This is a genomic window from Rhizobium sp. CFBP 13726 (genome assembly GCF_014841925.1).
In the GTDB taxonomy this organism is placed as follows: Bacteria; Pseudomonadota; Alphaproteobacteria; order Rhizobiales; family Rhizobiaceae; genus Neorhizobium; species Neorhizobium soli.
In genome coordinates this window covers 1247367-1304184 of the sequence record NZ_JACYUU010000001.1, presented here as the reverse complement: position 1 = coordinate 1304184, position 56818 = coordinate 1247367, and the positions used below count along the sequence as shown (strand labels likewise).

Genomic DNA, 56818 nt, shown 5'->3' with positions numbered 1-56818 from the left:
CGATCATGCCGGCGAACTGCTTGGCCGGCCAGCGCTTGTCATCGAGACCCTCGGCCTGGATGAGCTGCTTGATCAGGCGCACGACGTCGTCGGTGTCTAAGATGGTGAAATCGGATCGCAGGCCGACCAGCTCCGAATGGCGCCGCAACAGCTTGACGCCGATCGAGTGAAACGTGCCGAGCCACGGCATGCCTTCGACGGCGCCGCCGACGAGAACGCCGATGCGCTCCTTCATCTCGCGCGCCGCCTTGTTGGTAAAGGTCACGGCGAGAATCTGGCTCGGGTAGGCGCGGCCGGTCTCCAGCAGGTGGGCGATGCGGGTGGTCAGCACGCGGGTCTTGCCGGTTCCGGCGCCCGCCAGAACCAGAACGGGACCATCCAAGGTCTCGACCGCTTCGCGCTGTTCCGGGTTAAGGCCCGTCATATAGTCGGGTGAGGGCCGGTTGCCACCGCGCGCCGCCATGGCCCGCGCCGCGATCCCCAAACCACCGGAGGCACCACCGGAACCACCAGCAGGAACAGGAGCCGAACCATGGTTGCCAGCCGATGCCGGCACCGGGCGCTGGTCCGATTGGTCTTCGCCTCGCGCCTTGCGGGGGGCGGGCTCCGGCTCCTCATCGAAGAAAGGGATGTCGTCGTAACTGTTACTCATCCGGCCAATGTAGTGATTCGGGCTCGAAAGACCAGCCGATGTTCTCTTTTCATTCCCATGTTTCCCCTAGGAATCGTCCGGATTCGTGTCGTGGAAGCTCTGACACATCCGTGAAATCGCGTGATGTTACAAAACAGTAAGGTAGGTTCCTCGACCTTGCCAGTTGGGCGCGAAACGGGGATACTTGCACCACTTATCGATAGACTTGCGAGGAATGAATGCGGATCTGGAACCAGCTTCTGATGTCGGTTGCGGTACTGCTCGGAGGGCTCTGTCTCTGGGTCTACCTGTCGGCAGATGCCGGGCGGTCACTGATTTCGATGGGCGTTCCCGCAGGCATGGTGACTTCCATCAATCCTGATGTCGCCGAGCCGGCGGCCGCAACGGTTGCGGGCGCACCGGCTTCGTCATCGCGCGGCGGGCAGCGGGGCGGCGGTGAGAGCCAGGTGGTGTTGGTTGCAACCAGACCCGTCGGAACCGGCGTGGTCAACGACAGACTGTCGGCGATCGGTGACGGCGAGGCGATCCAGTCGGTTATCGTGATGCCGCAGGCGACGGGCACCGTAAACGAGATCCTCGTCAAATCCGGCGACATGGTCAAAAAGGGCCAGATTCTTGCGCAGCTCGATGACGACGAGCAGATCATCCTGCGCGATCAGGCGCAGGTGGTGTTGCGCAGTGCGCGTGAGAAATCCGATACTTACCGGAACCTCAAGAGCTTCTCCCGCCTCGACGTGCTCGACGCGCAGATTGCGTCCGAAACGGCGCAGCTGACGGTCACCAACGCCGAACTGGCGCTGAAGCGTCGCTCGGTCGTTGCGCCGATCGACGGGATCGTCGGCATCGTCGCGGTCAATATCGGTGACAACGTCACGACCGCAAGCAATATCGTGACGATCGACAACCGTACCGAGCTACTGGTGGATTTCTGGGCGCCGGAGCGTTTCGCGGTTCAGGTCAAGCCTGGCATGCCGGTCGAGGCCGCCTCCGTCTCGCGTCCAGGCCGCACCTTCGAGGGTTCGGTCGAGGCCGTCGACAACAGGGTCGATCCGGCAAGCCGTACGATCCGCATTCGTGCCAGAATTCCCAATGTTGATGACGAACTCCGCGCCGGCATGTCTTTCGGCGTGACGATGCGGTTTCCGGGCGAAACCTTTCCAAGCGTCGATCCGCTTGCAGTCCAGTGGGATGCGAAAGGCTCGTTCGTCTGGCATATCGTCGATCACAAATCGGTCAAGGAGCGGGTAAGGGTGATCCAGCGCAATCCCGATGCGATCCTCGTCTCGGCCAATCTGAAGGATGGCGATGTCGTGGCAACCGAAGGGTTGCAACGGGTCCGGGAAAATGGTGCCGTCCGCATTGCCGGTGAAAAGCCGCCGGAGGTCGCCAGCCGATGAGCAGCAGCCACAGCGGTAACGCCAATAACAACGGGTCGTCCGGCCAGTCTTCCGGAAAGCAGAACAGCTTTACCGCGCTCTTTGTGCGGCGGCCGGTCCTTGCCGCGGTTCTCAACACGCTTCTTGTCGTCGCAGGCCTTGCCGCTCTTGCCGGCGTCGAGGTGCGCGAGTTGCCGGATGTGGACCAGCCGGTCATCACCATCCGCACCACCTATGACGGCGCTTCTGCCCAGACGATGGACCAGGAGGTGACCGATATCATCGAGGGCGCGGTTGCCCGGGTCGCCGGCCTCAAGGCAGTTTCATCGGAATCGCAGTTCGGCCAGAGCCGTGTCACGCTGGAATTCAACGACACCGCCGATCTTGCGGTGGCCGCCAACGACGTGCGCGATGCGCTTGGTCGTGTCACCGGCCAGTTGCCTGACGACGTGGACGAGCCGCGCATCATCAAGGCCGATTCCGACAGCCAGCCGATCATGCGGCTTGCCGTTACGTCCAACTCATTGTCGATGGAAGACCTGACGCTTCTCGTCGATAACGAGGTGTCCGACCGGCTTGCGTCGGTTGACGGCGTCGCTGACGTGGAACTCTACGGCGACCAGGAAAAGGTCTTCCGCGTCGACGTGAACCAGACGGCGCTTGCCAGTCGTGGGCTGACGATTGCAGATCTCTCGGAGGCGCTATCGACGGCTGCGCTCGACGTGCCCGCTGGGTCGCTGGAATCCTCGACGCAGGACATTGTCGTGCGCGCGACGGCGAGCCTGACCAAGCCCGAAGACTTCGAAAACGTCATGCTGGGCAACAATGTCCGGCTGCGCGATGTGGCGACCGTGATGCTTGGGCCGGACGACGGCACGACGGCGTTGCGATCGAACGGCGTTCCGGGTGTCGGTCTCGGCGTGCTGCGCCAGGCGCAATCGAACACGCTCAGCATTTCGGAAGGTGTGCGGGCCGCCGTCGCCGATCTTCAGAAGACGCTGCCCGAGGGCACGCGCATTGCCATCACCAGTGACGATGCGGTCTTCATCGAAGGCGCGCTGCACGAGGTCGAGATCGCGCTGGCGCTGTCGGGCACGATCGTAATTGCCGTCATCTATCTCTTCCTGCGCGACTGGAAGGCGACGCTGATCCCGGCGCTGACCATGCCGGTGGCGCTGATCGGTACGCTGGTCGCAATCTATGCCGTCGGGTTTTCGATCAACATCCTGACGCTGCTGGCGATCGTGCTCGCGACCGGCCTTGTGGTGGATGACGCGATCGTCGTTCTCGAAAACATCGTGCGACGACGATCGGAAGGCATGGGTCCGCGCGCGGCCGCCGTGATCGGCACCCAGGAGGTTTTCTTCGCGGTGCTGGCGACGACCGCCACGCTTGCCGCCGTGTTCATTCCGCTGTCCTTTCTCCCTGGCCAGATGGGCGGCCTGTTCCGCGAGTTCGGTTTCGTTCTGGCGTTTGCCGTCGCGCTGTCTTCGGTCACGGCGCTGACGCTTTGCCCGATGCTTGCGTCGCGCATGCTGACCAAGCCGATACAGGAAAAGAACGACGGCCTGCTTGGCCGGTTCGGAACGCTGTTTGCCAATTTCTACCAGGTGACGCTGCATGCCTGCCTTGGCGCGCCGGCGATCGTCATCGTCTTCGCGCTGCTGTTCGGCGGTGCCGGCTATATGGCCTTCAAGACGGTCAAGAGCGAACTGACCCCGCCGGAAGACCGGGCCATGGTCATGCTGCGGGCGACGGCGCCCGAAGGCATCAGCCTGCAATATATGCGCGACAAGCTGCAGCAGATCGAAGAGAAACTGCAGCCGCTCGTGGCGTCCGGCGAGATCCAGAACATCTATTCGATCTCGGGGCAGGGTGGCGCCACCAATAACGGTTTCATGGTTCTGACGCTTGCACCTTGGTCCGAGCGGGAGCGCAGCCAGGCGGATATCGTGCGCGATATCAACGCGGCCACCGCGACCGTGCCGTCGCTTCGTGCGTTCGCGACGCAGCAGAACAGTCTGCGTATCCGCGGTGCCGGCAACGGCTTGCAGATGGCGATGGTCGGCACCAATCATGAAGAGCTGACGGCCGCCGCACTGAAACTGGTGGACCAGCTCCGCGCGAGCGGATTGTTCGATACGCCGCGTCTCAACAACGAGCCGACACAGGCCCAGATCTTCGTGTCCGTGAACCGTGAGCGGGCATCGGATCTCGGAATCGACATCACCAATCTCGGTACGTCACTGCAGTCTCTTCTCGAAGGGCGCTCGGTGGTGGACGTGTTCATCGACGGCGAGGCGACGCCGGTCAAGCTGACATCGACGACGCGTCCGATCGATGACCCGACGGATCTCGAGAACATTTTTCTGAAGGCCAAGGATGGCCGCATGGTGCCGCTCTCCACCGTCGCGACGCTCGAGGAACGGGCCGTGGCGCCGAGGCTCAACCGCGAACAGCGGCTTGCGGCAGTCTCCTTCTCGGCCAGCCTCAAGGACGGTGTCTCGCTCGGTCAGGCGGTCCAGGCGGCGACCGAGCTTGCCCAGCCGCTCCTGCCAGCTGGATCACGTCTGATACCGTTGGCAGAGGCTGCGACACTCAAGGAAAATTCGAGCGGCATGGCGCTGACATTCGGCTTTGCGATCGCCATCATCTTCCTGGTGCTTGCGGCGCAGTTCGAAAGCGTCCTGTCTTCGATCATCATCATGTCCACCGTGCCGCTGGGGCTTGCCTGCGCTGCCTTCGCCTTGGTGCTGACCGGCTCCAGTCTCAACGTCTATAGCCAGATCGGGCTTGTGCTGCTTGTCGGGGTCATGGCGAAAAACGGTATTCTGATCGTCGAGTTTGCCAACCATCTGCGCAACGAGGGCGCGTCCTGCCGCGAGGCGATCGAACGGGCGTGCGCTATCCGTCTTCGACCGGTGATGATGACGATGATCGCCACCGTGATCGGCGGCGTGCCTCTGGTTCTTGCCAAGGGCGCCGGTGCCGAAGCCCGTATCGCGCTCGGCTGGGTGATCGTCGGTGGCCTCGGCATGGCAACCATGGTGACGCTCTACATCACCCCCGTCGCATACTTGTTGATCGCCCGCTTCTCCAAGCCACAGGTGCACGAGGAACAGCGGCTGCAGGACGAGCTGGAAAGCGCCCGCAAGGGACGCGCCAACGATACGAAAGAGCAGCAGCTGATGGCAGCCGAGTAAGGGCTTGCCTTCATGCAACGGTTTCGCGGTTTCGCATGTCGGCGAAAATCTGCTTCAGGACGTCGTAGATCCGGCCATCGAGCGATTGCGACACGTTGAAGCGAATGGAGCCCGTCGCTGATTGCGACGTGCTGAAGACATTGCCCGGGGCAAGCACGATGTTGTGCTTCAGTGCCGCCCGCGCGACGTCGGCGGAATCGAGACCATCGGGTAGCTGGCACCAGAGAAACATGCCTGCCTGCGGCTCGATCCACGGCACGATGCCGATCGCCTTCAGCCGTCCCGATACCTCGACCCTTGCGCCGGCGAGCCGCCCCCTGATCGTATCCAGATGCTTGCGGTAGCTGGCATCGCTCAGCGCCTGGTAGACCAGTTCGGACGCAAGCGACGGTCCGCCGAACGAGGTCGCGATCTTGAGGTCCGTCAGACCCTCGATCCAGTCCCGCTTGGTGGCGATGAAGCCGCAGCGGACCGAAGCGGACAGTGTTTTCGAAAAGCTGCCGATATAAATGACCCGGTCCAGACCGTCGAAGGCAGCGAGCCTCGGTGCCGGCGTATGCTCGAAATCCGCAAAGATATCGTCCTCGACGATCGTCAGGCCGAACTGTTCGGCAAGCTTCAGGACGCGATGCGCGGTGACGGGACTAAGCGTTGCCCCGGTCGGATTGTGGACCGCCGAATTGGTGATGTAGAGGCGAGGGCGGTGCTCAGTGAGGACATTTGAGAGCACGTCGAGATCGGGCCCGTTCGGCGTATAGGGCACGCCGACGATCCGGGCGCGATGGGCGCGCAGGATGGCGTGGAAATTGAAATAGCACGGGTCGTCCACAAGCACAGTGTCTCCGGGCTCGATCAGGAACCGGCAGAGAAGGTCGATCGCCTGGGTGCCGGAATCGGTCAGCACGATCTGGTCGGGCGAAGCCTCGATGCCGCGCTCTCCCATTCTGCGCGCAATCAGGCTTCGAAGCGGTGCCAGGCCGAGCGGAGAACCGTAGTCCGTAAGCGCTGCCGTATCGCCGCGGGAAAGCGTGCGAAGCGATCGCCGCAGGGTCTCGTCCGGTAACCAGGATGGCGGTAGCCAGCCACAACCCGGCGTGAGGCCATCGCGCCGGACATCGAGCGATTGCCGCGACACCCACAAGGGATCGACGGCGCGGTCGAGCTTCGGACCGATCTGCGCGAGCGACAACGGTGCCGTCTGGTTGGCAACGTAAAAGCCGGAGCCGGGGCGGGAGGTGATCACGCCCTCTGCCGCCAGCCGGTCGTAGGCATCGACGACGGTGGAGGTGGAGACTTTAAGAGTTGCCGCGAGGATTCGCACGGAAGGAAGCTTCGCTCCGGGCACAAGGCTGCGCCCGGAAATCCGTTGCCGGATGGTTGAAACGACCATAGCGACCTTCTGCCCACCTTGCGTCCCCAAGTCCATCCGTACTGCCTCATGCACCATTACAGTTTTGTCAAATCGTACCTGAGTGTAGCTGTCGCGGCCAGAGGCTTGCGTGCATAAGCGTCGAAGGATTTCGGCAGGGGGTTTAAAGGCTTATGGATCGTTCTCTTTCAGGTTGGATCAACGGCATGATCGGCGTGATCATCTTCAGCGGGTCGCTGCCGGCGACAAGGGTTGCCGTCACGCAGTTCGATCCGGTTTTTCTAACCGTTGCCCGTGCCGCGATTGCCGGCATCCTCGCGCTCTGCATTCTCCTTGTTTTCCGGGAGAAATGGCCGTCGCGCCGCGACCTCGTGTCTCTTGTGGTCATCGCGCTCGGCGTCGTGGTGGGTTTTCCGCTTCTCACTGCGCTGGCACTCCAGCACGTGACATCGGCCCATTCCATCGTCTTCATCGCTCTGTTGCCGCTCGCGACGGCATGCTTTGCGGTTCTGCGCGGTGGCGAGAGACCCAGGCGGGCATTCTGGATCTTCGCGATTGCCGGGAGCGCTTGCGTTGCCGGTTTTGCGCTGTCGCAGGGTGTGATGGCGTCACCCTATGGCGACGGCATGATGCTTGCCGCGGTTCTCGTCTGCGGCCTCGGTTATGCGGAAGGTGGCCGCCTGTCGCGGACGCTCGGGGGGTGGCAGGTGATCTGCTGGGCGCTTGTTCTATCTCTGCCGGTGATGGTCGTCATCACGCTTACGCAGCTGCCGCCGGATTTCTCAGCAATCCGCATGCCGGCATGGCTTGGCCTCGGCTATGTCTCACTCTTCAGCATGCTGATCGGTTTCATCTTCTGGTACCGCGGGCTGGCGCAGGGCGGCATTGCTGCGGTGGGCCAGCTGCAGCTGACGCAGCCATTCTTCGGCCTCGTGCTTGCCGCCCTGCTGCTCGGTGAAAGCATCAGCCCGATGATGATCGTCGTGACGCTGGCCGTCATCCTCTGTGTGGCCGGGGCGCGCCGCTTCGCGCGATAAACCCACCGTACCGATGCGGGGTTGTTCGTTCTGGACAAACCTTGCCGTGTCTCCTAACCAAGCCCTAGCATCTTGAGGAGACGTAGCATGGCAATTCGCGACGTGAAGGCAGGCCAACGGAACGAGGAGGGCATTGCCGCGGTCCTCGGGATCTTGAAACAGGCTTTCGGCGAACGGTTCCAGACCGGCCAGTCGTTCCGCGAACAGCATGCCCATACCACGACCTACCTTCCGGGCCAGCTTCCCGATGGCGTCGTGTTTGTCGAGACGGGCGACGACGTGAAGTCCGTGGTGAAGGTGTGCGGCGAACACCGGGTTCCGATGATCCCGTTCGGCGTCGGTTCCTCTCTGGAAGGTCAGGTGAATGCGCCGTCCGGCGGCATTTCGATCGATTTCAGCCGCATGAACAAGGTCCTTCGCATCAGCCCCGAAGATCTCGACGTCACCGTTGAGCCGGGGATGACGCGTGAGGAGCTGAACCGCGAACTTCGCGATACCGGCCTGTTCTTCCCGATCGATCCCGGCGCCAACGCAACGATCGGCGGCATGGCGTCGACGCGGGCGTCCGGCACCAACGCCGTGCGTTACGGCACGATGAAGGACAATGTCCTGGCGCTGACGGTCGTTACCGCCGACGGCGAAGAGATCCGCACCGCGCGGCGCGCCCGCAAATCCTCGGCCGGCTACGATCTGACCCGGCTTTTCGTGGGCTCCGAAGGGACACTCGGCGTGATCACGTCGGTGACGTTGAAGCTTCAGGGCATTCCGGAAAAGATCGGCGGTGGCGTTTGCGCCTTCCCGAGCGTCGAGGCCGCTTGCGATGCCGTCATCATGACCATTCAGATGGGCATTCCGGTTGCCCGTATCGAACTTCTCGACGACGTGCAGATCCGCGCCTGCAATGCCTATTCGGGCTTATCCTACCCGGAGAAGCCGACGTTGTTTCTCGAATTCCACGGCACCGAGGAAACGGTCCGCATCCAGTCGGAACAGTTCGCCGAGATCGCGTCCGATTGTGGTGGTGACGAGTTCCATTGGACTGCCAATGCCGAAGAGCGCACCAAGCTGTGGAACGCCCGCCACAATGCCTACTGGGCAGGACGGGCGCTCGATCCGTCGCTCAACGGCCTTTCCACCGATGTCTGCGTACCGATCTCGCGGCTGGCGGAATGCGTGGCCGAGACCCAGGCCGATATTCGCGATGCGGGGCTTCTGGCCCCGATCGTCGGCCATGCGGGCGATGGCAATTTCCATGTTCTCGTGCTTTTCGACGACAAGGATCCGGCTTCCGTTGCCAATGTCGAGGCGTTTACAGGACGCCTGAGCCGCCGTGCTCTCGCGATGGACGGAACCTGCACCGGCGAACACGGCGTCGGGCAGGGCAAGATGTCCTATCTCGACGAGGAACTGGGCGGTGCCGTCGAGCTGATGCGGTCGATCAAGAAAGGCTTTGATCCGCAAAACCTCTTCAATCCGGGAAAGATCTTCCGCATTGCGGAATAACACTCCCCAATGATTGACTTGCCAGTCCAGCGCGTGGAACTACTCTTGCCGTAGAAACAGGGAGATAGGCCGGTGCTCGGACGCATCATGTTGGCTTTGGGCGGATTGGTCGTGGCGGCGCTATTTGCGGCGCTGCTGGTGCCGTTCTTTGTCGACTGGTCAAGCTTCCGCGTCGCTTTCGAGGATCAGGCCAGCCGTCTGCTCGGCAAGAAGGTCGCCGTGCATGGCTCGGTCGATGCCCGGATCCTGCCGTTTCCGTCGGTCACGCTGCACGACGTGCGCGTCGGCCAGGATGTCGATGGCCAGCCGCTGGTGCAGGTGGCGCAATTCTCGATGGATATGGAGCTCGCGCCGTTTCTCTCCGGCGAAGCACGCATTTTCGATATGCGCATCGACAAGCCGAAGGTGCGTTTCCGCATCCTGAAGGACGGCACGTTCGAATGGCTGCGCGGTAGTCGCCCGACGATCGCGGCCCGCAGCGTCATTCTCGAAGACGTCCATATCATGGGTGGCGAAATCGAGATCATCGATGATCGCAACGGCCAGGTCCGCCACATGACCGGATTGTCCACCGACCTGTCGGCGGGCACACTTGCCGGGCCGTGGCGCGGCGAGGGCAATGCGGTGCTGGATGGCCAGGAGGCCCGGTTCAGCCTGACAAGCGGTGAAGCCGCCGCCGAGGGACGTCATATTCCGTTGCGGCTTCGCGTCTGGCCGGATGCCCATCCGGTCGTGGTCGATTTCGATGGCGAACTCGCCGCAGTCGACAACAAGCCCAGCTACAACGGCAAGTTCAACCTTGCCTTCCTGCAGGAAGAAGACGAGTCCGAGCCGGTCAAGGCGCCGCCGCCCGGTCCGCGCGTGTCCGGTGATTTCGAACTGACCGGCGAGCGCGCCCGCATTCCGCAATACCGGGTCGAGGTCGGCCCGAAGGAAAACCCTTACATCGTCACAGGTGAGGCGACGCTCGATACCGGGCCGAAGCCGGAATTCCTGCTGACGGCCGATGGCCAGCAGATCGACGTCAACCGGCTGAGCGACGGTCCCCAGGCAAAGACCGGTCGCAATCCGGCAGCCTCCGCGCAGCGTCGCCTCAATGCCTTCGTGCAGATGGTGGCATCGATCCCGATCCCGCAGGTGCCAGGAAGGGTCAACCTCAAGCTGCCGGCAATCGTCTTCAACGACACAACGATCCGCGACATCCATCTCGACGTCAGACCGGCCGGGCGCGGCTGGGCCGTCGACAACGTGACTGCCACCCTGCCGGGCCGCACCCAGCTGGAGGCCAAGGGAAATCTCAACCTTGCAAACCGAACCGCGTTTGTCGGCGACATGCTGGTCGCGTCGACACAGCCCTCCGGCCTTGCCGACTGGCTGTCCGGCAGCGTTGATCCTGCGATAAGGCAGCTGAAAAACGCCGGTTTCTCGGCCAAGGTGAACCTCACGCCGGAACTCCAGCGGTTCGAAGCCTTGGAACTTGGGATAGGGCCTGCAACGCTGAAAGGAAGGCTGGAGCGCCAGTCTCCGAACGGTCAGGCGCCAAGCCTCTCCATGGCGCTTGCCGGCAACGAGATCGATATCGACGCCATGCGCGCGCTCGCTTCGCTGGTCACCGGCGACGATGCCGGTCAGGATGTGCTCGACCACCGGATCGCAGCAAGCCTCAAGGCCGACCGGCTGACGGCTCTAGGCGTCGTCGCAACCAAGGTCGATACCGCGTTCAGCGTGGCCGAGGGCGTGTTGTCGCTGGAGCGGCTGACTGTCGGAGATATCGAGGGCGCCACCCTGTCCGCCAAAGGCAGGGTCGAGGGCTCGCTGGTTTCCTACGCCGGGACCGGGTCGGTCAGTTTCCGTTCACCGGACCCCACGTCCTTCATCACCATGCTGCGGGACCGGCTGCCGCATCATCCGTTGCTCGACCGGTTGGCCCGCAACGGCAGCTGGTATGCGGATTCGGATCTGATCGCCGATATTTCACTCGGCGGTAGCGGTCTTGGCGGTGCGAATATCAAGCTGCGCGGCAAGGCGAATGGCAGCACTGTCGATGCAGATCTGAAGCTGCCCGGCATCTTCGATCTCACGGCCGGCAACGCGATGACGCTGTCTGCATCGCTTGCCAACCCGAAGGCGACGGTCCTGCTGGGTCAAGCCGGTCTCGATCCCTTGCCTTTCGATGGTGACGGCGCGGGACGGTTGGCGCTGACATTGCAGCAAAAGGAACAGCACGCGGCCACCACCGAACTGAGCTTCACGACGCCCAAGACGTCGCTGCTGATGGCCGGCGACGTGAATATCCAGAATGCCGGATTTGGCGAAGGGCGGGCGCGGGTGTCGCTCAAGAGCGCCGATATCGAGCCCTATCTGCTGGTCACCGGTGTCAGCCTGCCGCAGTTCGGCAGCGGACTGCCTGTCAATCTCGCGGCTGATGTCGAGCTTTCGGCAGATGCCGTGAAAGTCTCTGGCCTCAGTGGCGATCTTGCCGGAAACACTGTCGGTGGATCGCTATCCGCCGATCGCCGCGCTCCCGGCCTGCCTGTTACCGGCGACATGTCTGTCGACACGATCGATCTTGCCTGGATGGGCGAGGCGGTATTCGGGCCGATGGAGAATGGCGTGACAGGCGCCCCATCAAAGACGCCGTTCGCCACGCCGCTGATTGGATCGACGGATGTCGGCATCAATCTGTCGGCAAAAACGCTCCGGGCGGATGCGCTTGGATCAATCACCGGTTTTTCGGGCAAGGTGAACGGCAAAGCCGGTGGTCTGACGATCGACAACGCGTCCGGAACCTGGCAGGGCGGAAAGCTGTCCGGACGGCTGATGATGTCGAACGGCGATGCGACCGGTATCGTCCAGGCAAAGCTGCAGGTCGAAAACGCCGACCTCGCGCCGCTCGTCTGGCAGAAGGGTGGCACACCGGTCGCGGCTGGCAGGCTGGACAGCACTGTCAGCATCGAGGCGACGGGCAAGAGCATGGACGAACTCATGCATGGCGTCAGCGGCTCCGGCGAGATTCGCCTAAAGAATTTCGAGATTGCCGGGATCAATCCGGATGCGCTCGCGCCAGTTCTTGCCGGTGCCGACAGGCTGCAGGGCGAGGTCAAGGAGGCAGCGGTTCAACCGATCGTGACAACTGAGGTCCTGAAAGGGACAACCCGGCTCGGGTCCGTCACCATTCCGATGACGATTACCGGCGGCGCCGCACGGGTTCAGAATTTTACCGCAACGGCCGGCGCCGCACAGGTCTCGGCTGAGGGCGTGCTCGACTTTGTCGATAGCCGCATCGATGCCGGGCTGTCGGTCCGTTACGATGCGGGTGAAGAGACTGTGGCGGGGGGAGAACCGACTGTCACGCTCGGTTATTCCGGATCGCTCGAGCAGCCGGAACAGCGCATTGATATGGCCGCAATGGCAAACTTCCTGTCACTGCGTGCCTTCGAACAGGAACGCCGCCGCGTCGAGACGCTGCAGGCAAGCGTGCTCGAGAAACAGCGGCTGCGCCGCGAAGTCGCGCTCTACACATTTCGTGGCGTGGAACGGGAGGCGGCACGCGTCAAGGCAGAGGCCGAGGAGCGGGCACGCCAGGAGGCGGCGGAGGCAGAACGCAGAAGCCAGGAAGCCGAACGGCAGGAGGCAGCAAGGCGCGCTGAAGCAGCCCGGCTCCAGCAGGAGCGGCAACGGGAAATCCAAAGGCAGAACCAGCAGCCATCGGCGCCGGCGCCGTTCACGATGCCACCCGCCGGCGACCTTTTCCAGGAGCAGCCTTCGGGTACGGGTCGCTCCTCAAACCCAAGTTTGCCGGGCGTGCAGCCGTGAGTGCGGCGGCACGCTGATCAGAGCAAATGGGGGGCGGGAGGACGCTGACCGTCAGCGCCTGGCTGGCAGCCCGGCAAGACAGTCTGCCAGCGAGGTCTTGAACCAGCGCAGCACATGCAGGCGGAGTGCAGAGGAAAGATTGTTGTCTTCCGAACGACCGTCGTCGACCTCGGCGATCAAGGCGGCCAGACTGATGCCGCGTTTGGCAGCAATGGATTTCAGTTCATGCCAGAATTCATCTTCCAGCGAAAAACTCGTTCGATGACCGTGCAGGGTCGCAGAATGTTTTCGGATCAAGTGTAGGCCCCGTCACCCTCATGGTGATTGATGGAGCGCAATTGAGGATGTCGCATGCGCACGGTCAAGCCGTTGCCATGAGTCAGCCTAACGAAGCCTTAACGCCGTTCGTCCGTTTCCGGAGAAGGCTTTTCGAGCTTGCCCTGATCGAGGGTTTTCCCCGCTTTTTCGTTGAGGGCCGTCGTCAGCTGCTTTTCAATCTTGGTGCGGCCAAAGCTGATGCGGTTCTGTTCGGCAGCCGCGTCCTTTTGCGAACGCGCCTTGCCTTTGCGAAACTGCCGAAGGTTGACGATCTCGGCGCACATCGTGTCTGCCTACTGCTTCTTGCGGAACGAATCGAGGGAGACGACGGAGCCTTCCTTCTTGTCCTCGCCGGTGGCGGCATCCGCATCCACAACCTTTGGCGTGGTATCGACCGGGATCGCGGTGATCTCGGCAGAAACTTCGCCTTCCTCGACCATCGGCACTTCGAACTCGAGTTCGAAATTCACGGACGGGTCGTAGAAGCCGCGGATCGTGTTGAACGGGATGACCAGGCGTTCCGGCGTATCGTTAAACGACAGGCCGATTTCAAAAAGCGTATCGGTGATCTTGAGGTCCCAGAACTGGTGCTGGACGACGATCGTCATCTGTTCCGGATATTTCGACTTCAGCGCCGGAGAGATTCGTACCCCGGGTGCGCCGGTCAGGAATGTGATGAAGAAGTGGTGGTCACCCGGCAGTCTGCCGGTTGCCGCGACCTCGGACAAAACCTTGCGGATAACGCCGCGGAGGGCGTCCTGTGCCAGAATATCGTAGCGGATGTGATCCTGCCCCATGCGATCCTGTCTTTCTATTGCTCTTCAAACGCCGCTTATGTCACGAGACGCGCCCGCGGGGAAGTCCGCTTCGGCGTCGAGTCATGTCATGATATTCCACCGGGGAGCGAAGGTGAAGGCTTCTGTTGCCAGGTGCCTCCGGACCCCGCCTTACGGGGCTAACCGTAAGGACTTAGTTCGGGTTTCCCGCACCGCCATTAGGCAGCGAGAGCGTAACCCTTAGCGTTGTTGTCATTTGCAACTACACTTGTGACCCGATAACGGCGGTATCATGCCGAGCAAAAGTTCGATCTTTACACCCTTGTCGATCCTATTTCGCCCCCATCACAAGCCGGTCCAGATTGACCGACCGGTTTGTGGTGGAGGCGCCGGGTACCGCCCCCGGGTCCAATAGGCTTATTTCATCGACCGTTTATCGCCATATCCGAACCGAAGTCCGGCACGAGTGATATAGGGGTTTGCGAACCGGATGAAAAGAGGTCTCGTCATATTCCTATCATCAACGTGAAAAGCTTGGAAAAGCCGCGCCGGTGACGGGGAGGTGATTGGTGAGTAGGCTTCGTGCTATTATGTAGGACGATCTCGACCAATCGGCGGAAGACCTATGAAGCAGTATCTCGACCTTCTCCGGCACGTGATGGAGACTGGCGCCGACCGCGGCGACCGCACCGGGACCGGTACCCGCTCGGTCTTCGGCTACCAGATGCGATTCGATCTGAACGAGGGTTTCCCGGTCCTCACCACGAAGAAGCTGCATCTGCGCTCGATCATCCATGAGCTCTTGTGGTTTCTGAAGGGCGATACGAACATTGCCTATCTCAAGGAAAATGGTGTCTCCATCTGGGATGAATGGGCAGACGAAAAAGGCGATCTCGGTCCGGTTTACGGATATCAGTGGCGCTCATGGCCGACGCCTGATGGCGGTCATGTGGATCAGATCGCCAACCTGATCGAGAACCTGAAGGTCAACCCGAACTCGCGCCGGCACATCGTCACAGCCTGGAATCCTGCACAGGTGGACGACATGGCGCTGCCGCCCTGCCATTGCCTGTTCCAGTTCTACGTGTCGGAGGGGCGGCTGTCGTGTCAGCTCTACCAGCGGTCGGCGGACATATTTTTGGGGGTTCCGTTCAACATCGCCTCTTACGCGCTCCTGACCATGATGGTGGCGCAGGTGACCGGGCTGAAGCTTGGCGATTTCGTGCATACGCTTGGCGACGCGCATATCTATTCGGATCATTTCGAACAGGCGCAGCTGCAGATGACGCGCGAGCCGAAGCCGCTGCCGACACTGCGCATCAATCCTGATGTGAAGGACATCTTCTCCTTCCGCTTTGAGGATTTTGCGCTGGAGAATTACGTCGCTGATCCCAGCATCAAAGCACCGATTGCAGTCTGATGGCGGTTCCGGTCGCAATCTTCGTCGCGGTGTCGCGCAACAATGTCATCGGCAGAGATGGCGACATGCCGTGGCGATTGTCGACCGACCTCAAACGTTTCAAGGCGATGACGCTCGGCAAGCCGATGGTGGTAGGGCGAAAGACGCTCGACAGCTTCGGCGGCAAGCCGCTGCCCGGCCGCCCGCATGTCGTGGTCACCCGCAATCGCGATCTCTCGGTCGAGGGTGTGGAGACGGCGGCGTCCCTCGAGCAGGCGATCGCGCGGGCGAGGGAGATCGCTGCAGCGACCGGTGCCGGAGAGGTCGGCATTCTCGGAGGCGGCGAAATCTACGCGAAAGCAATCGATCTGGCAGACCGACTTTACGTGACCCATGTGGAAGCGGATATTGCAGACGGTGATACGATGTTTCCAGCAATCGATCCAACCGTGTACGAAAAGATCGAGGAGATCTTCGTCCCGGCCGGCGAGCGCGACAGCTTTGCGACCCGTTTTGCTGTCTACAGCCGCCGATCGATGCCAAAGTGACATAATTCGTTACCGAACACCGGGAAGTTATTGAAGCTGCGTTGAAAGCGGCTCTTCCGATACTTATAACGGCATGACCGGGGGCACGGACCGCGAGCTGCTGCATTTCAGGCGGCTCGGACAGGCGACCGGTTAGGGAGTAGCACTAACAAAGAGGTTTTGATGCCCTGGAGCAATCAGAATGGCGGCGGCGGCCCATGGGGCGGCGGCGGCGGCGGTAACAATCAAGGACCTTGGGGACAAGGCCCGAACCGTCCGCGCGGCGGCGGTGGTGGCGGAGGGGGAAATGGCGGACCGCCTGACCTCGAAGACATCCTGCGGCGCAGCCAAGACCGGCTGAAGGGTTTTATGCCTGGTGGTTTCAACGGCGGAGCAGTCGCGGTCGTCTTTCTGGCCGTTCTCGCATTCCTGGCATTCGAATCGATCTATACGGTTCAGCCGGACGAGCGGGGCGTCGAACTTCGGTTTGGAAAGCCCAAGGAAGAACTGTCCATGCCGGGCCTTCACTTCCATCTCTGGCCGTTCGAAACGGTGGAGATCGTCAAGGTCACCGAGCAGCAGCAGAATATCGGTGCGCGCAGCAGTGCCACCAATTCGAACGCCGGATGGATGCTGACCGGCGACCAGAATATCGTCAACGTCCAGTTTTCGGTCCTCTTCACCGTCACCGATCCACGCGCCTATCTCTTCAACGTCGAGGCCCCGGCCCAGACACTGCAGCAGGTTGCAGACAGCGCCATGCGCGAAGTCGTCGGACGCCGCCCGGCTCAGGATATTTTCCGCGACGCTCGTGAAGGCATGTCGACGCAGGTGCGCGACATCATTCAGGGCACGATGGACCGTTACGGCGCAGGCATTGCCATCAACGCCGTGCCGATCGAAGATGCAGCGCCGCCGCGTGAAGTGGCAGACGCGTTCGAAGAGGTCCAGCGCGCCGAGCAGGACGAAGACCGTATCGTCGAGGAAGCCAATCGCTACGCCAACCAGAAGCTTGGTGGCGCCCGTGGTCAGGCCGCGCAGGTCCGCGAAGAGGCGTCCGCCTATCGTGACCAGACGGTCAACGAGGCTCAGGGTGAAGCGCAGCGCTTCGTGTCGATCTACGACCAGTATGTGAACGCACCGGACGTGACGCGCGAACGCATCTTCATCGAGACCATGGAGAACGTTCTGAAGAACTCCAACAAGGTCATCATCGAGCAGGGTCAGAACGTCGTCCCTTATCTGCCGCTCAATGAAATCAACCGGCCGGCAGCCGCACAGGGGGGCAACTGATGATCTCGAACAAATTGCCCGCTTTCCTGATCGGTCTCGCCGTTCTCCTGTTCCTCGTCTACTCGTCGGTCTTCGTCGTCAACGAACGGCAGCAGGCGCTCGTGCTTCGCTTCGGTGAAATCCAGAGCGTGAAGAACGAGCCGGGGATCTATTTCAAGCTTCCCTTCGCCTTTGCCGACGCTGATCGCGTTCAGTATATCGAGGACCGCGCACTTCGCCTGGATCTCGACAATATCCGCGTTCAGGTCCGCGGCGGCGCGTTCTATGAAGTCGACGCGTTCGTGATCTACCGGATCGAAAACCCGCAGCGTTTCCGGGAAGCGGTTTCGGGCGATCGCGTGTCTGCCGAATCGCGTATCAGCACGCGTCTCGACGCCGGTCTGCGCCGCGTCTACGGTCTGCGCAGCTTTACTGAAGCACTCTCCGAAGAGCGTGCGTCGATGATGACCGAGGTCAAGCGTGATCTCGACGTTGCCGCCGAAACGCTTGGCGTCAAGATCCAGGATGTCCGCATCCGTCGCACCGATCTGACGCAGGAAGTCTCGCAGCAGACGTTTGCGCGCATGCGGGCAGAGCGTCTGGCGGAAGCGGAACTCATCCGCGCCCGTGGTAGCGAAGAAGGCCAGCGCCGCCGTGCTATCGCCGACCGCCAGGTTGTCGAGTTCGTCTCGGAAGCGCAGCGCGATTCGGAGATCATCCGAGGTCAGGGCGATGCCGAGCGTAACCGCATCTTCGGGGAAGCGTTCCAGCGTGATCCGTCGTTCTTCCAGTTCTACCGGTCGATGCGCGCCTATGTCGCCTCGATGGCCGGGAAGGATACGACCCTGGTGCTTTCGCCTGATTCACAGTTCTTCCGGTTCTTCAACTCGTCGGACGGCGTGGTAACGTCGCCTGCAGCGGGACGGCCTGCACCGGCCAAGCCGACGCCAGCCCAGCCGGCACCGGCGCAACCGACGAACTAAGCACTCAAGAAAAGGGCGGCCTGTCATGGCCGCCCTTTTCGCAACTGCCCTTTTCACCCGTCATCCACATCCATGTGCGCTGATGGTCGCGGTTTCACGAAAAGGTAATTTTCCCGGCCGTTATTCCGCCCTATGCTTTCTTCAGAACGGGGCGCGAGTTATCAATGCGTAACGTTGTGGGTTGCACGGATGCTTTTCTGCCGCGGCAGACACCGTGACAGAAAACGAGGATGCCAATGGGCCATTCGAAACTATCGTCCTTGAAGGGTTCCGTGAGCCTCGGTCTAGTGGTTGCCGTCATGGTCAGTCCGCTTCAGGCACTGGCGCAAAGTCCGGCCCAGCCGCAGCAGGTCCAGGCCCCGGCCCCTCGGCCACAGGCGCCAGCGCCTCAGGGACAGGCGCCCGCTCCGCAGGGGGAAGCCCCGGCACCTCCGGGACAGGCGCCGGCTCCACAGGCTAACAGCCAGCCGGCCACTCAGCCCGGCGGCATGCTGCCCGCGCCACCAGCGCCAGTCGGCAACAAGTTCAATCCGCCACCTTTAGTCAGCCAGTCCGCAGTGCCCGCCGGTCCAGCGCCGATCTCCGATCTGGCGGAAGGCCTGCTCGACGCCGTCGTCAACATCTCGACGTCGCAGAGCGTCAAGGACCAGGGTGCCGGCCCGCAGCCGCAGATCCAGGAGGGCTCACCCTTCCAGGAATTCTTCGACGACTTTTTCGACGACAAGGACAATCAGGGCGGAAACCAGAAGGTGTCTTCGCTCGGCTCCGGCTTCGTGATTGATTCCTCCGGCTATGTGGTGACGAACAACCACGTTATCGAAGGCGCCGACGATATCGAGGTGATTTTCCCGGATGGCCGTAAGTTGAAGGCCCGGCTGGTCGGCACCGACACAAAAACCGACCTCTCCGTGCTGAAGGTCGAGTCCAAGACGCCGCTCAAGGCCGTTCCCTTCGGTGATTCCAAGAAGATCCGGATCGGCGACTGGGTCATGGCGATCGGCAATCCGTTCGGTCTTGGCGGGTCGGTGACGCTCGGCATCGTGTCCGCACGCGGCAGAAACATCAATGCAGGGCCCTACGACAACTTCATTCAGACGGATGCGGCGATCAACAAGGGCAATTCCGGCGGACCGCTGTTCAACATGCGCGGCGAGGTCATCGGGATCAACACGGCGATCATTTCGCCCTCCGGCGGCTCGATCGGGATCGGCTTTGCCGTCCCGACAGAACTTGCGGAAAACATCGTCCATCAGCTGATCGAGTTCGGCGAGACCCGCCGCGGCTGGCTCGGTGTCCGCATCCAGCCGGTCACCGACGATATTGCAGCGAGCCTGGGGCTCGACAAGGCCCGTGGAGCACTGGTTTCCGGCGTCGTTGAAAACGGTCCGATCAAGAACGGTGAAATCAAGTCGGGCGATGTCGTGCTCGCCTTCGACGGACAGTCGGTCAGTTCGATGCGCGATCTGCCGCGGATTGTTGCCGAAAGCCCAGTAGGCAAGGATGTCGAGGTGCGGTTGCTGCGCGACGGCAAGGAACAGACCGTCCGCATCACGCTCGGGCAACTCGATGATACGGCCGATGCCGCAGATGGCGATGAGCCGGCAGCACCCGATGGACAGTCGCCAGACGCACAAAGCCCTGACGATCAGTCCCCGGATGACCAGGGCAAGAATGACAGCGGCTCCCCGGACGCCGGCGAGAAAAGCAGCGAGCCCGTCACGGTTTACGGCATGACGCTGAGCGTGCTGGATGAGGCGCACCGCAAGACGTTCGGGATCGCGGAAAGCGTCGAGGGCGTGGTGGTGTCCGAGGTGAAGGCTGGTTCGGTTGCCGCTGCCAAGGGCTTCAAGGCCGGCGACGTGGTGGTCGAAATCGCCCAGGACTTCGTCGAGAACCCGGGTGAGGTCGCCAAGCGCTTCGACGTGCTGAAGAAGGAAGGCCGCCGCAACGCGCATGTCATGGTGGCCGACAAGACCGGAAACCTGCGGTTCGTGGCACTTCCACTGGAATAGCCTGAGTTCAGGCTTTCTCGACAAGGCGGGCGTTCCGCCTTGTCCATTCCTCCGGTGTCATTGCATAGACGACATGGCGCTTGAGGTGGGGATGCGTCTCCGGCACGCGCGGATGGTCGAAATCCATGCCGGCCGCCCGATGCATTCCAAGGCGCTTCATGACAGCCGTCGAGCGGTTATTGTCCGCTACGGCGAACGAGACGACAGCCTTGATGTCCTTCTCCACGAAGGCGAAATCAAGCAGCGCTTCTGCCGCTTCCGTCACATAGCCATTGCCCCAGTAACGGGCAGCCAGACGCCAGCCGATCTGCACCGTTTCGGCCGGAAAAATCCCCGGCATATTGGCATAGGTCAGCCCGCAAAACCCGAGTGGCTCGCCGGTTTCCCTGAGTTCGAGCGCGTAAAAGCCAAGCCCGTTTTCGGAAAACATGTCGTTCAGCTTCCCGAGGAACGCATCCGATTCGTCGTGGCTGCGACGGAACGGAAAGAACGCCATCACGTCAGGATCCGCGTTGATTTCGCGGAACAGGTCCCGGTCCGTGGGGAGCCAGCGGCGCAGGACGAGGCGTGAAGTTTCAAGGAGCGTGGTTGCGACAGGCTGCGGCTGCATGGTGTTGCTCATCCCTCTGTGGAGCCTCAGCCGGGAATGACGAAATCCGTCTTCCGGTAGCCCTGGATATAGAGGAGCGCGGTCAGGTCGCCGTGGTCGATTCGGATCTTGGCCTGGGCCGCAACAGTGGGCTTGGCGTGGAGGGCCACGCCGGAGCCTGCGATGCCGAGCATGCCAAGGTCGTTTGCGCCATCGCCGACAGCAATCGTATCATCAGGGGGGATGCCGAGTTCGCGGGCGATCTCTTCCAGTGCATCCACCTTGGCCTGTTTGCCGAGGATGGGTTCGGCGACTTCGCCGGTCAGGATGCCGTTTTCTTCGAGAAGGATGTTGGCGCGGTTGATGTCGAAGTCGAGCATTGCGGCGATGCGGCTCGTAAAAACGGTAAAGCCACCGGACACGAGTGCCGTGTACCCACCCTTCGCCTTCATCGTCGCGATCAGTTCCGGTCCACCCGATGTCAGCGTGATCCGCTTCTCGATGACCTCGTCGACGACGCCGATCGGCAGGCCTTTCAAGAGCGCCACCCGTTCTCTCAACGCCGGCTCGAATGCGATCTCGCCGTTCATGGCACGTGCCGTTATCGTCGCCACCTTGTCCTTCAAACCGACAACGTCGGCGAGTTCATCGATGCATTCCTGGCCGATCATGGTGGAATCCATGTCTGCGATGAGGAACGACTTGCGCCGGGTTTCCGCCTCCTGCACCACGACATCGATCCGCTCCTCGCCGATCAAGCCGCGAAGTGTTTCTTCCGCAGCCGAGAGATCGGTGCCGTCGCGAAGGGCGATATCGCAGGCGATCCCGTCTGCCAGCCAGTAGAGACCGGAGGCATTGACCGCCTCGGCGGCTCGTTCGGCGATGGCCGGAGTGAGAACGGGGTTTGACGGATGGGCAATGAGCGTGGCAACGAAAGCCATATGACCGACCTTATGCAAAATACTGATGCGATCCTGATAACCGGGCCGACTGCCAGCGGCAAGTCCGCGCTTGCCGTTCGCATGGCACGCGAATGCGGCGGCGTCGTCGTCAACGCCGATAGCATGCAGGTTTACGACACGCTCAGGATCATCACCGCGCGTCCGTCAGAGGAAGAGACCGCGGACATCACCCATTACCTCTATGGGCATGTGCCGGCGACGCACGCCTATTCGACGGGCGAATGGCAGCGGGACGTATCCGCAGTCCTGCCGGTCTTGAAAGAACAGGGGCGGATTCCGGTCTTCGTCGGCGGCACGGGGCTGTACTTCAAGGCGCTCACGGGCGGTCTTTCGGACATGCCGGAGATTTCCCAGGATATTCGGTGCCGTGTGCGCTTGCGGCTCAAGGAGGAGGGACCGCAGGCACTTCACTCAGAGCTATCGGTACGTGACGCGGCGGTTGCCGCCAATCTGAAGCCGATGGACGGACAGCGGATCCTGCGGGCCCTGGAGGTGCTGGAAGAGACCGGGAGGTCCATCACCGAGTTTCAGGGCAAGGCAGGCCCGGTCATCATCGATCCGTTGCGAGCGCGCAAAATCGTCGTTCTGCCGGATCGAAAGATCCTGCACGATCGTATCAATGCCCGCTTCGTCAAGATGCTGGATGGGGGCGCAGTCGAGGAGGTCGAATCGCTTCTCGCCTGCGATCCGGCCCCGGACCTGCCGATCATGAAGGCGATCGGCGTGCGGGAGATCGGCGAAATGCTCGCGGGACGGATGACCCGCGACGCGGTCATCGAGCGTGGCTCCGCGCTGACGCGGCAATACGCCAAGCGTCAGATGACCTGGTTCCGCAACCAGATGGACGAAAGCTGGGAGCGCCTCGCGTCGTGAGGGCGCTCGCTCGCGATCAGTCCTTGTCGTAGAGACTGCTCAGCGGCTTCTTGAGAAGGCCATCGCGCAACGAACCTTCCCTTGGCGGAGCTTCGCGCCGCAGGAATGCGTTCGGACGCGGTTCCAGTGACGGCGAGCCTGGTCGCGGAGTCTCGGACGAAACCTGCCGACGAAGATCGGCGAAACGGTCGTGAATGGGGGGCGGGCGATCCGTGAGCCGGTCGGTCTGACGCTCCACGGGACGCTCGGCAAAGCGCTCAACCGGCCTGTCGCGTTCAGGGAAGCGCGGTGCAAGCCGCTCCGCTGCACGCGGGGTCGGCAGCATGTCGGATCTGTAGGGTGCCAACGAGGGCGGCTCCGGCGAGCGCGGGGCAGGCGCATCGAGCGGCGGTATACCGCTGCCGATTTCACGCCGCCAGTCATTCAGTTCCGCGTCATCGGCGGCCGGCACAGCCTGCCTGTCTTCGGGGGGGATCGGCAGACCTGCCTCCGGGGCGGGTGGATTGGCGGAATAGCTCTGCTGGAACGATGAGATTTCCGGCGCTGTGACCGAGCGCATGCGGGACACGATCGAACGCAAATCAACCGTGTCGGGCGTTTCTTCGCTGCCCTTGTTTGCAAGACTGTTGGTCTTTGGAAGATAGCGTTTCTCGACGCGTGAGAAGCGCATGCGCATGGGAACCGAGATGGCCTCGCCGAACGCGATTGCCTCGCCATTGCCGATCGACGACAGGAAGCTCGTCGTCGAAATCGACGAATTCGGGATCGCCGACTTGATGATGACCTGATCCCGTTCATTCGACAGGCGCATGGCAAACAGTGTCGAGCACTGGGACAGGATCGTCTGGTCAAGCTCGCCGGGGCGCTGCGTGATGATGCCAAGGGAAACGCCGTATTTCCGGCCTTCCTTGGCGATGCGGGAGATGGCCTGCACGGTCGGCGCAAACCCGAGCTCCCGGTCCGCCGGTACGTAGCGGTGCGCTTCCTCGCAGACAACGAGCATGTGAATTGCGCCATTGCTCCAGAGCGCAAGCTCGAACGCCATACGGCAGAGGATAGAGGCGACAGAGTTCACGACTTCCGATGGGATGCCGGCAAGCTGGAACGTCGAGATCGGCCGGTCGTCGCCGGGAATGCGGAAGATATGCGCGATCGTCTCCATGATCGTGTCTTGGATCGTGTTGTTGGAGAACATGAAATGGTAGCGCGGATCGTTGATCGCCGACGTGATGCGCATTTTCAGAGCGCGCAGGAACGGCTTGTCGGAGCGACCCTCCAGCCTGCCGAGCCGTTCGTCGATCAGGGCCAGCAGATCGGCCATGCGGTAAGGGACGGGCGTATCGGCGGTCAGTGAACTTTTTTCCGAAGCCGAGCGGCGCATCAGGCCCGAATCGCTTCCCTTGAAAGCGCGTTTTGCTTCCGGGATGAGGTCGCGCATGATGTCGAGCTCTTCGGGGATAGCCGGGCGGCCACGGAAAATGACTTCCGAGAATTCCTCAAGGCGCATCAGCCAGAAAGGCAGGTCGAGCGTGTCGGTATCGATAACGACCGCATGATCGGGAAAGGCTGCCGCAAATTCGTTGTGCGGATCGAGGATCAGAACGCGGAGCCGATGGTCAGCTTCGATCGCCTTGTGCAGGAGAAGCGAAACGGCTGTCGACTTGCCGACGCCGGTGGAGCCGACGATGGCGAAATGCTTCGACAGCATTGAAGGCACATGGATTGCCGCATCGATGCTTTCATCCTGGCTGAGCTTGCCGATCGTGCACGTATCGTTCTTGCCGGCATCGTAGATGCGCAGAAGGTCGGCCGAGCGGATACGATGGGCAATGGCGCCGAGATAGGGGTAGGCGGAAATGCCGCTCGAAAACTCTTCGCGACCATCATGCCCGACACGGACCTCGCCGAGCAGCTCGACTTCGATGTGGAATTTCGTGTCTTCACCTTCCGCCCACTGGCGTTCGCCAGATTGCATCGAATAGGCAAGCGCGACGACGCGGTTGCTGCCGACGGAAATGGAGATCAGCCGGCCGACGGACCAGAGTTCGGTGAGATCGGTGTCGCCATGCTCGGCGACAGCTGCGATCGTCGCATGCGAGCCGTTGCAGGCGACGACACGGCCCAGCATCCGGTTACCGATTTTCTGGGCATCGCGACGCTCTTGCTCCCCGGCAGAGATCGAACGGTGAAGGTCGTTGTTCAACAACAGTAACGGCCCTGCAAATGGGGTGGCAATCGAAAGGTGATATGGAGATCAGGTTCCTCCAATCTCGCGACTGTAGCCTTGCCGGCTTAACAACTTGTGTAGGACCTCGTGACTTTCGGCGTGAACTGCGAGCGATCTCAATGAGATGACGTTTTTGCTGACGGTCTGCGTTGACGAATGGGGCATATCCGGCTAACACTCACGGCCATGAAGATTTCGAACGCACTTATCGTGGTGGGAACGCGCATGGGCAGGACGGTGTAACCGTCCGGCGATAGCCACCCATGCGCGGAAAGACAGGCTCCTCAAGGGGGCCTTTTTTTATGTCTTCAAACCGGCTCGGAGGAGCCGCCGGTAAATCCAGAAGTGAACGGATGACGATGATGACGGATACGAATAACAGGATGACGGGCGCAGAGATCGTCCTGAAGGCGCTGAAGGATAACGGCGTCGAGCATATTTTCGGCTATCCCGGCGGCGCGATCCTGCCGATCTATGACGAAATCTTCCAGCAGGATGACATCAAGCACATCCTCGTTCGCCACGAACAGGGCGCCGGCCATGCGGCTGAAGGCTATGCCCGTTCGACCGGCAAGGTCGGTGTCATGCTCGTCACGTCAGGTCCAGGCGCCACCAACGCGGTCACGCCGCTGCAGGACGCGCTGATGGATTCGATCCCGCTCGTGTGTCTGACCGGCCAGGTTCCGACTAACCTGATCGGCTCGGATGCCTTCCAGGAAGCCGATACGGTCGGCATCACGCGCCCCTGCACCAAGCACAACTGGCTCGTCAAGGACGTTGACCAGCTGGCCGGTGTCATCCACGAGGCGTTCCGTATCGCCCAGTCCGGCCGTCCGGGACCTGTTGTCGTCGATATCCCGAAGGACATCCAGTTTGCGACCGGCACCTATACGCCACCAGGCGCGACGCCTGCCAACAAGAGTTACGCGCCCAAGCTTGCCGGCGATATGCAGGCAATCGAGGCAGCCGTCCAGCTGATGGCTTCGGCCCGTCGGCCGATCCTCTACACAGGCGGCGGCGTCATCAATTCCGGTCCGGAAGCAGCGCGTTTGCTGCGCGAGCTGATTGAGCTGACGGATTTCCCGATCACCTCGACGCTGATGGGGCTCGGCGCCTATCCGGCATCGGGCAAGAACTGGCTCGGCATGCTCGGCATGCACGGTTCCTATGAAGCCAACATGGCGATGCATGACTGCGACGTCATGGTCTGCGTCGGTGCGCGTTTCGACGACCGCATCACCGGACGCCTGAATGCGTTTGCGCCGAACTCGCGCAAGATCCATATCGATATCGACCCGTCTTCGATCAACAAGAATGTCCGCGTCGAGATCCCGATCATCGGTGATGTCGGTCATGTTCTGGAAGAGATGGTTCGCCTGTGGCGCGCCCTGCCGCAAAAGCAGGACAAGGCGCAGATCTCCGACTGGTGGAGCGAAATCCAGAGCTGGCGGGGTCGCAAGTCGTTTTCCTACAAGAACTCGACCGACGTCATAATGCCGCAATACGCGGTCGAGCGTCTCTACGAGGCGACGAAGGGTCACAAGACCTTCATCACGACCGAGGTCGGCCAGCACCAGATGTGGGCGGCACAGTTCTTCGGTTTCGAAGAGCCGAACCGTTGGATGACATCGGGTGGTCTCGGCACGATGGGTTACGGCCTGCCGGCAGCTCTCGGCGTTCAGGTCGCGCATCCCGATGCGCTCGTCATCGACATTGCCGGCGACGCGTCGATCCAGATGTGCATCCAGGAAATGTCCTGCGCGATCCAGCACGATCTGCCGGTCAAGATCTTTATCCTGAACAACCAGTATATGGGCATGGTGCGCCAGTGGCAGCAGCTGCTCCACGGCAACCGTCTGTCGAACTCCTACACGGAAGCGATGCCTGACTTCGTCAAACTCGCGGAAGCCTATGGCGCGGTCGGCATGTATTGCGACGATCCGAAGGAGCTGGACGACAAGATCGCCGAGATGATCGCAATCCGGCAGCCAGTCATCTTCGACTGCCGTGTCGCAAACCTTGCCAACTGCTTCCCGATGATCCCGTCAGGCAAAGCCCATAACGAGATGCTGTTGCCGGACGAGGCGACAGACGAAGTTGTTGCAACCGCGATCGACGCCAAGGGCCGTCAGCTGGTTTGATCGGCGCATCTGGGGCGTCAGCGGAACGCTGGCGTCCTGAACACATCTCTGAGGAAACGGACCTGAGACCATGAATGCACATCAGCAGCCGACCGGTTCTGCCTACTTCTTCCAGCCCGAGACCGCCAAGGTCGAGAGCCACACGCTTTCGGTTCTCGTCAGCAACGAGCCGGGGGTTCTTGCCCGCGTCATCGGGCTTTTCTCCGGCCGCGGCTACAACATCGAAAGCCTGACGGTTTCGGAGACCGAGCATGAAGCGCACCTATCGCGCATCACGATCGTCACCAACGGAACGCCGACCGTGCTTGAGCAGATCAAAGCGCAGCTCGAGCGCATCGTGCCTGTCCACCGGGTTCTCGACCTGACGGTCCGAGCGCGCGATCTCGGCCAGGACCGGCCCATCGAACGTGAAGTGGCATTGCTCAAGGTGGTTGGCCACGGCGATCAACGAGCCGAGGCCTTGCGTCTCGCCGACGCGTTCCAGGCGAAGGTCGTGGACGCGACGATCGAGCACTTCATCTTCGAGATCACCGGCAAGTCGTCGAAGATCGATCAGTTCGTTGCGGTCATCAGGCCGCTCGGCCTGATCGAGATCTGCCGCACGGGCATCGCCGCGATGAACCGCGGCTCGCAGGGCATGTAAGTGTCGGGCCGTGGCGCCGGGGATATTCCATTGCAAAAGGACTGGCTGCCGAAACCTGGAGCGCGCATCGGTGCGACCTTCTATGTCCGGCAGTCGCAGCCCTTCCTGCGGCATTACTTCGGCGTCGAGGCGCTTGAACCAACGCTTCGGCCGGGGATCGGCGGAATCGTTCTGTGGGGCGGTCGCATTCCCGCAAAGGCGGCCCGACTGATTGCCGCACTGCGCGGCCTGCCGAGCTGGTATCTGGAAGACGGGTTTTTGCGCTCGGTGGGTCTCGGCAAGCAGAACGCGCTGCCGATTTCGATCCAGATCGACGACCTTGGCATGCCGGTAAGGGCCGCCGTTCCCTCGCGCCTGGAAAAGGTGATCGCGGCATCTGCCGACGATTGGAATGCTGCATCCCTGGGCAGTGATATCCGCACTGCGCTGGTGTCTGAAAAGCTCTCGAAATACAACAACCTGCCGCATCGGGAGCTGAAACTCGAGAGATCGCGGCGCAAGCGCATCCTTCTGGTTGACCAGGTGTTCGGCGATGTTTCGGTGCCGATGGCGGGCGGCTCGCCGGACAGCTTTTCGCGGATGCTCAAGGATGCGATCGGGAGCGGTGCTCAATGCGTGGTGCGCACCCATCCGGATGTGATGGCCGGCTTCCGCAAGGGCTATCTGACCGAACTGGCAGCGAAAGCATCCGGCGTGATTCTCCTGTCGGATGCAGTCTCGGTTGCCTCCATTCTCGATGTGGTGGATGAAGTCTGGACAGTCTCCAGCCAGTTCGGGCTGGACGCGCTCCTGCGCGAAAAGCCGGTGCGGTGTTATGCCGGTCCGTTCTATGCGGGCTGGGACCTGACCGAAGATCACCTCGGTGAGGGCGCGCAGGCCACGCTGTCTCGTCGGACCGCCCGTCCCACCATCGATCAGCTGGCAGCGGCAGCCTTCGGCCTCTACCCGGTCTATCGCGACACGAAGAGCTTTGCCGAAATCGACGTGTTTACCGCGATCGAGACGCTCGTCGCCGAGCGTCGTCAGCTAGACCTCGACTAGAGCATTTCCAGCGGCTGCTTGCGTTCCGGCGGCGGGAAGGCGGCATCGAGCGCTTCCCAGTCCTCGTCGCTGATCTCAAGGTCGGCAGCACCGGCATTTTCCTCGACGCGCGACGCCGTCGAGGATTTTGGAATCGCGATCACCTTGTCCCGCTCCAGCAGGAAAGCGAGCGCCACCTGTGCCGGCGTTGCCTGGTAGGCTTTGGCGATGCGGATCAGTTCCGCATTGCGCAGGATCCGTCCCTGTTCGATCGGGGAATAGGCCATGACCGGAATCTCGTGCTCCTGGCACCAGGGCAAGAGATCGTATTCGATGCCGCGGCGCGACAGATTGTAGAGAACCTGGTTGGTCGCGCAGTTGCGTCCATCCGGCACCGCCATCAGTTCCTCCATGTCGGCGATGTCGAAATTGGAGACACCCCAGGCGCCGATCTTGCCGTCGCGGCGCAGTTCCTCGAACCCGGCGACGGTTTCTTCTAGCGGATGCTCGCCGCGCCAGTGCAGAAGGTAGAGGTCGAGCCGATCCGTTTTCAGGCGTTCGAGACTGGCCTCGCAGGCCTCGATCACACCGCGGCGGCTGGCATTCCAGGGATAGACCTTGCTGACCAGAAACACCTCGTCGCGTCGGCCTTCGATGGCTTTTCCTGTCAGCTCTTCCGAAGCGCCTTCGCCATACATTTCCGCCGTGTCGATCAGCGTCATGCCAAGGTCGAGGCCGCGGCGCAGACTTTCGATCTCGGCCTTCGCGTCGTTCGGGGACTCGCCCATCTTCCAGGTTCCAAGGCCAAGCGCTGGAACCGAGATGCCGGAGGGCAGGGTGACGGTTGGAATATCGGGCATCTTCGACCTCGCTGATGAGTGATCTGATGTCAGATAAGGCGCTCTGCCGTGATGCCAAGCCTCCGGTTCGTCCGGTGGCGGCAAAGGCTTGCCGGGCATGAGGAAGGCGCATACGCTGAACCGACGACGACAACGTTTGCATCTCCTCGATGCGGACGTTGGCAAAGGTATCCCGCAGCGATCATGAGGTCCCGCCATGCACGAAGATCACGAGACCGATCACCACGACCACCATGGCCACGCTCACGGTCACGGTCACGGTCACTTTCACGACCACGACAACCGCTACACCGACATGCAGGCGCGGGTAAGGGCGCTTGAAACGGTGCTGGTCGAAAAGGGCCTGATTGACCCGAAAGCGGTCGATGCGATCGTCGAGACCTACGAGACGAAGATCGGGCCGAAGAACGGCGCCCGCGTGGTAGCGAAAGCGTGGAGCGATCCGGCATTTGCAGACTGGCTGAAGGCAGATGCGACGGCGGCGATCGCCAGCCTCGGCTATGCCGGTCGTCAGGGCGAGCATATGCGCGCCGTGTTCAACACCGTGGATACCCATAACCTCATCGTCTGCACGCTCTGCTCCTGTTACCCGTGGGCCGTGCTTGGCCTGCCGCCGACCTGGTACAAGGCGCCGGCCTATCGCTCCCGTGCGGTGATCGATCCACGCGGCGTGCTGGCCGAATTCGGCTTGGCTCTTCCCCAGGAGACGAAGATCCGCGTCTGGGATTCGACGGCGGAACTGCGCTACCTCGTCATTCCGGAACGGCCTGACGGGACGGACGGGCTGGATGAGCAAGCGCTTGCTGAACTTGTCAGCCGCGACGCGATGATCGGCACGGCGATCGCAGGGGTGCCATCATGAACGGCCCGCACGACCTTGGCGGCCAGATGGGGTTCGGCCCGGTGGCGCCTCAAAGCAACGAACCCTATTTCCATGCGGACTGGGAGCGCCGCGCGCTGGGCCTGACGCTGTCCTGCGGTGCATTTGGCGCATGGAATATCGATGAAAGCCGGCATGCTCGCGAGAATATTCCACCGGCAAGCTATCTCTCGGCCAGCTATTACGAGATCTGGACCCGGGCACTGGAAGTGCTTCTGGAACGGCACGGTTTTGCGACCAGCGCGGAAATTGCCTCGGGCACAAAACAGGTCGAACCGGCGGTGCCCAAACGCATCTTGAAAGCCGAGACGGTTGCGGGCGTGCTTTCCAAAGGCGGGCCGTGCGACCGGCCGCTGGAGACAAGGCCAGCCTTTGCCGCGGGCGATCGTGTCCGCACGAAAAACTTCAACCCGGAGACCCACACGCGATTGCCGCGTTACGCACGCGCCAAGACCGGCGTGGTCGAGGCGGTGCAGGGCGCTTTCGTGTTCCCGGATGACAATGCCCATGGCAAGGGCGAAAACCCGCAATGGGTCTATACCGTCGTTTTCGATGCGGCTGAAATCTGGGGCGAGGGCGCCGATCCGACGCTGACGGTTTCCATCGACGCCTGGGAGAGCTATCTTGAGCGCCTCTGAACACCGATGCGATATCAAACCGGACATCGTGCATTCGCCGGGCTTGCCGGTGTCACCGCAGGGTGATCCGGTCTTCCCCGAGCCCTGGACGGCTGAAGCCTTCGCGATGACCGTGCATCTGCACGAGCGCGGCGTGTTTACCTGGCCGGAATGGGCAGCGGCATTGTCGGGCCAGGTCCATCAGCCCGGCAGGGCAGATGATGGAAGCGACTATTTCGACTGCTGGGTTGCAGCGCTCTGCGACCTTCTCGCAGAAAAACAGGTCGCCGACGAAGCGACGATCCTTGGCCTGCAGCAGAGTTGGCAGCGCGCGGCGGAAGCCACGCCGCATGGCATGCCGATCGAGCTGAGGAACGATCCGCACCGACAGAGTTGACAACAGGCACCTTGAAAATACACATCAAGTGTGTATAGATATTCCATGAAGAGTGGCGACATCATCTCTGCGTTGAAGGCTGATGGCTGGTACGAGGTCGCCAGGAAGGGCAGTCATGTCCAGTCCAAGCATCCAAGGAAGCTTGGTCGGGTAACTGTTCCTCACCCGAAGCAAGATATTCCAGTCGGAACGCTCAAGAGCATCGAGAAGCAAGCCGGACTAAATTTGAGGTAAGCCATGCGCAATTATATCGCACTGATTCATAAGGATGCCGACAGCGATTTCGGCGTTTCCTTCCCGGATTTCCCCGGTGTTGTCACCGCTGGTCGGGATCTGGATGAGGCGCGGCGTATGGCTGAGGAAGCGCTGGCGTTGCATGTCGAAGGACTGCTGGAAGATGGCGATGCTATTCCGGAACCGGCGTCGCTTGATGCCGTGATGGAGAACCAGGACAACAGGGACGGTGTCGCCATCCTTGTTTCGCTCAAGACCGAAGGCAAGAAGTCCGTTCGCATCAACATCACGCTTCCCGAAGACATGCTCGCGTCGATCGACGCTTTCGCCGAGGCGAATGGATTTACCCGATCCGGCTTTCTGGCCCGTGCGGCCAAGCATGAGATGGAGTCCGCCGAGTCGGGCAATGGCCGGAAGCGAGCGCTGGACGTCTGAACCAGCTTCCTCCATCCCCGGCTTCCATTCATCTTTCGTTCTTTTCAGTTGCGCTGACGGGCAGAATCCTGCCAAGTCGCGGCCATGCAATTTGCGCCGCAACAAGACGAGGCCTTGAAGGCCGTTTCGAAATGGCTGAAGGAAGGCCGTAGCCAGGTTTTCCGTTTGTTCGGGTATGCGGGCACGGGCAAGACGACGCTTGCCAAGCATTTCGCCGAGCATGTGGATGGCGACGTGCTGTTTGCCGCGTTTACCGGCAAGGCGGCGCAGGTGCTGCGGTCGCGCGGCGCGCGCAATGCCAAGACAATTCACTCGCTGATCTATCGCCCCCGGGGCGAGGAAGAGGTTGAAAACGAGGAAACCGGCAAGACCTCCGTGTCGCCGATGTTTTCGATCAACCGCCAGAGCCCGCTCACCAAGGCAGCACTGATCGTCATCGACGAATGCTCGATGGTAGACGAACAGCTGGGGCGTGACCTCTTAAGCTTCGGCACGCCTGTTCTGGTTCTGGGTGATCCCGGCCAGCTGCCGCCGGTCACGGGCGGCGGTTTTTTTACCGAACAGGAACCGGATTATCTGCTGACCGATATCCATCGCCAGGCGCAGGACAACCCGATCATCCAGCTCGCCATGACCGTGCGCGAAGGCAAGGAGATCATGCATGGCGACTACGGCAAGGCGAAGGTAATTTCCCGCAACGAGGTGACGCAGGAACTGGTGATGGAGGCCGATCAGGTTCTGGTCGGAACCAACCGGACCCGCAAGCGCTACAACCAGCGCCTTCGCGAACTGAAGGGCTTTACCGCCGATTACCCACAGTCCGGCGACAAGCTGGTCTGCCTTCGCAACGATCAGGTCAAGGGCCTTTTGAACGGGTCTCTGTGGCAGGTGATGAGTTCGTCGCGAGAAACCGTCAAGCCCGGTATCAACCTGATGATCCGCCCGGAAGACGACGACATGGATCGCGGTGCAGCCAAGATCAAGCTGCTGAAGACTGCGTTTGAGAGCGACGAGGAAATTCCGTGGTCGACACGCAAACGCTATGACGAGTTCGATTACGGCTATGCGCTGACCGTCCACAAGGCGCAGGGTTCACAGTGGCAGAACGTCGTTCTGTTCGACGAGAGTTTTGCCTTTCGCGATACGCGGGAGCGCTGGCTCTACACGGCTATCACCCGCGCTGCCGAAACGCTGACGATCGTCCGCTAGAGCGGTTCAGTTGAGGACGACACCGGCCACCAGTGCCTTGGCGATTGCCTGAAAACGGTTGCTCGCCTCGAACTTGTCGATCAGCGCGATCTCGATTCGGCGCATTTCGTCGAGATCAATCTCAAGCTCGCGGGCTATCCTTGATGCGGAATATCCATCGCTCATCAACGACAGGCATCGGCGTTCGATATCGGCAAGCGGCGGACAGGCTGCACGCCGGCTGTTCTCGGTACGGTCGTCGGTGTCCTGTGACACCAGGGTCTCGATCTGCTGCATCTGCCGCCGGATCTGGGAGATCTCTGCGGTCATCTCCCGTTTGCGTTGTTGAAGTGCGGTACTGAAGATGTCGTCGGCCTTGGCCTGGCTGGCAGCTCCTGCCAGCTCCGACAGGAGGTCCTGGATCATCACGATGCCGATGCCGACCTCGCGGCAGGCCGTGATAACTGCCATGCGACGGATCTGATCTGATGCGTAAACCCGCATCGGGGCCGTTCCGCGTCCCGTTGCACGGCCTGCGACCAGCAGCCCTTTTTCCTCGTAGAAATGCAGTGTCCGGTGCGTTACGCCGAACAGGTCCGCCACGTCGGCAATCGGCACAGGCTGATCCGGCAGCTCGAACGGCAACTGGATTTGCGGGAAAAATCTGATCGCCAGGAATTCCGGCGACAACAGGCAGGAGGGCTGGGAAGTCTGGCTCGTTGCATCAAACAGGTCGCTTCGCATCGGATCCTTCGGTCGCTAGCTGGTCCTGCTCGATTGCATCCACAGGCCGCTTTATGCGTCATGATGAGCGGATGATCTTCGGTAAAAGGAATGCGGACCCGATTGATCGTGACAGCAGAATTCGCCTCGCCGGCCTCATGTGCCGCATCTTGCCGACTTGGCGAATTCTGCATGAAGACAACGTACGTAAAGTTTTAACGATTACTACTCCGGATTTTTGTAGATTATAATATGCTTACGTATCGGAAAGATCTATTTTCTACGTAATGTTCCCAAAAGGTGGTCAACACGCTGCGCATGTCCTAAAAGCAGGCTGACATTTCTCGCTTCGGACGCTGCCATGACCACTACGCTCTCCGTCAATCTCAATGCTGTCGCCATGCTCCGCAATCGCCGCGATCTTCCGTGGCCAAGCGTTGAAGCTTTGGGGCGGATTGCGTTGCAGGCCGGGGCATCCGGACTGACGGTTCATCCGCGTCCCGACCAGCGCCATATCCGTTTTTCCGATCTGCCGGTTTTGCGCGCCCTGATCGACGACGAATTCCCGGATGCAGAATTCAACATCGAAGGCTATCCGAGCGAGGATTTTCTGGCGCTGTGCGAACGTATCCAGCCGGAGCAGGTGACATTGGTGCCTGACGATCCGGCCCAGGCGACGTCCGACCACGGTTTCGATTTCCGTGCGACAGGCGAAATGTTGAAGCCGATCGTGGCGCGCTTGAAAAAGGGCGGTATGCGGGTTTCGCTGTTTGCCGATGGTGACGGCGATGTCGAAGCGGTGGCGCTTGCCAAGGCGACCGGTGCCGACCGGATCGAACTTTACACCGGTCCCTATGGCGGCTGTTTCGACAATCCGGAACGCGGCATCGAATTTCTCGAGCTGTTGGGAAGGACTGCGGATGCTGCATTGGCGCACGGCCTTGGCGTCAATGCCGGGCACGACCTGACGGTCGACAATCTCCCCGCGCTGGTGAAGCGCCTTCCGGCGCTTGCCGAAGTCTCGATCGGCCACGGGCTGACGGCCGATGCGCTGGAATACGGAATGGCCGAGACGGTGCGTCGTTTCTGCCGCGCCTGCGGTCAGACGATCTAACTGAACCCGCAGCCGCGGTTCTCTCTTCGACCATGAGGCTGTTAGCGTCTGGTGCCGTCACGGCAGGCTTGTCACCGCGTAAAGGCGACGGGTCGGATGCTGACCCCACGCGGCGCTATCGAGCGCCTGAATGCCTTGCATCAGGCGGCTCCCTGCCTTGCACAAAAGGCAGATGGACAAAGTGCCGCAGTTCCGTTGACTGAGAACTTGATTAAGACCTGCATCATATTGCGCTGCAGCATTTCATTGTCATTCGTCATTCGGGGAAGCATCCATCGTGAGCAAGCATAGAGTTGTCGTCGTCGGGGGAGGTTTCGGGGGATTGCAGACGGTGCATGGGCTGAAAGGTGCCGATGCCGACATTACGCTCATCGATCGTCGCAACCATCATCTGTTCCAGCCGCTCCTCTATCAGGTCGCGACGACGGTGCTCGCCACGTCGGAAATCGCATGGCCGATCCGCAGGCTGTTCCGCGATCGGCGCGATGTCACGACGGTGCTCGATGAAGTTCTCGGGATCGACAAGGGTGCGAAGACGGTGAAGCTCGCGTCCGGCCGTATGGTGCCGTATGATACGCTTGTTCTCGCAACTGGCGCACGCCACGCCTATTTCGGCCGCGACGAATGGGAAAGTGTCGCGCCCGGCCTGAAGACGTTGGAGGATGCGACGACATTGCGCCGCCGCATCCTGCTCGCATTCGAGCGGGCAGAGATGGCGGAAAAGACGTCGGAGCTGGATTCCGAGCTGACATTCGCGATCATCGGCGCCGGTCCAACAGGCGTGGAAATGGCCGGCATGATCGCGGAACTCGCGAACAAGGTGCTGCCGAAGGAATTCCGCAAGATCGACACGACCCGCACACGGGTGATGCTGATCGAGGCAGGTCCACGCGTGCTGCCGGCTTTCACCGAGGATCTTTCGGCTTACACGAAGACGGCGCTCGAAAAGCTCGGCGTCGAGGTTCATACCGGCAAGCCCGTCACCGCGATCACCGAGGAAGGCGTCACCGTTGGCGACGCGTTCATTCCCTGCAAGACGGTGATCTGGGCAGCCGGTGTTCAGGCATCGCCCGCAGCGCGCTGGATCGGCGCGTCGGCGGACCGGGCAGGGCGCGCCGTCGTCGGTCCGGATCTGTCAGTCCCCGAGCAGCCCGAGATCTTTGTCATCGGCGATACCGCGCTGGTCTCGCAGGACGACGGCAAGCCGGTGCCCGGCATCGCGCCGGCCGCCAAGCAGCAGGGCGAATACGTCTCGAAGGTCATCAAGACGCGGCTCGCCGGCAAGCCTGTGCCCGCGGCGTTCCACTATCGCCACCAGGGCAGTCTCGCAACCATCGGCAAGCGTGCGGCGGTGATCGATTTCGGCAAGTTCAAGCTGACCGGAGGACTTGCCTGGTGGATCTGGGGGCTTGCCCATATCTACTTCCTGATCGGCACCAGATCACGCGCCGCCGTTGCCTGGAGCTGGCTGTGGATTTATCTGTCCGGCCAGCATAGCGCGCGGCTGATCACCCAGAAGGAAACGCTGAAGGACGAGTCCTGATCGTCTGGCCGCGTATGGATCCTCGGGCGTGAACCAGGGATCCAAGCACGATCTCAGACATCGGCGCGTTGAGCGTTCGTCAGATCGAGTTCCCAGGTCTGGCCAATGCATTCCGGGCCGAACATCGCATGTCGCTCCTCGGCGACAAGCGTGAAGCCGGTGGCCTCGTAGATGCGGAGGGCAGCCTTCAGCACGTCATTGGTCCACAGCGACAGCTTGGCATAGCCTGCCGCCTTCGCGAAGGCGATGCAGTGCTCGACAAGGGTTCTACCAAGGCCCAGTCCACGGCCTGCGGGATCGACATAAAGGACGCGCAGCTTGGCGATGTTCTGGCCGGCGTCAGCGACCAGAACCGAGCCTATGCGGCGTCCGTCTGTCTCGGCAATCCAGCAGCGCTCCCTGTCCGGATTGAAGTTCTGTATGAACCGTCCCGCCACCTCGGCGACGAGACCTTCGAACCGGTCGTTCCACCCGTATTCCCGCGTATAGGCGACCGCCTGCGCCTCAATCAGCCAGCCCATGTCGCCAGTTCGGTGTTCACGGATCACGACCGGTGCCGTGGAGCGCTCTGTGGTTGCCAGGATGCCGTGGATGGTAGCCATCGCGGTGACCAGTCTGTCTCGATCACCGTCGCTGACGCCGGAAAGCTCGCGGGCGATCTGCGCTCCCGATCGCGTGCCTAGCATTTCGTATTCCGCTTTCCCCGGCGCGGTAATCGTCAGGATTTGACTGCGCCGGTCCAACGGGTCGGGCTCGCTCTCGAGAAAGCCTGCTTCGCGAAATTTCTTCAGGATGCGGCTGAGATAGGCAGGATCGAGCCCGAGTTCACGGTTGAGCTCGGTGGCCGAAATCCTTTGGCGCGCGCCGATCTCGTAGAGGATACGCGCTTCCGTCAGCGTGTGGTCGGTATCGAGGTATCCTTTCGACAGCACGCCGAGCTTGTTGGTGTAGAAGCGGTTGAAGGCGCGGATTGCCTCGAAGGTCTCTGCTCTAGACATGATGATCCTCCCATCCAAGGAGGATAGATGTTCCGGTATTTAGTTGACTGAGTCAACTAAATACCGGAACTAGGTCGCCTGTTGTCTTACGCGGTGAGGTCGGCCTTGCGGCTGTCGAAATAGGACGCAAGCGATTGGGGCTTTGCACCCGTCAGCGTCTCGTAATCGGCGGTCACCAGATCAAAGTTGCCGGCCTTGATATTGGCGTCGGCGGATACCAGCATCTTCACCAGAAACTCGGGCAGCCCGGCATTGGCCATTCCGCCCGCAAGTTGCTCCTCGGTGACCTTGACGACCGCAAGCGTCTTGCCTGTGACCTTCGAAACCAGTGCTGCGATGTCGTCCGCGCCGAGGCTTTCCGAGCCCGTCAATGTCACCGTCCTGTTGCCGGCCGGGGGATTGGCGAGCGCTGCTGCGGCGGCGCGGGCGCAGTCATCGCGTGAGATGTTGGAAAGCTTGCCGTCGCCCATGGCCGTGTACCAGGTGCCGGTCGCGAGGTTATGCGGCATCGACATCAGATAATTGTCGCCGTACCAGGCGTTGCGCAGGATCGTGTAGGACAGCCCCGTCGCCTTGATGGCCTCCTCGGTGCCGAGATGATCCGGCGCGAAGCTCACCAGCGATCTGTCCGGGTTCGGCATCGATGTGTAGATGAGGTGCTTGACGCCGGCCTTTTCAGCAGCGGCAACGGCAGCCTTGTGCTGCTTGAGGCGACCGCCCGGCGTGGCGAGATCATCGGTCGAGATGATCAGCACGCGATCGATCCCTTTGAACGCCTCTACCAGCCCGGCTTCGTCGGTGAAATCCGCCTTGCGGGTTTCGATACCCTTGGCCGCAAGCTCCGACAGTTTGGACGGATCGCGGCTTGCGGCAACGATATCGCCTGCGGAAACCTTCGATGTCTCCAGGAGGTGATGAAGAACGGCGCGGCCGAGCTGACCGGCGGCACCGGTGACGAGAAGTTTGGTCATCCTGCGTTTCCTATCTCTATAAGTCTCAAAAAGAGACCAGCACTAGAATAGGAATTGACGGTCTCCTGTAAAGGAGGCAGGTTTGAGGGAGATCGTTACCAAAAGGGAACCACCGCGATGGCCGTTACCGCACGCAAGCCGACGCTGGCTGAGCGACCCTGTGACACCTCGACCTGGGATGCCGGGAACTGTCCGGTCCGGGACGTGATGAACCAGATCGCAGGCAAGTGGTCGACGCTCATTCTTCAGGCGCTTTCGGAAAAGCCGTACCGGTTCGGCGAACTGCGGCGGCTTGTGCCCGATATTTCCCAGCGGATGCTGACGCAGACGCTGCGGGATCTGCAGCGCGACGGTTACATCGATCGGCAGGTGTTTCCGACCAAGCCGCCAAGCGTCGAATACCGGATGACGCCGCTAGGCTACTCGCTGTTTGAACCACTCTCGGCAGTGCTTGCGTGGGCGGCAAGCAACCACGCCAACGTCAGGGCGGCACGGTCGAAGTTCGACGCGAGCGATCTTCGCTAACACAAAGGGCGGCCCGAAGACCGCCCTTGTCATTCCACTCTACCAAACGGATCAGGCGTCGAGCGATGCCATGTCGATGACGAAGCGGTAGCGCACGTCGCTCTTCAGCACGCGCTCATAGGCTTCGTTGACGTCCTGGATCTTGATCATCTCGATTTCCGAAACGATGTCGTGCTTGCCGCAGAAATCCAGCATGTCCTGGGTTTCCTTGATCGAGCCGATCATCGAACCCGACAGGCTCTTGCGGCCCGGGATCAGCGAGAAGGCATGAACCGGGATCGCATGCTCCGGTGCACCGACAATGACCATCGAGCCGTTGACCTTGAGCAGGCCAAGATAGGCGTTCCAGTCGATCGCCACGCCTGCCGTGCAGATGATCAGATCGAATGTGCCGGCAAGCTTGGTGAAGGTTTCCGCGTCGCTCGTCGCGTAATATTCCTTGGCGCCGAGCTTCAGGCCGTCTTCCTTCTTGGAAAGGCCCTGCGAGAGGACGGTGATATCAGCGCCCATCGCGGAACCGATCTTGACGCCCATATGGCCGAGACCGCCCATGCCGACGATCGCGACCTTCTTGCCAGGGCCAGCCTGCCAATGGTGGAGCGGCGAATAGAGCGTGATACCGGCGCACAGCAGCGGAGCGGCAGCGTCGAGCGGAAGATTGTCCGGGATCGACAGGACATAGCCTTCCTTGACGACGATGTGATCGGAATAGCCGCCCTGGGTGGCCGCATTGCCGTTCAACGTATCCACGTCGTTATAGGTCTGGACGAGGCCTGGCATATACTGCTCGTTGTCGACATCACGCGCTGCGCAGCCGACGCAGCTATCGACGAAGCAGCCGACGCCGACGCGGTCGCCGACCTTGAATTTGGTGACGGCCGAACCGACGGCGGTAACGATGCCGGCGATCTCGTGACCGGGAACGATCGGGTAGACGGCGTTCTTCCATTCGTTGCGGACGGTATGGATGTCGGAATGGCAGATGCCGGCGAATTTGATATCGATCACCACGTCATCTTCGTTCGGCTCGCGGCGCTCGAAGGTAAACGGTGTGAGCGGCTTGGTGGCGTCGGTCGCGGCATAGCCTCGTGCAATAGCCATGGAAAACTCCTTTCATTTTCAGTTGAAATCAACTGACGGACTATGCCGATCCGTCGTCACAAGCGTTAGATCGATCCTGCAAGCTTCTTGCACGATCCTACAAATTCCGTTTTCGGATACTACCTCTGTCTTGTGCCTGATATGGATTTGCCATGTCAGTGCCGGAACGCGCGACGGTGGTGAGACTTCATGACAATTTCCTTCATGCCCTATCAGGAACTGACGGCACTCGCTGCCCGGCATGCGGTCGAAGGCAATGACGGCACGACTGCGATCGAAGGGTTGCGGCTGCACCGATGTTCGGCTCCAACAGCGCCGCTTCATACGGCCTATTCTCCCAGTTACACGCTGGTGCTACAGGGCTCCAAGAGCCTGACGCTTGGCCGTGAGACGTATCGCTATGGCGTCGGCCAGTATCTGCTGACCTCGCTCGATCTGCCCGTCGCGTCCTGGGTGGTGGAGGCCAGCGGCGATATTCCCTACTACTGCCTCTGCCTTGATCTGAAGATGGAGCGGCTCCACGAATTGTTCGACCGTATCAACTTCCAGCCAGACTCTCTGGCAAGCGAGGGATACCGCGGGTTGACGGTCAACCATGCGTCGCCTGATCTGATCGATGCGACAACCAGACTGGTGCGGTTGCTTGATACGCCATCCGATATCGCTGCGATGGTGCCGCTTATCGAACAGGAGATCTTCTACCGCCTGCTGACCTCGCCCGATGGGCCAAGGCTTGTCCATATGGCCATGTCGGAAACGCAGAGTTCCAGAATCGCACGAGCCGTCAGTTGGTTGCGATCAAATTTCCATCGTCCGCTCAAGATCGAGGATCTGTCGGATCACGTGGGAATGAGCCCGTCCTCGTTCCACCATCACTTTAAGGCCGTGACGGCTCTCACGCCTGTCCAGTTCCAGAAGCATCTCCGCCTTCACGAGGCGCGCCGGTTGATGCTGGTCGACGGGCTGGATGCAGGCAATGCCGGCCACCGTGTCGGTTACCAGAGCCCGTCCCAGTTCAGCCGCGAATATGGCCGTCTCTACGGCATGTCGCCGAGCCGTGACATCAGCGCAGTGCGTGAGCCGTCCGCCGGCTGATCGCGGTTGAGGCGGGTGAGCGCGACTTCTCTCTTGCTTTGCAAAGCCAATTCCTTCCGCATCTTATTTACACGACCCGCCAGAAGCACTTGACGGGCATGTGAAATCATTTATACCGGCAGAACCGTACCGTACGGTACTTCAGAGGTGAGCCGTGAGAATCGAAACCGCAGACATGCCCGACTTTTCGCCGCGCCAGAACGAGGTTCTGGAGCAGGCGCTGCGTCTGCTCGTCGAAGGCGGTGAGAAAGCACTCACCACATCCGGGCTTGCACGCGCTGCAAGCTGCTCGAAGGAAAGCCTCTACAAGTGGTTCGGTGACCGCGAAGGCCTGCTGGCGGCGATGATCGCCCATCAGGCCGCCAAGGTGCGCACGTTCGAGCGCTCCGGCGAGCGGCTGAGCGCCGAGCTTCTGCGGGATCATCTCGAACTTTTTGCACGCGATCTGCTGGAGGTTTTATCCGGCGATGTGTCGCTGGCGCTCAACCGGCTGGCGATCGGCCAGTCGGGACCGGGTGCCGGACCGAACGGATCCAAGCTCGGCAAGCTGCTGGTCGAGCATGGCCGCCGCCAGATCGATCGTCGCGCAATGGCGCTGATCGATGCGGGCAAACGGGTAGGGCTCCTGCGGTTCGACAACGCGGATGCCGCCTATCATACGCTTTACGGCCTGATCGTCTCCGACCTGCATGTCCGCATGCTGCTCGGCGAACCCGGGCTGAAGGATACTGCACGCCAGGCGGAAAGAGCCATCGATGCCTTTCTGTCGCTGTATCGCACCGAGAAACAGCCGCTGGAGGTGTCACGCACCTCCGCGGCCCGCTAATCATCAACAACAGTTACGTTCATAGGGAAGGAACATACGATGCGCGTTTATTACGATCGGGATGCTGATCTCAATCTCATCAAGTCCAAGAAGGTTGCCATCATCGGTTACGGTTCGCAGGGTCGCGCCCACGCGCTGAACCTGAAGGACAGCGGTGCCAGCAATGTCGTCATCGCCCTGCGTGCCGATTCGCCGACCGTAAAGAAGGCCGAAGCCGATGGCTTTAAGGTCATGACCGTTGCCGAAGCTGCCGCCTGGGCAGATCTGATGATGATGGCGGCTCCCGACGAGCTGCAGGCAGACATCTACAAGGCCGACATCGCCGGCAACATTCGCGACGGCGCTGCCATCGCTTTCGCCCACGGCCTCAACGTCCATTTCGGCCTGATCGAGCCGAAGGCTTCCGTCGACGTCGTCATGATCGCACCAAAGGGCCCAGGCCATACGGTTCGCGGCGAATATCAGAAGGGCGGCGGCGTTCCTTGCCTCGTTGCCATCGACCAGAACGCGTCCGGCAATGCGCTTGAGATCGCTCTCTCCTACGCTTGTGGCGTTGGCGGCGGCCGGTCCGGCATTATCGAGACCACGTTCAAGGAAGAGTGCGAAACCGATCTGTTCGGCGAACAGGCTGTTCTCTGCGGCGGTCTCGTCGAGCTCATCCGCGCCGGTTTCGAAACGCTGGTCGAAGGCGGCTACGCGCCTGAGATGGCCTATTTCGAGTGCCTGCACGAAGTGAAGCTGATCGTCGACCTGATCTATGAAGGCGGTATCGCCAACATGAACTACTCGATCTCCAACACGGCCGAGTGGGGCGAGTACGTCACCGGTCCGCGCATCATCACCGCCGAGACAAAGGCCGAGATGAAGCGGGTTCTGACCGATATCCAGACCGGCAAGTTCACGTCCGACTGGATGCAGGAATACCGTGCCGGTGGCGCCCGCTTCAAGGGCATCCGCCGCATGAACGACAAGCACCAGATCGAGGAAGTCGGCACCAAGCTTCGCGCCATGATGCCATGGATCGGCAAGAACAAGCTGGTTGACAAGGCCGTCAACTAAGCGATTGTTGCAGATTGAAACGGAGGCCGGAGCCAAAAGCTCCGGCCTTTCGCATTTCTGGGTGACGTCGAGCGGGTGAAGTCGCCGGTCGAGGCTCCCCGGTCAACCATTGCTTAAGCAAGTTCTGCGATTCTCTCTCGCAGTTCGGATCGATCCTGATCCAGTTTAGCGTAATGGGTAGGCGTCTCGTGAGCATGTGGACCAAGCATCACAAGAAAAGAAAATTCGGTCGTTTCGTCCTGCCTGCCATCACGATCGCATTCGTTTCCTATTTCGGATACCATTCCGTGCATGGCGAACTCGGGCTGATCGCGACGGAGAAATTCGAGAAGCGGCGGATCGAGCGGGTTGCCGAACTGACAAGGCTGACCGACGGTCGCAAGGCGCTTGAGCGTCAGGTCCAGTTGATGAGCGACGGGTCTCTCGAAAAGGACATGCTTGACGAGATCGCCCGTTACCAGCTCAACGTCTCCAAGCGCGACGAGATCGTCATCTTCAACAACTACTTCTAAATTAACCACAAGCTGGTTAATTTCACAATTCAGCAACGATATCAGTGATTTAATTTGGATGTGAGCCATGCAATTATGGCATTGCTGGTCCGTGCTTTCTTCCCTATGTTACGCTCCGAAACCAGGGTGCGTCATTTTGACATGATGTCCCCTTTATAAAGAGCAGCACACAGGGAGGGATCGATGGCGCAAGCTAAAACCGCGTCTACGTCCGGCCGCAAAACGGCGGCAAAGTCTGCAACCCAGAACGTTTCAAAGGATTTTACCGGCAAGAATATGTCGGACTTCGGCAAGGATGACGAGCTGCACGCGTATCGCGAAATGCTGCTCATCCGCCGCTTCGAGGAAAAGGCCGGCCAGCTTTACGGCATGGGCTTCATCGGTGGTTTCTGTCACCTCTACATCGGCCAGGAAGCTGTCGTCGTCGGCATGCAGATGGCGCAGAAAGAGGGCGATCAGGTCATCACCGCCTATCGTGATCACGGCCATATGCTGGCAACCGGCATGAGTGCCCGTGGCGTGATGGCGGAACTGACGGGGCGTCGCGGCGGCTATTCCAAGGGGAAGGGCGGCTCGATGCACATGTTCTCCAAGGAAAAGCAGTTCTACGGCGGCCACGGCATCGTCGGCGCGCAGGTGTCTCTCGGCACCGGTCTTGCCTTCGCCAATGCCTATCGCGGCAATGACAGCGTATCGGTCGCCTATTTCGGCGATGGCGCTGCCAACCAGGGCCAGGTGTACGAGAGCTTCAACATGGCTGCTCTCTGGAAGCTCCCGATCGTCTACATCGTCGAGAACAACCGTTATGCGATGGGCACATCGACCGCCCGCGCGACGGCGCAGTCGAACTATTCGTTGCGTGGCTCCGGCTTCGGCATTCCCGGCATCCAGGTGGATGGTATGGATGTTCGCGCCGTTAAGGCCGCCGGCGACGAGGCGCTCGCGCACTGCCGTTCCGGCAAGGGTCCGATCATTCTCGAAATGCTGACCTACCGCTACCGTGGTCACTCGATGTCCGACCCGGCCAAGTATCGCTCCAAGGAAGAAGTGCAGAAGATGCGCTCCGAGCAGGATCCGATCGAACAGGTGCGTCTGCGCATCCTCGACGGTGGCTGGGCGACCGAGGACGAACTGAAGGCGATCGACAAGGATATCCGTGACGTGGTCTCGGATTCTGCAGATTTTGCCCAGAACGATCCGGAGCCGGATGTATCCGAGCTCTACACCGACATTCTGCTCTGATCGCGGGGAGGGAACCTCAATGCCAATCGATATCCTGATGCCCGCGCTTTCTCCCACGATGGAAGAAGGCACGCTCAGCAAGTGGCTGAAAAAAGAGGGTGACAAGGTCACCTCCGGCGACGTGATCGCCGAAATCGAGACCGACAAGGCGACCATGGAAGTGGAAGCTGTGGATGAAGGCGTGATCGGCAAGTTGCTGATCGAGGCCGGCACCGAAAACGTCAAGGTCAACACCAAGATCGCAATCCTGCTTGCCGAAGGCGAAACCGCCGACGACATGAAGGCTGACAAGCCTGCACAGGAAAGTGCGCCCCAGGCAGATGCTCCGAAGGCCGATGCCGACACTCCGGCTGCAACTTCGGATGCTGCCGGCGGCAAGGCCCGCGAAGCCAAGGACGAGACACCTGCTGACGCCAAGGTCCCGGCCCAGCCGAAGATCGAAATTGCCGCCGATCCGGACATTCCAGCCGGCACCGAAATGGTGATGACCACGGTTCGCGAAGCACTTCGCGATGCCATGGCCGAAGAAATGCGTCGCGATGGCGATGTGTTCGTGATGGGTGAGGAAGTCGCCGAATACCAGGGCGCCTACAAGATCACGCAAGGCCTGCTGCAGGAATTCGGCGCGCGTCGCGTCGTCGATACGCCGATCACCGAACACGGCTTTGCCGGCGTCGGCGTCGGTGCTGCGATGGCTGGCCTGAAGCCGATCGTCGAGTTCATGACGTTCAACTTCGCCATGCAGGCGATCGACCACATCATCAACTCGGCTGCCAAGACGCTCTACATGTCCGGCGGCCAGATGGGTGCGCCGATCGTGTTCCGTGGTCCGAATGGTGCCGCTGCCCGCGTCGGCGCGCAGCACAGCCAGGACTATGCCGCCTGGTACAGCCAGATCCCGGGCCTCAAGGTCGTCATGCCCTATACGGCTGCCGATGCGAAGGGTCTTTTGAAGGCTGCGATCCGCGATCCGAACCCGGTCATCTTCCTGGAAAACGAGATCCTCTACGGACAGCAGTTCGAAGTGCCGAAGCTGGACGATTTCGTTCTGCCGATCGGCAAGGCGCGTATCCATAAAACCGGCAAGGACGTGACAGTCGTCTCCTTCGGTATCGGCATGGCCTATGCCACGAAGGCGGTTGCCGAACTCGAGAAGGACGGCATCGATGTCGAACTGATCGATCTTCGCACCATCCGTCCGATGGACCTGCCGACTGTGATCGAATCGGTGAAGAAGACGGGTCGTCTGGTCACCGTCGAGGAAGGCTATCCGCAGTCGTCGGTTGGCACCGAAATTGCCACCCGCGTGATGCAGCAGGCCTTCGACTATCTCGATGCGCCGATCCTGACGATCGCCGGCAAGGACGTGCCGATGCCCTACGCCGCCAACCTCGAAAAGCTGGCGCTGCCGAATGTCGGTGAAGTCGTTCAGGCGGTGAAGACCGTCTGCTACAAGTAAGGACCGGTTATGCCGAAATCTTCTGTGAAGCAGATTCTGCCGGTTTCCGGTTCTTGGTTCCGAGTGATCGGCACCAAGAACAACCCGGTCTTTGAAAGAATTGTGTTCTGGGCCTTGGTCAAGACCGAAGACACCGAGGTGATCGTCGGTGTCCCGCGCGAAGAGATTGGCGTGATTGGTGCCGTAGACGGCTGGCTTGAAGACGTTGCCGGTTACATCGAAGTGACGCCTGAGGACGTCACCCGGCTGACGGAACATCCTGACGAACTTGCCCAGTTTGAACTTGTGTGGGCGGAGGATTAACATGCCTATCAACATCACCATGCCTGCCCTGTCGCCGACCATGGAGGAGGGCAACCTCGCCAAGTGGCTGGTCAAGGAAGGCGATACGGTCAAGTCCGGCGACGTGATCGCCGAAATCGAGACCGACAAGGCGACGATGGAAGTCGAAGCCGTCGACGAAGGCGTTGTCGCCAAGCTGGTGGTTCCGGCCGGCACCGAAGGCGTCAAGGTCAACGCCCTGATCGCCATCCTTGCGGTCGACGGCGAAGATGTTTCGGCTGCCGCTTCCGGCGGCGAGGCTCCGAAGGCTGAAGCCCCGAAGGCAGATGCTCCGAAGGCTGAAGCAGCTCCTGCGGAGAAGGCGTCCGAAGCGCCGAAGTCCGAAGCCAGTTCCGACAAGCCGCTGACGGATGCCGCTCCGGCACCGTCGACGCCTGCTCCGAAGGCAGAAGACGGCAAGCGTGTGTTTTCGTCGCCGCTCGCCCGTCGTATGGCCAAGGAAGCCGGTCTCGATGTCACCGGCGTTACCGGCACCGGCCCACATGGCCGTGTCGTCAAGGCCGATATAGAGAAGGCAGCCGCTTCCGGCGGTGCAAAGTCTGCTCCGTCCGCGACGACGCCGGCAACCGCCGGTGCCGCTCAGGCTCCAGCCGCGCCAATGGCAAAGGGTCCGTCGGACGACAACATCATGAAGCTGTTTGCGGAAGGCTCCTACGAGCTTCTGCCGCATGACGGCATGCGCAAGACGATCGCCTCGCGCCTGACCGAGTCGACCCAGACGGTTCCATCGTATTTCGTTTCGATGGACTGCGAACTCGATGCCATGCTCAAGCTGCGCGCCGAGATCAATGCGTCCGCGCCGGTGAAGAAGACGGAGAAGGGTGAGGTTCCGGCCTTCAAGCTTTCCGTCAACGACTTCATCATCAAGGCGATGGCGCTGGCGCTTCGGGATGTTCCGATGGCGAACGCCTCCTGGACGTCTTCTGCCCGCGTCCTGCACAAGCATGCGGATGTCGGCGTCGCCGTCTCGATCCCGGATGGTCTGATCACTCCGATCGTCCGCAAGGCCGAAACGAAGACGCTGTCGGTCATCTCCAACGAGGTCAAGGATCTCGCCAAGCGGGCCCGCGACAAGAAGCTTAAGCCGGAAGAATACCAGGGCGGCACCACGTCGGTGTCCAACCTCGGCATGTTCGGTGTCTCCAACTTCACCTCGATCATCAACCTGCCGCAGGCCTCGATCGTCTCCATCGGCGCCGGTGTCGAAAAGCCGGTCGTTCGTGGCGGCAAGCTCGAAGTCGGCACGGTGATGACGGCAACCTTTGCCTTCGACCACCGCGTCATCGACGGCGCGCTCGGCGCGGAGCTTGCCTCGGCCTTCAAGCGCTACATCGAAAGCCCGATGGGCATGCTGGTTTAAAACAATCTCGGCCGCGGCCTATGTCGCGGCCGTTCCCATCCGCGAATGCGCTTGATGCGTGACATTTGTAAGCTGCTCCACCATATTTGATGGAGCGGAATACGGTCCGCTCAGGAGCGCGTCGATGGCGAATGAACCGGTAGATATGATCATGCCCATGCTGCGTGAAATACGCGGCGAAACGCATGAAATACGCGGTGAACTCGGTGCCGTAAAACAGCAATTGCACAAGCTTGAGATCGGCCAGAAGAGTATTCGCAATGCGCTGACCGCGGATACAATGCTCTCGAAGTTCATGACCGGTGATTTCGAAGAGCGGATATCCGTGCTTGAAAGCAAGGTCGAGACGCTGATGAAAGGGACCTGACCTCGACAGAGACAGGTCGGCAGGGAATGACTGGGCATATGGACACTATGAAAACCGTTCTCTGCTTCGGCGACAGTCTCACCTGGGGGTATGACCCCGTCGGTCCCGGCCGTCATGCGTTCGAGGATCGCTGGACGAGCGTGCTCGGCGCTGCACTTGGAGACGAGGTCACGGTCATTGCCGAGGGCCTGAACGGGCGCACGACCGGCTATGACGACCATCTCGCCGATTGCGATCGCAACGGCGTCAAGAATTTCCCGACGGTCCTGCATAGCCATATGCCGCTCGATCTGGTCGTCATCATGCTTGGCACCAACGATATGAAGCCTGTCATCGCCGGCACGGCGCATGCGGCGCGGGCCGGCATCCAGCGACTGGTCGCACTGATCCGCCATCACGAATGGTCGTTCGACTATGATGCACCGGACGTGCTGATCGTTTCGCCGCCGCCGCTTTGCGAGACCGGAGATCCGATCTTTTCGGCGATGTTCCAAGGCGGGATCGAGCAGTCGTCGATGCTGGCCTCGCTGTACCGCGATCTCGCCGACGAGCTCGGGTGCGGCTTCTTCGATGCAGGATCGGTCGCAAAGACCAGTCCGCTCGATGGTGTGCACCTGACGGCGGAAGACACCCGCGCCATCGGCCGTGGGCTTGAGCCGATCGTCCGGATGATGCTCGGTATCTGACCCAAGAATTCACATCGGCAGGCCGCTCATCGATGGTCGCCGCAGACACAGACTTAAAAAGACAAAGGCAGGAAACAATGGCTCAGTCCTACGATCTCATCGTTATCGGCGCCGGTCCGGGCGGTTATATCGCCGCGATCCGTGCATCCCAGCTGGGCATGAAGGTTGCCGTCGTCGAGCGCGAGCATCTGGCCGGCATCTGCTCCAACTGGGGCTGCATCCCGACCAAGGCGCTGCTTCGGACCGCCGACGTGCTGCATACAGCCCAGCATGCCAAGGATTACGGCCTGACGCTGGAAGGCACGATCACGCCCGACGTCAAGGCGGTCGTTGCACGATCGCGCAGCATTGCCAACCGCATGAACAGCGGCGTCGGCTTCCTCTTCAAGAAGAACAAGATCGATATCATCTGGGGCGAGGCCAAGGTCACCAAGCCGGCATCCGGTTCGCAGATGGCTGAGATCGTCGTCGGCAAGATCACCAAGGAGATCGTCCAGCCGCAGGGTCCTGTGCCCAAGAACACGCTGGGCGAGGGCACCTACACCGCCAAGCACGTCATCGTCGCCACCGGCGCCCGTCCGCGTGCGCTGCCGGGCATCGAGCCGGATGGCAGGCTGATCTGGACCTACTTCGAAGCGATGAAGCCCGAGGAGTTGCCGAAGTCGCTGCTGGTCATGGGGTCTGGCGCGATCGGCATCGAGTTCGCGTCGTTCTATCGCACGATGGGCGTCGACGTGACCGTGGTCGAGATCATGAGCCAGGTCATGCCGGTCGAGGATGCCGAAATTTCGGCCTTCGCCAAGAAGCAGTTCGACAAGCAGGGCATCAAGATCCATCTCGAAGCCAAGGTCTCTAAGGTCGAGAAGGGTGCAAACTCGATCACGGCCACGATCGAGAAGAAGGACGGCACGTCGGAGAAGATCACCGCAGACCGGATGATCTCGGCTGTCGGCGTGCAGGCCAATATCGAGAATATCGGCCTTGAGGCTGTCGGCGTGAAGACCGACCGCGGCTTCATCGTCATCGACGGCTACGGCAAGACCAATGTCGAGGGTATCTACGCGATCGGCGATGTCGCCGGCGGTCCGCTGCTGGCGCACAAGGCCGAGCATGAAGCCGTCGTCTGCATCGAGAAAATCGCCGGTCTGCCCAACGTCCACGCCATGGACAAGAGCAAGATCCCGGGCTGCACCTATTGCAATCCGCAGGTCGCGTCGGTTGGTCTGACGGAAGCGAAAGCCAAGGAGCAGGGCCGCGAGATCCGCGTCGGCCGCTTCTCGTTTGCGGCCAATGGCAAGGCCGTGGCCCTCGGCGAGGACCAGGGCATGGTCAAGACGATCTTCGACAAGAAGACCGGCGAGCTCATCGGTGCACATATGGTCGGGGCGGAAGTGACCGAACTCATCCAGGGCTTCGTCGTCGCCATGAACCTCGAGACGACAGAGGAAGACCTGATGCACACGATCTTCCCGCATCCGACGATTTCGGAATCGATGAAGGAAAGCGTGCTTGATGCCTATGGCCGCGTCCTGAACGCTTAGGTTTCAGCGCCGATTGCATATGGGCGGCTCGCCGCCCATATCTACTGAAGAGGTTTGAACGGAGTAAGACATGGGCGTGGGCTGGTTTGCAGCAATCATCATCGGAGGCCTGGCAGGCTGGCTTGCCGGCAAGCTGATGGATATGCGCTTCGGCATCTTCATGAATATCGTGATCGGCATTGTCGGCGCGGTGATTGCTAATGCGATCTTCGATTCTGCCAACATCCATGTTGCCAGCGGTTGGCTGGGTTACCTCGTGCAGGGTTTCGTCGGCTCGTGCATTTTGCTATTTGTCGCAAAACTCGTCAGGCGTTGACGGTACCCGCATTCAAGGCGGTTGAGGACAGTAATTTATGGTCACCATTCTCGACAGGATAAACCTCATCACCCCTGCAACGGGCGATGAGAAGCGTGTCCGCCATCCGGAAAAGGCGCATCGGCCCGATACCGAAGTGCTGCGCAAGCCCGAATGGATCCGTGTCAAGGCTCCGGTTTCCAAGGGGTATCAGGAAACCCGCTCGATCGTGAAGGAGCACAAGCTCGTCACTGTTTGTGAAGAAGCGGGTTGCCCTAATATCGGCGAGTGCTGGGACAAGAAGCACGCCACGTTCATGATCATGGGCGAGATCTGCACGCGCGCCTGCGCGTTCTGCAACGTCTCGACAGGAAAGCCGAACGCGCTCGACCTGTCAGAGCCTGAAAACGTCGCAAAGGCCGTCAAGGAGATGGGCCTGCAACACGTCGTCATCACCTCGGTCGATCGTGACGATCTGGCCGATGGCGGTGCGGAGCATTTCGAGAAGGTGATCTGGGCAATCCGTGCGGCGTCACCGCTGACGACGATCGAGATCCTGACGCCGGACTTCCTCAAGAAGCCGGGCGCTCTCGAGCGCGTCGTTGCGGCAAAGCCCGACGTCTTCAACCACAATATGGAGACGGTTCCTGGCAACTACCTGACGGTTCGCCCCGGTGCGCGGTATTTCCACTCGGTTCGTCTGCTGCAGCGGGTGAAGGAACTGGATCCGACGATGTTTACCAAGTCGGGCATCATGGTCGGCCTCGGCGAAGAGCGCAACGAAGTGCTGCAGCTGATGGACGACCTGCGGACCGCCGACGTCGACTTCCTGACGATCGGCCAGTATCTGCAGCCGACCCGCAAGCATCATGCGGTGATGAGTTTCGTGACGCCGGAGGAGTTCAAGTCCTACGAGACCGTGGCCTATACGAAGGGCTTCCTGATGGTGGCATCCAGCCCGCTGACGCGATCGTCGCATCACGCAGGCGATGATTTCGCCCGTCTGCGCGCCAATCGCGCCCGCAAGCTGCTCGCAGCAGCGGTGTAATCCGCACTTCTGCGGTCTGGCGGCCGATCACTCGGCCGCTTGAACCTTCTCGATCTTGTCCTGGTTCTTGTCCTGCCCGCGGCGGCGCTCGCGCAGCGTCGTGCGATGTCCGCGTGTCTCGGCTTTCGCCATTTCCACAAAATAGGCGAGCATGGGGAGCTGGTTCATATCGGCCAGTTGCTTGGCGGATTCGAGCAGCTTGATCATTTGTGTGAAGTCATCCATGGAATGCGTCTTTCCGACAGGTAAAAGCCAGTCATCTCCCGTGAAGCGTTATACGCAGGATTGATCCCGCGGATCATTACAACTTCATTGCTGAGACATTAAAATTATTTAATCTTCGGGCGTCCCGTTATCGAGCCGAGCGGCGACGTCCCAGATATGCCTTGAAGCAACAACCCGCCAGAGGGCGGGGCCATTTTTTTGGACGACAGCGAGAGCGCAGGATTTGGGCGCGCCTGATGTTGAAATCGCACCGACAGAGGCGTAAGCTTCTTGATCTTCTGCCTGTGCGCGATTAACTCCACGACATGCCCAAGTTCGAAATACGCCGCCCCGTCAAGCATAGTCCCGAGAAGATGTACGCGCTGGTCGCCGACATCGAGAAATATCCGGAATTCCTGCCGCTTTGTGAAGCGCTGTCGATCCGTTCCCGCAAGGAACGCGACGGCAAGGAGTTGCTGCTTGCCGACATGACCGTCGGCTACAAGGCGATCCGTGAGACTTTTACGACCCAGGTCCTGCTGCATCCGGCGGAGCAGGCGATCGATGTCAAATATATCGAAGGTCCGTTCAAGTATCTCGATAACCGCTGGCGGTTCGAGCCGGCGACGGACGGTTCCGACGGTTGCACCGTTGCCTTCTTCATCGACTATGAATTCAAGAGCATGATTCTCGGCGCGCTGATGGGTTCGATGTTCGACCGCGCTTTCCGCATGTTTGCTGAAGCGTTCGAAGCGCGCGCGGACAAGATCTACGCCTGATTGGGGTCAGGTTCTGGCCGCCGCCTCGAGCAGCATCTCCAGCGCCGTCCTGACGGTCGCAATCCGGATCTCGGTTCGGCCGATGTCGCCATAGCGCATCTCCCGGTGCAGGATCTTCCCGTTCCGGCCGCGCGCTGCGAGATGGACCAGCCCGACCGGCTTTTCGGCCGAGCCGCCGGCGGGGCCTGCTATGCCTGTTACGGCAACCGCGAGACCGGCGCGGGAGCGGAACAGGGCGCCAGTTGCCATCAGCAGGGCAGTTTCCCTTGAGACGGCGCCGTGTGTTGCAAGCACCGATGAGGGCACGCCCAGCATGTCCATCTTCGCATCGTTGGTATAGGTGACGAAGCCGCGGTCGACGACCGCCGACGAACCGGCGATTTCGGTCAGTGCTCCGGCGATCAGGCCGCCCGTGCAGGATTCCGCCGTCGAGACCATCAGCTTACGCGCCGAAAACGTCTCGATGATGTGGCGGGCCTGTGCCTCGATATCATCAGGAAACAGGCTCATGCCTTCACCGATCCGAACACAACGGTGGCGGTGGCGATCGCTGCGATCCCTTCGCCACGGCCGACAAATCCGATCTTCTCGTTCGTCGTCGCCTTGACCGAACAGCGGTCGAGCGAGATGCCGAGAATTTCGGCAAGCTTTTCGCGCATTTCCTGACGATGCGGACCGATCTTGGGGGCTTCCGCGATCAGCGACACATCGGCATTCATGATGGTTCCGCCGTGTTCGCGCACGATCTTCGCGGCGTGCTCAAGAAAGATCCGTGAGGCCGCGCCCTTCCACTGCATATCGGAGGGCGGGAAGTGGTCGCCGATGTCGCCGGCGCCGCAAGTGGCAAGCAGCGCGTCGGTGAGCGCATGCAGCGCCACGTCGGCATCCGAATGGCCGCTCAGCTTCTGATCGTGCGGAATGAAGATCCCGCACAGCGTCACGCCGTCGCCCGGCACGAGCTGGTGGACGTCGTAGCCATTGCCGGTGCGAACATCCGGCAAGTAGTGTTCGGCAGGGTTGCCCTGAGTGAGTTTTTCGTCCGCCATGTCGATATCCCGCTTCAGTGTCAGTTTGATATTGTCGACGGAGCCTTCCACAAGCGTCACGGCAAGGCCCGCCCATTCGGCGATAGAGGCATCGTCGGTGAAATCGTCGCGGCGAAGGGCTGCAGCCTTTTCATGCGCGGTGCGGATTTCCGAGAGACGGAAGCTCTGCGGCGTCTGGGCCGCATAAAGCCCCGCCCGCGACACCGTCTCATGCACCAGCCCGTCCGAGCCGCCACGCTTCAGCGTATCGGTCACCGCCATGGCCGGCAATATTCCGTCCTTGCCTGCGGCAAAGCTATCAGCGATGCGGTCCAGCAGCACGTGGTCGACGAAGGGCCGCGCCGCATCGTGGATCATCACGTGGGTCGCCTCGGTTGCCGCAAGTGCCCGCAGACCCTCGTAGACGGACCGCTGCCTGGTATCGCCGCCGAAGGTGACGATCACGTCGTCAGCTCCGGCAAGTCCCTCCGTGGAAGCCGCGTAGAGCGCCTCGTCTTCAGGATGGATGACGACGACGATCGGGCCGCTCTTTGGCCAGGTCAGAAATTTCTCCAGCGTATGATGGATGACCGGCAAGCCACCGATGCGGCGATATTGTTTTGGCCCGTCTCCCGGCGCACCCGCGCGCTCTCCGCGGCCAGCGGCCACGATGACGATGGCTATCTTGAAGATCTCGCCGTCCATGAGCCCTCGGAAATTGGTGGGAGGTTGACAGCCGCAGAACTATAGGACCAAAAGCCTTAATTCCAGCACGTCGCTTAAAAATAACGCAGCTCGTGAATTGCCCTTGGCAAACGCATGACTCCTGAATAAAAATAGTGCAGAAGAATTATCTGCCCGAAAGATCATCATTTGTCGCTCCCTGATCTATCCTCATCTTTTCATATCGGGCCAGTCGCCATCCGTAATCGGGTCGTTCTGGCGCCGATGTCCGGCGTCACCGATCTGCCGTTCCGCACGCTTGCCTGGCGTCACGGTGCGGGTCTGGTCGTGACCGAGATGGTGGCGAGCCGCGAATTGGTGATGAACCGGGAGGAATCCTGGTCGCGTCTGCAGGGAACGGGGATCACGCCGCATATGGTGCAGCTCGCCGGTCGCGAAGCGCACTGGATGGCGGAGGCGGCAAAGATCGCCGAAGCCAATGGTGCCGATATCATCGACATCAACATGGGCTGTCCGGCCAAAAAGGTGACGGGTGGCTATTCCGGTTCGGCGCTGATGCGCGATCCCGATCACGCGCTGTCGATGATCGAGGCGACCGTCAAGGCGGTCAACGTGCCTGTCACCGTCAAGATGCGGCTCGGCTGGGACGAGAATACCATCAACGCGCCAGACATCTCGCGCCGTGCCGAACAGGCCGGTGCCCGGATGATCACCATTCATGGCCGCACCCGCATGCAGTTCTACGAGGGCAAGGCGGACTGGGATGCCATTCGTGCCGTGCGCGATGAAATCTCGATCCCTCTGATCGCCAATGGCGATGTCGAAACGCCGGAAGATGCGGCCGAGATCATCCGGCGCTCGGGCGCCGATGCGGTCATGGTCGGACGCGGTGCGCAAGGTCGTCCCTGGCATATCGGATGGCTTGCCGGCGCTTCTGCACCGGGCCGCGAGGAGATGGCTGTCATCGTCGTTGAACATTACGAAGCGATGCTGGAGCTTTATGGCCGTGACGCCGGGCTTCGACACGCGAGGAAACATCTCGGCTGGTATCTCGACCGGTTCGCGCCGAACCTGCCGGCAGATCAGAAGGGCGCAATCATGATCTCGAAGGACGCGACCGACGTTTCGAAAAGAATGTCGTCGGCACTGCTCGACGGTGCGTTCGATGAGTCGGCAAGGAAGGCAGCATGACCAAGTCTCCCGCACCCGATGCCGCGCAGGGACAAGCGCTGGCCATGGCGGTTCTCAATTCCGTTCAGAACCCGGTCATTCTTGTCGATGCCGAAGGCAGGGTCGCATTTGCCAACTGGGAAGCCGAGTCGTTCTTTGGCTCCAGCGCCTCGCATCTGGCCAAGAACACGATCTCAAGTTTCATTCCGTTCGGAAGTCCGCTTCTTGCGCTGATCGATCAGGTTCGCGAACGCAGGGCGCCCGTCAACGAGTACCGTGTCGACCTTTCGTCGCCGCGTCTCGGACAGGAAAAGCTGGTCGACCTCTATGTGGCTCCTGTCGTCAGCGAACCGGGGTCTGTCGTCGTGGTGTTCCAGGAACGCTCGATGGCCGACAAGATCGACCGCCAGCTGACCCATAGGGCTGCGGCGCGATCCGTCACCGGCCTTGCGTCGATGCTGGCGCATGAGATCAAGAACCCGCTCTCCGGCATCCGCGGAGCAGCCCAGCTGCTTGAGTCGGTCGTGCCGGACGAAGACCGCTCTCTGACCCGGCTGATCTGCGACGAGACCGACCGCATCGTGTCGCTGGTCGACCGCATGGAGGTGTTTTCCGACGAGCGTCCGATCGACCGTATGGCGCTCAACATCCACTCCGTGCTCGATCACGTGAAGGCCATCGCCAAGGCCGGGTTCGGACGCGACATCAAAATCGCGGAAATGTACGATCCGTCGCTGCCGCCGGTCTATGCCAACCGCGACCAGCTTGTTCAGGTGTTTCTGAACCTCATCAAGAATGCCGCCGAAGCGGTGGGTGATCAGCCGGATGCGGAGATCATGC

Annotated in this window: 55 protein-coding genes and 1 other RNA gene (2 of these 56 only partly in view); 39 read left to right on the top strand and 17 right to left on the bottom strand. The window is 61.0% G+C overall.

Annotated features, from left to right (window positions below; genetic code table 11):
- On the bottom strand, positions 1 to 652 hold the start of the coding sequence (locus IFT66_RS06350; protein WP_192077017.1) for an ATP-dependent helicase. 1925 nt of this gene lie to the left of the window's left edge; the window shows 652 of its 2577 coding nt (coding positions 1-652); it begins with the start codon at positions 650 to 652; its stop codon lies off the left edge, out of view.
- A gap of 218 nt (positions 653 to 870) precedes the next feature.
- Here IFT66_RS06350 and IFT66_RS06345 point away from each other — a divergent pair, with 218 nt between their 5' ends.
- A complete protein-coding gene (locus IFT66_RS06345) occupies positions 871 to 2049 on the top strand; it encodes an efflux RND transporter periplasmic adaptor subunit (RefSeq protein WP_192077016.1) in 1179 nt (392 codons plus the stop codon).
- Positions 2046 to 5231: an efflux RND transporter permease subunit gene (locus IFT66_RS06340; RefSeq protein ID WP_192077015.1), complete on the top strand. Its 3186-nt coding sequence runs from the start codon at positions 2046 to 2048 to the stop codon at positions 5229 to 5231. Before IFT66_RS06345 ends, IFT66_RS06340 begins: the two co-directional genes overlap by 4 nt.
- A gap of 10 nt (positions 5232 to 5241) precedes the next feature.
- Here the strand turns inward: IFT66_RS06340 and IFT66_RS06335 are convergent, their stop codons facing one another.
- Entirely contained in the window at positions 5242 to 6678 is a 1437-nt protein-coding gene (locus tag IFT66_RS06335) for an aminotransferase-like domain-containing protein (RefSeq protein WP_192077014.1), read from the bottom strand.
- Positions 6679 to 6773: 95 nt separating this feature from the next.
- On the opposite strand from IFT66_RS06335, the gene IFT66_RS06330 reads away from it, so the two are divergent.
- The 3 genes from IFT66_RS06330 (at position 6774) to IFT66_RS06320 (ending at position 12956) form a co-directional block, all read left to right on the top strand.
- Positions 6774 to 7637: a DMT family transporter gene (locus tag IFT66_RS06330; protein ID WP_062456257.1), complete on the top strand. Its 864-nt coding sequence runs from the start codon at positions 6774 to 6776 to the stop codon at positions 7635 to 7637.
- An 87-nt stretch (positions 7638 to 7724) separates the two neighbouring features.
- The gene (locus IFT66_RS06325; protein ID WP_192077013.1) at positions 7725 to 9140 is read left to right on the top strand and encodes an FAD-binding oxidoreductase; all 1416 of its coding nucleotides are present in this window, start codon (positions 7725 to 7727) and stop codon (positions 9138 to 9140) included.
- A gap of 87 nt (positions 9141 to 9227) precedes the next feature.
- The gene (locus tag IFT66_RS06320) at positions 9228 to 12956 is read left to right on the top strand and encodes an AsmA family protein (RefSeq protein WP_199864761.1); all 3729 of its coding nucleotides are present in this window, start codon (positions 9228 to 9230) and stop codon (positions 12954 to 12956) included.
- Positions 12957 to 13007: 51 nt separating this feature from the next.
- Here IFT66_RS06320 and IFT66_RS06315 read toward each other — a convergent pair whose 3' ends face one another.
- From IFT66_RS06315 to ssrA, 4 genes are all read right to left on the bottom strand, one after another.
- Complete coding sequence (locus IFT66_RS06315) at positions 13008 to 13253, bottom strand: ribbon-helix-helix domain-containing protein (RefSeq protein WP_062456265.1); 246 nt, start codon at positions 13251 to 13253, stop codon at positions 13008 to 13010.
- Between the two features lie 98 nt (positions 13254 to 13351).
- Positions 13352 to 13558 (bottom strand): DUF4169 family protein, encoded by a 207-nt coding sequence (locus IFT66_RS06310; protein ID WP_062456267.1) that lies wholly within the window; start codon positions 13556 to 13558, stop codon positions 13352 to 13354.
- Positions 13559 to 13567: 9 nt separating this feature from the next.
- Positions 13568 to 14071 (bottom strand): SspB family protein, encoded by a 504-nt coding sequence (locus tag IFT66_RS06305; RefSeq protein ID WP_062456270.1) that lies wholly within the window; start codon positions 14069 to 14071, stop codon positions 13568 to 13570.
- A 111-nt stretch (positions 14072 to 14182) separates the two neighbouring features.
- Positions 14183 to 14551: a transfer-messenger RNA gene (ssrA, locus tag IFT66_RS06300) on the bottom strand.
- 124 nt (positions 14552 to 14675) lie between these two features.
- Between ssrA and IFT66_RS06295 the strand changes: the two genes are divergently transcribed.
- The 5 genes from IFT66_RS06295 to IFT66_RS06275 all read left to right on the top strand — a co-directional run bounded on the left by IFT66_RS06295 (position 14676) and on the right by IFT66_RS06275 (position 20243).
- Positions 14676 to 15470 carry a thymidylate synthase gene (locus IFT66_RS06295; protein ID WP_062456273.1) on the top strand — a complete coding sequence of 265 codons (795 nt, stop codon included), beginning with the start codon at positions 14676 to 14678 and terminating at the stop codon, positions 15468 to 15470.
- Positions 15470 to 15997: a dihydrofolate reductase gene (locus IFT66_RS06290; RefSeq protein WP_092660653.1), complete on the top strand. Its 528-nt coding sequence runs from the start codon at positions 15470 to 15472 to the stop codon at positions 15995 to 15997. The genes IFT66_RS06295 and IFT66_RS06290 overlap by 1 nt, the downstream gene beginning before the upstream one ends.
- Before the next feature lie 162 nt (positions 15998 to 16159).
- Complete coding sequence (gene hflK, locus IFT66_RS06285; RefSeq protein ID WP_062456280.1) at positions 16160 to 17269, top strand: FtsH protease activity modulator HflK; 1110 nt, start codon at positions 16160 to 16162, stop codon at positions 17267 to 17269.
- A complete protein-coding gene (gene hflC / locus IFT66_RS06280) occupies positions 17269 to 18231 on the top strand; it encodes a protease modulator HflC (RefSeq protein WP_192077011.1) in 963 nt (320 codons plus the stop codon). The genes hflK and hflC overlap by 1 nt, the downstream gene beginning before the upstream one ends.
- Before the next feature lie 236 nt (positions 18232 to 18467).
- On the top strand, positions 18468 to 20243 hold the full coding sequence (locus IFT66_RS06275; protein WP_446737866.1) for a Do family serine endopeptidase: 1776 nt from the start codon (positions 18468 to 18470) through the stop codon (positions 20241 to 20243).
- 7 nt (positions 20244 to 20250) lie between these two features.
- Here IFT66_RS06275 and IFT66_RS06270 read toward each other — a convergent pair whose 3' ends face one another.
- Complete coding sequence (locus tag IFT66_RS06270) at positions 20251 to 20865, bottom strand: GNAT family N-acetyltransferase (RefSeq protein WP_249406348.1); 615 nt, start codon at positions 20863 to 20865, stop codon at positions 20251 to 20253.
- Between the two features lie 14 nt (positions 20866 to 20879).
- The gene (gene serB, locus IFT66_RS06265; protein ID WP_192077010.1) at positions 20880 to 21773 is read right to left on the bottom strand and encodes a phosphoserine phosphatase SerB; all 894 of its coding nucleotides are present in this window, start codon (positions 21771 to 21773) and stop codon (positions 20880 to 20882) included.
- Between serB and miaA the strand changes: the two genes are divergently transcribed.
- Positions 21774 to 22667 (top strand): tRNA (adenosine(37)-N6)-dimethylallyltransferase MiaA, encoded by an 894-nt coding sequence (gene miaA, locus IFT66_RS06260; protein WP_192077009.1) that lies wholly within the window; start codon positions 21774 to 21776, stop codon positions 22665 to 22667.
- 16 nt (positions 22668 to 22683) lie between these two features.
- Here the strand turns inward: miaA and IFT66_RS06255 are convergent, their stop codons facing one another.
- Positions 22684 to 24873 carry a helicase HerA domain-containing protein gene (locus tag IFT66_RS06255; RefSeq protein WP_092660659.1) on the bottom strand — a complete coding sequence of 730 codons (2190 nt, stop codon included), beginning with the start codon at positions 24871 to 24873 and terminating at the stop codon, positions 22684 to 22686.
- 383 nt (positions 24874 to 25256) lie between these two features.
- Here IFT66_RS06255 and IFT66_RS06250 point away from each other — a divergent pair, with 383 nt between their 5' ends.
- From IFT66_RS06250 to IFT66_RS06240, 3 genes are all read left to right on the top strand, one after another.
- Positions 25257 to 27035, top strand: coding sequence for an acetolactate synthase 3 large subunit (locus tag IFT66_RS06250; protein ID WP_192077156.1), 1779 nt, complete (start codon positions 25257 to 25259; stop codon positions 27033 to 27035).
- Between the two features lie 70 nt (positions 27036 to 27105).
- On the top strand, positions 27106 to 27678 hold the full coding sequence (gene ilvN, locus IFT66_RS06245) for an acetolactate synthase small subunit (protein WP_062456299.1): 573 nt from the start codon (positions 27106 to 27108) through the stop codon (positions 27676 to 27678).
- Between the two features lie 30 nt (positions 27679 to 27708).
- Complete coding sequence (locus tag IFT66_RS06240; protein ID WP_192077008.1) at positions 27709 to 28719, top strand: capsular polysaccharide export protein, LipB/KpsS family; 1011 nt, start codon at positions 27709 to 27711, stop codon at positions 28717 to 28719.
- Here IFT66_RS06240 and IFT66_RS06235 read toward each other — a convergent pair.
- A complete protein-coding gene (locus IFT66_RS06235; RefSeq protein WP_184653370.1) occupies positions 28716 to 29558 on the bottom strand; it encodes an aldo/keto reductase in 843 nt (280 codons plus the stop codon). The genes IFT66_RS06240 and IFT66_RS06235 overlap by 4 nt on opposite strands.
- A gap of 196 nt (positions 29559 to 29754) precedes the next feature.
- Between IFT66_RS06235 and nthA the strand changes: the two genes are divergently transcribed.
- The 6 genes from nthA to IFT66_RS06205 all read left to right on the top strand — a co-directional run bounded on the left by nthA (position 29755) and on the right by IFT66_RS06205 (position 33330).
- A complete protein-coding gene (nthA, locus tag IFT66_RS06230) occupies positions 29755 to 30420 on the top strand; it encodes a nitrile hydratase subunit alpha (RefSeq protein WP_192077007.1) in 666 nt (221 codons plus the stop codon).
- Positions 30417 to 31076, top strand: coding sequence for a nitrile hydratase subunit beta (nthB, locus tag IFT66_RS06225; RefSeq protein WP_192077006.1), 660 nt, complete (start codon positions 30417 to 30419; stop codon positions 31074 to 31076). Before nthA ends, nthB begins: the two co-directional genes overlap by 4 nt.
- A complete protein-coding gene (locus tag IFT66_RS06220; protein ID WP_199864760.1) occupies positions 31063 to 31452 on the top strand; it encodes a nitrile hydratase accessory protein in 390 nt (129 codons plus the stop codon). The genes nthB and IFT66_RS06220 overlap by 14 nt, the downstream gene beginning before the upstream one ends.
- Before the next feature lie 45 nt (positions 31453 to 31497).
- Entirely contained in the window at positions 31498 to 31686 is a 189-nt protein-coding gene (locus IFT66_RS06215) for a type II toxin-antitoxin system HicA family toxin (RefSeq protein WP_192077005.1), read from the top strand.
- A 3-nt stretch (positions 31687 to 31689) separates the two neighbouring features.
- Positions 31690 to 32121: a type II toxin-antitoxin system HicB family antitoxin gene (locus IFT66_RS06210; RefSeq protein ID WP_192077004.1), complete on the top strand. Its 432-nt coding sequence runs from the start codon at positions 31690 to 31692 to the stop codon at positions 32119 to 32121.
- 84 nt (positions 32122 to 32205) lie between these two features.
- Complete coding sequence (locus IFT66_RS06205; RefSeq protein WP_062456323.1) at positions 32206 to 33330, top strand: ATP-dependent DNA helicase; 1125 nt, start codon at positions 32206 to 32208, stop codon at positions 33328 to 33330.
- Between the two features lie 6 nt (positions 33331 to 33336).
- On the opposite strand, the gene IFT66_RS06200 is transcribed toward IFT66_RS06205, so the two are convergent.
- Positions 33337 to 34053, bottom strand: a complete 717-nt coding sequence (locus IFT66_RS06200; RefSeq protein WP_249406347.1) for a MerR family transcriptional regulator — start codon at positions 34051 to 34053, stop codon at positions 33337 to 33339.
- Between the two features lie 340 nt (positions 34054 to 34393).
- Between IFT66_RS06200 and IFT66_RS06195 the strand changes: the two genes are divergently transcribed.
- Together IFT66_RS06195 and IFT66_RS06190 are read left to right on the top strand one after the other, a co-directional pair.
- Positions 34394 to 35146, top strand: a complete 753-nt coding sequence (locus IFT66_RS06195) for a pyridoxine 5'-phosphate synthase (protein WP_113165427.1) — start codon at positions 34394 to 34396, stop codon at positions 35144 to 35146.
- A gap of 277 nt (positions 35147 to 35423) precedes the next feature.
- The gene (locus tag IFT66_RS06190) at positions 35424 to 36689 is read left to right on the top strand and encodes an NAD(P)/FAD-dependent oxidoreductase (RefSeq protein WP_062456329.1); all 1266 of its coding nucleotides are present in this window, start codon (positions 35424 to 35426) and stop codon (positions 36687 to 36689) included.
- A 53-nt stretch (positions 36690 to 36742) separates the two neighbouring features.
- Here IFT66_RS06190 and IFT66_RS06185 read toward each other — a convergent pair whose 3' ends face one another.
- Positions 36743 to 37687: a bifunctional helix-turn-helix transcriptional regulator/GNAT family N-acetyltransferase gene (locus tag IFT66_RS06185; protein ID WP_192077003.1), complete on the bottom strand. Its 945-nt coding sequence runs from the start codon at positions 37685 to 37687 to the stop codon at positions 36743 to 36745.
- 86 nt (positions 37688 to 37773) lie between these two features.
- Positions 37774 to 38658, bottom strand: coding sequence for an SDR family oxidoreductase (locus tag IFT66_RS06180; RefSeq protein ID WP_192077002.1), 885 nt, complete (start codon positions 38656 to 38658; stop codon positions 37774 to 37776).
- Between the two features lie 117 nt (positions 38659 to 38775).
- Between IFT66_RS06180 and IFT66_RS06175 the strand changes: the two genes are divergently transcribed.
- The gene (locus tag IFT66_RS06175; protein WP_174196554.1) at positions 38776 to 39183 is read left to right on the top strand and encodes a winged helix-turn-helix transcriptional regulator; all 408 of its coding nucleotides are present in this window, start codon (positions 38776 to 38778) and stop codon (positions 39181 to 39183) included.
- Positions 39184 to 39234: 51 nt separating this feature from the next.
- Here the strand turns inward: IFT66_RS06175 and IFT66_RS06170 are convergent, their stop codons facing one another.
- Positions 39235 to 40284, bottom strand: a complete 1050-nt coding sequence (locus IFT66_RS06170; RefSeq protein ID WP_062457989.1) for an NAD(P)-dependent alcohol dehydrogenase — start codon at positions 40282 to 40284, stop codon at positions 39235 to 39237.
- Between the two features lie 189 nt (positions 40285 to 40473).
- Here IFT66_RS06170 and IFT66_RS06165 point away from each other — a divergent pair, with 189 nt between their 5' ends.
- The 13 genes from IFT66_RS06165 (at position 40474) to lipA (ending at position 52116) form a co-directional block, all read left to right on the top strand.
- Positions 40474 to 41379: an AraC family transcriptional regulator gene (locus IFT66_RS06165; RefSeq protein ID WP_062456341.1), complete on the top strand. Its 906-nt coding sequence runs from the start codon at positions 40474 to 40476 to the stop codon at positions 41377 to 41379.
- A gap of 175 nt (positions 41380 to 41554) precedes the next feature.
- On the top strand, positions 41555 to 42205 hold the full coding sequence (locus tag IFT66_RS06160; protein ID WP_062581008.1) for a TetR/AcrR family transcriptional regulator: 651 nt from the start codon (positions 41555 to 41557) through the stop codon (positions 42203 to 42205).
- A gap of 39 nt (positions 42206 to 42244) precedes the next feature.
- A complete protein-coding gene (ilvC, locus tag IFT66_RS06155; RefSeq protein WP_062456348.1) occupies positions 42245 to 43264 on the top strand; it encodes a ketol-acid reductoisomerase in 1020 nt (339 codons plus the stop codon).
- A gap of 194 nt (positions 43265 to 43458) precedes the next feature.
- Entirely contained in the window at positions 43459 to 43776 is a 318-nt protein-coding gene (locus tag IFT66_RS06150; protein ID WP_062581006.1) for an FtsB family cell division protein, read from the top strand.
- Between the two features lie 183 nt (positions 43777 to 43959).
- Complete coding sequence (pdhA, locus tag IFT66_RS06145) at positions 43960 to 45018, top strand: pyruvate dehydrogenase (acetyl-transferring) E1 component subunit alpha (protein ID WP_062456352.1); 1059 nt, start codon at positions 43960 to 43962, stop codon at positions 45016 to 45018.
- A gap of 19 nt (positions 45019 to 45037) precedes the next feature.
- Entirely contained in the window at positions 45038 to 46477 is a 1440-nt protein-coding gene (locus tag IFT66_RS06140) for a pyruvate dehydrogenase complex E1 component subunit beta (RefSeq protein ID WP_113165432.1), read from the top strand.
- Positions 46478 to 46486: 9 nt separating this feature from the next.
- Positions 46487 to 46780, top strand: coding sequence for a hypothetical protein (locus IFT66_RS06135; protein ID WP_062580997.1), 294 nt, complete (start codon positions 46487 to 46489; stop codon positions 46778 to 46780).
- A gap of 1 nt (position 46781) precedes the next feature.
- Positions 46782 to 48179, top strand: a complete 1398-nt coding sequence (locus tag IFT66_RS06130) for a pyruvate dehydrogenase complex dihydrolipoamide acetyltransferase (RefSeq protein WP_192077001.1) — start codon at positions 46782 to 46784, stop codon at positions 48177 to 48179.
- A 124-nt stretch (positions 48180 to 48303) separates the two neighbouring features.
- Positions 48304 to 48546 (top strand): hypothetical protein, encoded by a 243-nt coding sequence (locus IFT66_RS06125; protein ID WP_192077000.1) that lies wholly within the window; start codon positions 48304 to 48306, stop codon positions 48544 to 48546.
- Positions 48547 to 48593: 47 nt separating this feature from the next.
- Positions 48594 to 49232: an SGNH/GDSL hydrolase family protein gene (locus IFT66_RS06120; protein ID WP_192077154.1), complete on the top strand. Its 639-nt coding sequence runs from the start codon at positions 48594 to 48596 to the stop codon at positions 49230 to 49232.
- 77 nt (positions 49233 to 49309) lie between these two features.
- Positions 49310 to 50773, top strand: a complete 1464-nt coding sequence (lpdA, locus tag IFT66_RS06115; RefSeq protein ID WP_192076999.1) for a dihydrolipoyl dehydrogenase — start codon at positions 49310 to 49312, stop codon at positions 50771 to 50773.
- A 70-nt stretch (positions 50774 to 50843) separates the two neighbouring features.
- Entirely contained in the window at positions 50844 to 51089 is a 246-nt protein-coding gene (locus IFT66_RS06110; protein WP_113167569.1) for a GlsB/YeaQ/YmgE family stress response membrane protein, read from the top strand.
- Between the two features lie 37 nt (positions 51090 to 51126).
- Entirely contained in the window at positions 51127 to 52116 is a 990-nt protein-coding gene (lipA, locus tag IFT66_RS06105) for a lipoyl synthase (protein WP_113110628.1), read from the top strand.
- A 27-nt stretch (positions 52117 to 52143) separates the two neighbouring features.
- Here lipA and IFT66_RS06100 read toward each other — a convergent pair whose 3' ends face one another.
- On the bottom strand, positions 52144 to 52323 hold the full coding sequence (locus IFT66_RS06100) for a hypothetical protein (RefSeq protein WP_249406346.1): 180 nt from the start codon (positions 52321 to 52323) through the stop codon (positions 52144 to 52146).
- A 323-nt stretch (positions 52324 to 52646) separates the two neighbouring features.
- Here IFT66_RS06100 and IFT66_RS06095 point away from each other — a divergent pair, with 323 nt between their 5' ends.
- Complete coding sequence (locus tag IFT66_RS06095; RefSeq protein ID WP_062456381.1) at positions 52647 to 53099, top strand: type II toxin-antitoxin system RatA family toxin; 453 nt, start codon at positions 52647 to 52649, stop codon at positions 53097 to 53099.
- A gap of 6 nt (positions 53100 to 53105) precedes the next feature.
- Here the strand turns inward: IFT66_RS06095 and IFT66_RS06090 are convergent, their stop codons facing one another.
- Positions 53106 to 53609 carry a CinA family protein gene (locus tag IFT66_RS06090; RefSeq protein WP_192076998.1) on the bottom strand — a complete coding sequence of 168 codons (504 nt, stop codon included), beginning with the start codon at positions 53607 to 53609 and terminating at the stop codon, positions 53106 to 53108.
- A complete protein-coding gene (locus IFT66_RS06085; RefSeq protein ID WP_192076997.1) occupies positions 53606 to 54829 on the bottom strand; it encodes a bifunctional 2-C-methyl-D-erythritol 4-phosphate cytidylyltransferase/2-C-methyl-D-erythritol 2,4-cyclodiphosphate synthase in 1224 nt (407 codons plus the stop codon). Before IFT66_RS06085 ends, IFT66_RS06090 begins: the two co-directional genes overlap by 4 nt.
- Before the next feature lie 147 nt (positions 54830 to 54976).
- Here IFT66_RS06085 and dusB point away from each other — a divergent pair, with 147 nt between their 5' ends.
- A complete protein-coding gene (gene dusB, locus IFT66_RS06080) occupies positions 54977 to 55999 on the top strand; it encodes a tRNA dihydrouridine synthase DusB (protein WP_192077153.1) in 1023 nt (340 codons plus the stop codon).
- Positions 55996 to 56818: the 5' portion of a two-component system sensor histidine kinase NtrB gene (locus tag IFT66_RS06075; RefSeq protein WP_192076996.1), read on the top strand. It continues 323 nt past the right edge of the window; only the first 823 of its 1146 coding nucleotides appear in the window; its start codon is at positions 55996 to 55998; the stop codon falls past the right edge of the window. The genes dusB and IFT66_RS06075 overlap by 4 nt, the downstream gene beginning before the upstream one ends.

Coding starts and splice junctions, on each gene's coding strand:
- IFT66_RS06200 (WP_249406347.1), bottom strand. CDS start 34,053: ATGCGAAGCGACCTGTTTGATGCAACGAGCCAGACTTCCCAGCCCTCC.
- IFT66_RS06275 (WP_446737866.1), top strand. CDS start 18,468: ATGGGCCATTCGAAACTATCGTCCTTGAAGGGTTCCGTGAGCCTCGGT.
- IFT66_RS06140 (WP_113165432.1), top strand. CDS start 45,038: ATGCCAATCGATATCCTGATGCCCGCGCTTTCTCCCACGATGGAAGAA.
- IFT66_RS06160 (WP_062581008.1), top strand. CDS start 41,555: ATGCCCGACTTTTCGCCGCGCCAGAACGAGGTTCTGGAGCAGGCGCTG.
- pdhA (WP_062456352.1), top strand. CDS start 43,960: ATGGCGCAAGCTAAAACCGCGTCTACGTCCGGCCGCAAAACGGCGGCA.
- IFT66_RS06345 (WP_192077016.1), top strand. CDS start 871: ATGCGGATCTGGAACCAGCTTCTGATGTCGGTTGCGGTACTGCTCGGA.
- IFT66_RS06185 (WP_192077003.1), bottom strand. CDS start 37,687: ATGTCTAGAGCAGAGACCTTCGAGGCAATCCGCGCCTTCAACCGCTTC.
- IFT66_RS06310 (WP_062456267.1), bottom strand. CDS start 13,558: ATGTGCGCCGAGATCGTCAACCTTCGGCAGTTTCGCAAAGGCAAGGCG.
- IFT66_RS06270 (WP_249406348.1), bottom strand. CDS start 20,865: ATGAGCAACACCATGCAGCCGCAGCCTGTCGCAACCACGCTCCTTGAA.
- IFT66_RS06215 (WP_192077005.1), top strand. CDS start 31,498: ATGAAGAGTGGCGACATCATCTCTGCGTTGAAGGCTGATGGCTGGTAC.
- nthA (WP_192077007.1), top strand. CDS start 29,755: ATGCACGAAGATCACGAGACCGATCACCACGACCACCATGGCCACGCT.
- miaA (WP_192077009.1), top strand. CDS start 21,774: ATGACCGACCTTATGCAAAATACTGATGCGATCCTGATAACCGGGCCG.
- IFT66_RS06330 (WP_062456257.1), top strand. CDS start 6,774: ATGGATCGTTCTCTTTCAGGTTGGATCAACGGCATGATCGGCGTGATC.
- IFT66_RS06165 (WP_062456341.1), top strand. CDS start 40,474: ATGACAATTTCCTTCATGCCCTATCAGGAACTGACGGCACTCGCTGCC.
- hflC (WP_192077011.1), top strand. CDS start 17,269: ATGATCTCGAACAAATTGCCCGCTTTCCTGATCGGTCTCGCCGTTCTC.
- nthB (WP_192077006.1), top strand. CDS start 30,417: ATGAACGGCCCGCACGACCTTGGCGGCCAGATGGGGTTCGGCCCGGTG.
- IFT66_RS06210 (WP_192077004.1), top strand. CDS start 31,690: ATGCGCAATTATATCGCACTGATTCATAAGGATGCCGACAGCGATTTC.
- IFT66_RS06325 (WP_192077013.1), top strand. CDS start 7,725: ATGGCAATTCGCGACGTGAAGGCAGGCCAACGGAACGAGGAGGGCATT.
- IFT66_RS06120 (WP_192077154.1), top strand. CDS start 48,594: ATGAAAACCGTTCTCTGCTTCGGCGACAGTCTCACCTGGGGGTATGAC.
- IFT66_RS06180 (WP_192077002.1), bottom strand. CDS start 38,658: ATGACCAAACTTCTCGTCACCGGTGCCGCCGGTCAGCTCGGCCGCGCC.
- IFT66_RS06135 (WP_062580997.1), top strand. CDS start 46,487: ATGCCGAAATCTTCTGTGAAGCAGATTCTGCCGGTTTCCGGTTCTTGG.
- serB (WP_192077010.1), bottom strand. CDS start 21,773: ATGGCTTTCGTTGCCACGCTCATTGCCCATCCGTCAAACCCCGTTCTC.
- ilvN (WP_062456299.1), top strand. CDS start 27,106: ATGAATGCACATCAGCAGCCGACCGGTTCTGCCTACTTCTTCCAGCCC.
- IFT66_RS06335 (WP_192077014.1), bottom strand. CDS start 6,678: ATGGTGCATGAGGCAGTACGGATGGACTTGGGGACGCAAGGTGGGCAG.
- IFT66_RS06110 (WP_113167569.1), top strand. CDS start 50,844: ATGGGCGTGGGCTGGTTTGCAGCAATCATCATCGGAGGCCTGGCAGGC.
- IFT66_RS06090 (WP_192076998.1), bottom strand. CDS start 53,609: ATGAGCCTGTTTCCTGATGATATCGAGGCACAGGCCCGCCACATCATC.
- IFT66_RS06095 (WP_062456381.1), top strand. CDS start 52,647: ATGCCCAAGTTCGAAATACGCCGCCCCGTCAAGCATAGTCCCGAGAAG.
- IFT66_RS06295 (WP_062456273.1), top strand. CDS start 14,676: ATGAAGCAGTATCTCGACCTTCTCCGGCACGTGATGGAGACTGGCGCC.
- IFT66_RS06170 (WP_062457989.1), bottom strand. CDS start 40,284: ATGGCTATTGCACGAGGCTATGCCGCGACCGACGCCACCAAGCCGCTC.
- IFT66_RS06130 (WP_192077001.1), top strand. CDS start 46,782: ATGCCTATCAACATCACCATGCCTGCCCTGTCGCCGACCATGGAGGAG.
- IFT66_RS06205 (WP_062456323.1), top strand. CDS start 32,206: ATGCAATTTGCGCCGCAACAAGACGAGGCCTTGAAGGCCGTTTCGAAA.
- IFT66_RS06100 (WP_249406346.1), bottom strand. CDS start 52,323: ATGATCAAGCTGCTCGAATCCGCCAAGCAACTGGCCGATATGAACCAG.
- IFT66_RS06175 (WP_174196554.1), top strand. CDS start 38,776: ATGGCCGTTACCGCACGCAAGCCGACGCTGGCTGAGCGACCCTGTGAC.
- IFT66_RS06320 (WP_199864761.1), top strand. CDS start 9,228: ATGTTGGCTTTGGGCGGATTGGTCGTGGCGGCGCTATTTGCGGCGCTG.
- hflK (WP_062456280.1), top strand. CDS start 16,160: ATGCCCTGGAGCAATCAGAATGGCGGCGGCGGCCCATGGGGCGGCGGC.
- IFT66_RS06195 (WP_113165427.1), top strand. CDS start 34,394: ATGACCACTACGCTCTCCGTCAATCTCAATGCTGTCGCCATGCTCCGC.
- IFT66_RS06235 (WP_184653370.1), bottom strand. CDS start 29,558: ATGCCCGATATTCCAACCGTCACCCTGCCCTCCGGCATCTCGGTTCCA.
- IFT66_RS06085 (WP_192076997.1), bottom strand. CDS start 54,829: ATGGACGGCGAGATCTTCAAGATAGCCATCGTCATCGTGGCCGCTGGC.
- ilvC (WP_062456348.1), top strand. CDS start 42,245: ATGCGCGTTTATTACGATCGGGATGCTGATCTCAATCTCATCAAGTCC.
- IFT66_RS06125 (WP_192077000.1), top strand. CDS start 48,304: ATGGCGAATGAACCGGTAGATATGATCATGCCCATGCTGCGTGAAATA.
- lipA (WP_113110628.1), top strand. CDS start 51,127: ATGGTCACCATTCTCGACAGGATAAACCTCATCACCCCTGCAACGGGC.
- IFT66_RS06150 (WP_062581006.1), top strand. CDS start 43,459: ATGTGGACCAAGCATCACAAGAAAAGAAAATTCGGTCGTTTCGTCCTG.
- lpdA (WP_192076999.1), top strand. CDS start 49,310: ATGGCTCAGTCCTACGATCTCATCGTTATCGGCGCCGGTCCGGGCGGT.
- IFT66_RS06340 (WP_192077015.1), top strand. CDS start 2,046: ATGAGCAGCAGCCACAGCGGTAACGCCAATAACAACGGGTCGTCCGGC.
- IFT66_RS06290 (WP_092660653.1), top strand. CDS start 15,470: ATGGCGGTTCCGGTCGCAATCTTCGTCGCGGTGTCGCGCAACAATGTC.
- IFT66_RS06305 (WP_062456270.1), bottom strand. CDS start 14,071: ATGGGGCAGGATCACATCCGCTACGATATTCTGGCACAGGACGCCCTC.
- IFT66_RS06250 (WP_192077156.1), top strand. CDS start 25,257: ATGACGGATACGAATAACAGGATGACGGGCGCAGAGATCGTCCTGAAG.